The organism is Burkholderia sp. Ac-20349 (assembly GCF_017104865.1).
Classification (GTDB): Bacteria; Pseudomonadota; Gammaproteobacteria; order Burkholderiales; family Burkholderiaceae; genus Burkholderia; species Burkholderia aenigmatica.
On record NZ_JAAGPM010000066.1, the window covers coordinates 1 to 42,397 of the forward strand.

The window sequence follows — 42,397 nt, forward strand, 5'->3', positions numbered from 1 at the left end:
CGTGACGGCGGCCCGCGTCGCGACGGTCAACGCAGCGGCGGCCCGCGTCGCGGCAACGCGTCGTAAGCACGCACGGGCGGCCACTGGCCGCCCCACGGAGGGCAGACCCGCGGATAGCCGCCCTGCCCATCCAGCCAACCGGCGCATCTGCGCCGGTTTTTTTTCGTCCCGCCCCACATTTCACGATACGGAAAATTTTTTTGTGTCGTAAAAAATCATGCTGCGCGGCACAACCCGGGCGATTGCGGGATGGAAAAAAGCATTTCTTATCTCGAAATTTCAGTTTCAAGATACTGATTTAAAACAACTAAAAATTTACCCCACTCCCCGACAAGCCCCCTGTCCCGCTCCGGTCGATTTGCCTAGACTCTTATACAAGACCTCGCGAACCGGAACACCCCGCTCCCGGCTTCGAGAACAGCCTCACCACTGTCAGATTCAACCCATCAGGCATCGCACCGCATCAAGGAGCTCATCATGTCGCGTCAGCAACAGGCACAGGAACTGCAACAGCAATGGGAAACCGATCCGCGCTGGAAGGGCATCAAGCGCAGCTACTCGGCTGACGACGTGGTCCGCCTGCGTGGTTCGATCCCGATCGAGCACACGCTCGCCAAGCGCGGCGCGGAAAAGCTGTGGAGCCTCATCAACCACGAGCCGTTCGTCAACGCACTCGGCGCACTGACCGGCAACCAGGCGATGCAGCAGGTGAAGGCCGGCCTGAAGGCCATCTACCTGTCCGGCTGGCAAGTGGCCGGCGACGCGAACGTCGCGGGCGAAATGTACCCGGACCAGTCGCTGTACCCGGCAAACTCGGTGCCGCTCGTCGTGAAGCGCATCAACAACACGCTGACGCGCGCCGACCAGATCCAGTGGTCGGAAGGCAAGAACCCGGGTGACGAAGGCTACGTCGATTTCTTCGCACCGATCGTCGCTGACGCGGAAGCCGGTTTCGGCGGCGTGCTGAACGCGTTCGAACTGATGAAGGCGATGATCGAAGCCGGCGCGTCGGGCGTCCACTTCGAGGACCAGCTGGCGTCGGTGAAAAAGTGCGGCCACATGGGCGGCAAGGTGCTGGTACCGACGCGTGAAGCCGTCGCGAAGCTGTCGGCAGCGCGTCTCGCGGCCGACGTGATGGGCACGCCGACCGTGCTGGTTGCCCGCACCGACGCAGAAGCGGCCGACCTGATCACGTCCGACGTCGACGGCAACGACAAGCCGTTCCTGACGGGCGAACGCACGGTGGAAGGTTTCTTCCGCACGAAGCCGGGCATCGAGCAGGCGATCTCGCGCGGTCTCGCGTACGCGCCGTACGCCGACCTCGTCTGGTGCGAAACGGGCAAGCCGGATCTCGAGTACGCGAAGAAGTTCGCGGAAGCGATCCACAAGCAGTTCCCGGGCAAGATGCTGTCGTACAACTGCTCGCCATCGTTCAACTGGAAGAAGAACCTCGACGACGCGACGATCGCGAAGTTCCAGAAGGAACTCGGCGCGATGGGCTACAAGTTCCAGTTCATCACGCTGGCCGGCTTCCACGCGCTGAACTACTCGATGTTCAACCTCGCGCACGGCTATGCGCGCACGCAGATGAGCGCGTTCGTCGAGCTGCAGCAGGCCGAGTTCGCGGCGGCGGACAAGGGCTTCACGGCCGTCAAGCACCAGCGCGAAGTCGGCACCGGCTACTTCGACGCGGTGACGCAGACGGTCGAACGCGAAGCGTCGACCACTGCGCTGCACGGCTCGACCGAAGACGAACAGTTCTTCGACGGCAAGAAGGTCGCGTAAGCAGCGCACGACGCGCAAGCGTCACGCCGATGCCGGCCCGTCACGCGACGGCGCGGCATCGGCCACCGGACAACAATCAGGGAGGAGACGGCAGGCGCGCGATGTCATGCGCGACCGGCCGCGCGGCCTGCGTGCCGCCAGCAACGACGCGCGCCGGCTTCGTCCGGCGCGCCCTTTTTCTGCGGTGTGGATCGCGTTGCCGTCCCGCGGCCACGGCCCCACCGCCCTACCGATAGACGATCACCGGAATTTTCGTATGGGTCAGCACGCGCTGCGTCTCGCTGCCGATCAGCAAGCTGCCGAGCCCGCGGCGTCCGTGAGACGCCATGAAGATCACGTCGCAGCCGCCGCGTTCGGCCGCCTCGATGATGCCGAGATACGGCGACGGATGGACACTCGTCCAGGTGTCGCAGTCGACGCCGGCGGTCTTCGCGGCCGATTCGACCTCGTCGAGATGTGCGCGCGCCTCGCGCTCGCTGCGCGCCCGGAAATCGGCGGGCGGCTCGATGATCACTTCGGAAAACGGCGAGTACGGATACTGCGGCAGGCACGCGTACGCCGTAACGCGCGCACCGACCGCGCGAGCCAGGTCGATCGCGCCGTCGATCGCCTTCTGCGACAGTTCGGAACCGTCGGTTGGAACGAGGATGTGCCGGAACATCGCGCCCTCCTTCGTCAATCGCACGCCGCTCGCCGCGATCCCGACCGGGCCGGCCGCGACGCGTCGGACATGCCTGCTACGAGTGTAGTGCGCGAAACCGCGCAATCGGCACCGGCAGCGGGTTCGCCCTCATATCGGAAACGCGCGGGCCTGCGCGGCCTACTCGCCCCAATATCCGGGCTGCTCGTAGGTGTGCTTCAGGTAATCGAGAAACAGCCGCACGCGCAGCGGCAGATGCCGACGTTGCGGAAACACCGCGTGGATGCCGATCGGCGGAGCCGCGAAGGCGTCGAGCACGCTGACGAGACGGCCGGCCGCGATGTCCTCGCCGACCTCCCACCACGAGCGCCACGCCAGGCCGTGACCGGCGAGACACCACTCGTGCAGCACCGCGCCGTCCGAGCATTCCATCGTGCCGTTCACGCGGATCGACACGACCTTGTCGTCCTCCTGGAACGCCCAGCCGCGTTGCTGGTTCGCGTTTGCCGCGAGCGCGAGGCAGTTGTGCCGCGCCAGCTCCGCGAGCGTGGCCGGCGTGCCGCGCCGCGCGAGATACGCGGGAGAAGCGACGCACACGCGGCGATTCTCGCCGAGCTTCAGCGACACGAGCGACGAGTCGGGCAGCTCGCCGAGCCGCACCGCGCAATCGAACCCCTCGTTGACGAGGTCGACCATCCGGTCGGACAGGTCGAGCGTGACCGACACGTCCGGATGCCCGACGCTGAATTCCGGCACGAGCGGCGCGACGTGCCGCCGGCCGAAGCCGGCCGGCGCGGAAATGCGCAGGTGGCCGCTCGCCTTGACGCCGCCGGCGGACACGCTCGCCTCCGCGTTCTGCATGTCGTTGATGACGCGCTGGCAATCCTCGAGGAACGCCGAGCCCTCGAACGTCAGCGTGAGCTTGCGCGTCGTGCGCACCAGCAGCTTGACGCCGAGCCGCTCCTCGAGCGCGTCGAGACGGCGGCCGATGATCGCCGGTGCGACGCCTTCCGCGTGCGCGGCCGCCGACAGGCTGCCCTTTGCCGCGACCGCGGCGAACGTTTCGATCTGCTTGAACCGGTCCATGACTCGCAGGGGCGGCGCTGCCGCCCTTCAAATAGCTTAAACCGCTCAAGATTAGGTATATGAAAGTAAAAGATCAAGTGATGTTTAGCGTCTTTTTTAGCGCATACGATCACGAATAGAATTTACCTGACCTCTGAAACTGGAGCGCAAGGCTATGTCGGCCACAACGACACTCTCCTCTCCCGACGCAATCCTCTTCGACGCATTCGGCACGTTGTTCGACGTGCGTGCGGTCCTGGCCGCGGCGGAACAGATGTTTCCCGGTCACGGGGAACGGTTGTCGCAGCTGTGGCGACGCAAGCAGATCGAATACTCGCAGTTGCGCACGCTCGCCGATCCGGCCGGCGCGCGCTATCGCCCGTTCCGGGACATCACGCTCGATGCGCTGCGGTTCGCCGCGCGCCGGCTCGGGCTCGCGCTGAACAGCGCGGCCGAGAAGCGGCTGATGGACGAATACGCGTGCCTGTCCACCTATCCCGATACGGTGCCCGCGCTGCGCAAGCTGCGCGCGCTCGACCCGCGCCCGCCGCTCGGAATCCTGTCGAACGGCACGCCGCAGATGCTCGACATCGCGATCAAGAGCGCCGGCATGTCCGGGCTGTTCGATCGCGTGCTGTCGGCCGACACGGTGCGTGCGTACAAGCCGAGCCCGGCCGCCTACGCGCTCGGCACCGCCGCGTTCGGGCCGAACCGGCGCGGCATCGTGTTCGTGTCGTCGAACGCGTGGGACGTCGCCGGCGCCGTCTGGTTCGGCTACACGACGTTCTGGCTCAACCGCACGGGCGCGCCCGCCGAGGAACTCGGCGCGCCGCCCGACGGCACGGGCACCGGCATGGCCGACCTGCTCGCATTCCTCGCCACCCCGACTCCGTCCGGCAGATCCGCAAACCGCACGCGCCCCGGCCCGGGTGCATGACGTTCGCAGCGCTGCCGCCTTCCCCCTTCACCGAAACCGCAACTGACCGACCAAGGAGATGAGACTCATGAGCACCCCGATCACGCTGCCGCAAGGCATGGCGATCACCGGCGACATCCAGCCGGGTTACGAAGCAATCCTGACGCCCGAAGCACTCGCGCTCGTCGCGGCGCTGCACCGCACGTTCGAACCGCGCCGCCAGGCGCTGCTGCAGGCGCGCGTCGAGCGCACGAAACGCCTCGACGCAGGCGAGCGCCCCGACTTCCTGGCCGAGACGAAGACGATCCGCGAAGGCGACTGGAAAGTCGCGCCGCTGCCGGCCGACCTGCAATGCCGCCGCGTCGAAATCACGGGCCCCGTCGAGCGCAAGATGATCATCAACGCGCTGAACTCGGGCGCCGATTCGTACATGACGGACTTCGAGGATTCGAACGCGCCGAGCTGGACGAACCAGATCGACGGCCAGATCAACCTGAAGGACGCGGTGCGCCGCACGATCTCGCTCGAGCAGAACGGCAAGTCGTACCAGCTGAACGACAAGGTCGCGACGCTGATCGTGCGTCCGCGCGGCTGGCACCTCGACGAAAAGCACGTGACGGTCGACGGCCAGCGCGTGTCCGGCGGCATCTTCGATTTCGCGCTGTTCCTGTTCCATAACGCGAAGGAACTGCTCGCGCGCGGCTCGGGCCCGTACTTCTACCTGCCGAAGATGGAAAGCCATCTCGAGGCGCGCCTGTGGAACGACATCTTCGTCGCCGCGCAGGAAGCCGTCGGCGTGCCGCGCGGCACGATCCGTGCGACGGTGCTGATCGAGACGATCCTCGCCGCGTTCGAGATGGACGAGATCCTGTACGAACTGCGCGAACACAGCTCGGGCCTGAACGCCGGCCGCTGGGACTACATCTTCTCGGCGATCAAGAAGTTCAAGAACGACCGCGACTTCTGCCTCGCCGAGCGTTCGAAGATCACGATGACGGTGCCGTTCATGCGCGCGTACGCGCTGCTGCTGCTGAAGACCTGCCACAAGCGCAACGCGCCGGCGATCGGCGGGATGAGCGCGCTGATCCCGATCAAGAACGATCCGGAAGCGAACGACAAGGCGATGGGCGGCGTGCGCTCGGACAAGCAGCGCGACGCGACCGACGGCTACGACGGCGGCTGGGTCGCGCACCCGGGCCTCGTGCCGATCGCGATGGAAGAATTCGTCAAGGTGCTCGGCGACCAGCCGAACCAGATCGCGAAGCAACGCGACGACGTGCAGGTCGAAGGCAAGAACCTGCTCGACTTCCAGCCGGAAGCGCCGATCACCGAAGCCGGCCTGCGCAACAACATCAACGTCGGCATCCACTACCTCGGCGCATGGCTCGACGGCAACGGCTGCGTGCCGATCCACAACCTGATGGAAGATGCGGCCACGGCCGAGATCTCCCGCTCGCAGGTGTGGCAATGGATTCGCTCGCCGAAGGGCGTGCTCGACGACGGCCGCAAGGTCACCGCCGAACTCGTGCGCGAATATGCGAAGGCCGAGCTCGACAACGTGAAGCGGTCGGTCGGCGGCAACACGCAACCGTATGAGCGCGCCGCGGCGATCTTCGAGCAGATGTCGACGTCGGAAGGCTTCACCGAATTCCTGACGCTGCCGCTGTACGAGGAAATCTGACGAAGCTGCCCGCCGCGACCGGTGCCGGCCCTGCGTCGGCGCCGGTCGCATGCGATCACGGCATCAAAAAAAGCGCCCCTCGGGGCGCTTTTTCTATTGCGGCAAGATCAGCTACTGCGGCTGCCGCACAACCGGTCACACGGCTTCCCGCTCGCGCCGGTGCTGGACCCAGTCGCCCGACGCAATGCGCGGACGCCCGGCTGTCGCGTGCGCGGCGACCGGATAATACAGGCAGGCGTACTGCCGGCCGCCGAGCTCGACGGTCACGTCTTCCGGCTTGAATAGCGAGTCGACACCCGGATAGACGCGCTCGATCTCGTCGAGCACGGGAACGAGCTGGTCGTCGACCTCGTAGACGTCGCCCCAGACGAGCGACTGGCCGGCCGCCCCGGCGATCATCCCCGGATAGGTACCGAAATCGTACAGTTCGCCCGGCAGCGCGGCGGCGCCAAGCAGCGTCGGCGCGGCAATCCCGTGCCTGGCGGCCGCGTGGCCGATGTCGTTGGCCTCCCCGTTTCTCAAGGTGCCGTAGACGAATACGTAACGCATCGTGGTTCTCCTCTTCGATTCGTATGTTGCCGTGTTCGGGCGCGATTCGCGCGGAATCGCCCACGCATCGATAGACCGCGATACCGGCCAGATGGTTCGAGCCCTCGAGCGCGCCCGGCTCCGGGCCGCCCCGAAATCGCCGGGCTCCCATACAAAGTTCATTTGAACGCGGCATGATCGCCCGACAAACCGCCGCATGCGCTTTCGCGGCGCCTTCTACAATAACGGCATCGCCGCCGCGCTGCCCGAATCGTCCATGAATCCGCCCGCCCAAGCCGACGTATCGAACCCGTACGTCATCGACATTCCGCCCGAATTCGCGCCGACCGCCGTCCATCCGATGCGCGTGCGCGCAAGGCAGGTCAATACCGGGTATCGCATCCCGCTGCATACGCATGCGTGGGCGCAGCTCGCGTACGCGTCGCGCGGCGTGCTGCGCGTCGCGACGACCGGCACGACATGGATGGTGCCGCCGTCCCGCGCGATCTGGGTGCCGCCGCACGTGACGCACGAGGTCGTGATCGTCGAAGAGGCGTATTTGCGCACGCTGTACATCGACGAGTCGATCGTGCCCGACGGGCTCGATGCGTGCCGCGTCGTCGAAGTGACGGGCCTTCTGCGCGAGCTGATCGTCGCACTCGACGCGCGCGACCTGAGCACCGCGCGCGAGCGCCTGCTGTGCGGGCTCGTGCTCGACGAGCTGAGCCACGCCGAACCGCTGCCGCTCGCCGTGCCGATGCCCGACGAAAAGCGGCTGCGCATGCTGTGCGAATCGGTACTCGCGCACCCGGCGCACGCGGAGTCGCTCGAACACTGGGCCAGCGAGGTCGGCGCGAGCACGCGTACGATTTCGCGGCTGTTCAAGCAGGAACTGGGGGTGAGCTTTTCGCAGTGGCGTCAGCAGGCGCTGCTGGCGCGGGCCATTCCGCTGCTGAACCAGGGGCGCCCGCTGTCGCATATCGCGCGCGAACTCGGCTACCAGAGCCAGAGCGCCTTTTCGGCGATGTTCCGGCGTGCATTCGGCGAAAGCCCGCGCGCATTCATGCTGCGCGGCTACGAGCACCGTGGCCCGGAAGCCCGCCTCGTGGACGACGAAACCCCGGACGACGACGCGATCAGCGCTGCCCGCTGAACGCCCCGCTCCGGTCGCCGACCGTCAGACCGGCCGCACCATGTGGCGGATCGAGCCCAGTTGCGCGAGCCGCGACCCGGCAACCTGATAGCCCATGCGCAAGTAGAGACGCGCGGCAGGATTGTCGACGAACACGCGCAGTTGCAGCTCGTGCAGCCCGCGCGCACGCGCCCAGCGGTGCGACATGTCGAGCATGTAGGTACCGGCGCCCTGCCCGCGATGGCCGGCCGCGATCTGTACGTCGCGGATGTGTAGCGAGTCGCCTTCCTCGGTCACGCGCAGCACGCCGATGCGTTCGCCGTCGGCCTCGAGGATGAAGTTCTCGGATTCGCGCCAGCTCGCGTAGAACAGGTCGCTGCGCCACACGAGCCCATGGCGCTTGTAATAGCCGCCCATGTTGCCGTGCGTCAGCGCTTCGGCAAACGGAAAATCGCCAGCCTCCGCGGGCCGGAGCTGATACAGGAGTCGCAGGTCGGTCGGATCGAGCATCGCGCAGGGGTCAAGAACGCATCCCGCCACGATAGCGCAGTCGCGTGCGGATGCAATCGCGGATTTCTCGTAGCGGCTCGACGCCGGATGACCGAAAGTTACGCGCAGCCAGCGGGCGCAACCGGAAGCGCAAATGAAAAAGCCCGCGCAAGGCGGGCTTCTTCATTTTCTGGCGGAGCGGACGGGACTCGCCTACATCCCGCAGGCCGCGGCTGCGCTTGCAAGCGCAGCCCTTCGAGTCCCGCCGGAAGCCGCGCAGGCGGCTTCCTCCACTCCGCAGTCTCGCGCCCGCCAGCGGGCGCAACCGGAAGCGCAAATGAAAAAGCCCGCGCAAGGCGGGCTTCTTCATTTTCTGGCGGAGCGGACGGGGCTCGCCTACATCCCGCAGGCCGCGGCTGCGCTTGCTATCGCAGCCCTTCGAGTCCCGCCGGAAGCCGCGCAGGCGGCTTCCTCCACTCCGCAGTCTCGCGCCCGCGAGCGGGCGCAACCGGAAACGCAAATGAAAAAGCCCGCACAAGGCGGGCTTCTTCATTTTCTGGCGGAGCGGACGGGACTCGAACCCGCGACCCCCGGCGTGACAGGCCGGTATTCTAACCGACTGAACTACCGCTCCAGTCTTGCTGCTTGCCTGGCAGGCGTCGGTTACTTCCTGCCGGCGCATCGTTTGTTCGAACGACGCCGAAATCTGGCGTCCCCTAGGGGATTCGAACCCCTGTACTCACCGTGAAAGGGTGATGTCCTAGGCCTCTAGACGAAGGGGACAACGTACTGCTTACATCTTTAATGCAAAAGCCCGTTCAAAAAACGTTCTTTGAACGGGCTTCGTTCTGGCGGAGCGGACGGGGCTCGAACCCGCGACCCCCGGCGTGACAGGCCGGTATTCTAACCAACTGAACTACCGCTCCAGCTTTCTTACTCCCACCTGCAGGACACCGTCACGTTCCTGCCTGTGTTGCGACACTTCTACGAAACGCCGCTGAATCTGGCGTCCCCTAGGGGATTCGAACCCCTGTACTCACCGTGAAAGGGTGATGTCCTAGGCCTCTAGACGAAGGGGACAACGTACTGCTTACATCTTTAATACAAAAGCCCGCTCAAAAACGTCTTGAACGGGCTTCGTTCTGGCGGAGCGGACGGGACTCGAACCCGCGACCCCCGGCGTGACAGGCCGGTATTCTAACCGACTGAACTACCGCTCCAGCTTTCTTACCCTCACCTGCAGGACGTCGGTTACGTTCCTGCAAGCGTTGCGACACTTCTATGAAACGCCGCTGAATCTGGCGTCCCCTAGGGGATTCGAACCCCTGTACTCACCGTGAAAGGGTGATGTCCTAGGCCTCTAGACGAAGGGGACAAAATCTTTTCAGACCTGTCTGACTTTCGCTATTCACTTTTCAATCAACAGCGAAGGCCGAAATTCTAACTGCTTTGAATCATTTTGTGAAGCATTTATTACTACCACTACTGCTTCGCAAATCAATCCAGCTTGTTCTGATGGTGGAGGTAAGCGGGATCGAACCGCTGACCTCTTGCATGCCATGCAAGCGCTCTCCCAGCTGAGCTATACCCCCTTGCAGAACAGAAATGAGATTATATGGAGCTACTTTGAACTTGTAAATACCCTTTTTGCGATTCGAGCGAAATTTTTTGCGAAGCTGCCGCGATGTCACGCACGGGCAGCTTCGCTCGCCCCCGAACCTCAGGCCAGCGCGGCCTCGATGCGCGACACCACGACGTCGCGACCGAACAGCACGAGCACCGCATCGATCGACGGCGTGTGCGTCGTACCCGCCACCAGCAGACGCACCGGCATCGCGAGTTGCGGCATCTTCAGCTTGTGCGTGCCGAGCGTCGCCTTCAGCGCGGCGGACACCGCTTCCTTCGTCCAGTCGGCCGCCTTCAGCGCCGCGACGAGATCGGCCAGCGCCGGCCGCACGACATCCGTCACGTGCTGCGCAAGCGCATCGGCTTCCGGAGCCGGCACACGGTAGAACATCGTGGCGCCTTCCGCGATCTCCTTGACCGTCGTCGCGCGATCCTTCATCAGCCCGACCACGGCTTCGAGCGCGGGGCCCGTCGCGATCGCCGCATCGTCGATGCCCAGTGCGGCGAGGAACGGCTTCGCCAGTTCGGCCAAGCGTGCGTTGTCCGCTTCCTTGATGTAATGCGCGTTCAGCCAGCTCAGCTTGCTGTGGTCGTACTGCGCGGGCGACTTGCCGAGATGCTCGAGATCGAACCATTCGACGAACTGCTCGCGCGTGAAGATCTCGGCATCGCCGTGCGACCAGCCGAGGCGCGCGAGATAGTTGACGACGGCTTCCGGCAGGAAGCCCGCGTCGCGGTACGCCATCACGCTCATCGCGCCATGCCGCTTGCTCATCTTCTCGCCCTGCTCGTTCAGCACGGTCGGCAGGTGCGCGTAGACGGGCGGCTCGCCGCCGAGCGCATTCAGGATGTTGATCTGGCGCGGGGTGTTGTTCACGTGGTCGTCGCCACGGATCACGTGCGTGATGTCCATGTCCATGTCGTCCACCACCACGCAGAAGTTGTAAATCGGCGTGCCGTCCGGGCGCGCGATCACGAGGTCGTCGAGTTCCTCGTTCGAGATCTCGACACGCCCCTTCACGGCGTCGTCCCACACGACCGTTCCCGTCAGCGGATTGCGGAAGCGCAGCACCGGCTTCACGCCAGCCGGCGGCTCCGGCAGCACCTTGCCGGGCTCCGGACGCCACGTGCCGTCGTAGCGCGGCTTCAGGCCGGCCTCGCGCTGGCGTTCGCGCAGCGCGTCGAGCTCCTCGGCCGACATGTAGCACGGATATGCGAGACCCTTCTCGAGCATCTGCGCGAGCACCTCGCGATAGCGGTCCATCCGCTGCATCTGGTAGATCGGGCCTTCATCGAAATCCAGGCCGAGCCATTGCATCCCTTCGAGGATCGCGTCGACCGCTTCCTGCGACGAGCGCTCGACGTCGGTATCCTCGATGCGCAGCACGAACGTGCCCTTCATCTTGCGGGCGAACGCCCACGGATAGAGCGCGGAGCGGATGTTGCCGAGGTGGATGAAGCCAGTGGGACTCGGCGCGAAGCGGGTACGGACAGGACGGGTCATAAACGGTAACTCGAACGCCTGGGGCGCATGAATGATTCGACGCGGGATCGACGGCGGCAGCCCGGACAGCAACGGGGCCGGCGACGCCCGGAACGGGAAAGAAGCCGGAATTATACTCGCGCCGGACATCGCGCCAAGCGCGCCGCTTGCTTTATGATGTGCGCGCCGCGGCCGCCAGCCGGCGCGGCACCGGCCGCACGGAACCCGCTGCGCGGCCGCTCGGAACCTATCGCCGCCGCGGGCCGTGTAACCCGCCGCCAAGCCGCCGGAGAACCATTCGATGTCGTCCCCTCGCCTGTCGCGCCGCCATTTCACGATCGCCGCCGCGTCCGCCAGCCTCGCCGCCTGCACGTCGTTCGGCGACAAATCCCGCCCCACCACCGCACAGACGCAGGAAAAGCCCGTGAAGATCGGCATCGCGCTCGGCGGCGGCGCCGCGCGCGGCTTCTCTCACATCGGCGTGCTGAAGGCGCTCGAAGCGCGTGGCATCCCGGTCGAAATCGTTGCGGGCACGAGCGCGGGCTCGGTGGTCGGCGCGCTCTATGCGTCGGGCATGAGCGCGCTGCAGATCAACAAGATCGCGCTCGACATGGACCAGGCGGCAATCAGCGACTGGGCGCTGCCGTTCCGCTCGCGCGGGCTGCTGCAGGGCGTGGCGCTGCAAAACTTCCTGAACAAGACGCTCAACAACCGGCCGATCGAAAAGATGGCGAAGCCGCTCGGCATCGTCGCGACCGATCTGCAGAACGGTCAGCCGATCCTGTTCCAGCAGGGCAACACGGGGCTCGCGGTGCGGGCGTCGTGCAGCGTGCCGTCGGTGTTCGAACCGGTGAAGATCGGCAACCGCGAGTATGTCGACGGCGGCCTCGTGAGCCCGGTGCCCGCTTCGTACGCGCGCAAGATGGGCGCGAGCTTCGTGATCGCGGTCGACATCTCGGCCCGGCCGGACGGCGCGGCCACCAACAACCCGATCGAGATGCTGCTGCAGACCTTCACGATCATGGGCCAGACGATCAAGACCTACGAGCTCGACAAGTACGCGGACGTCGTGATCCGCCCGAGCCTCAACGCGATGGGCGGCAGCGACTTCAACCAGCGCAACGCCGCCATCCTCGCGGGCGAGGAAGCCGTCGCGCGCATCATGCCGGAACTGCAGCGCAAGCTCGCGGCAGCGCGTGGCGTGGCTGCCGCGTAAGCACACCGTGCGCTGGCCGGCGCGCGCCGCCGGCCTGTGTGCGGCGAGGCGGCTGCCGGCTCACCGTTTGCACCGCCCCAAAACAAAAAACCCTGCCGCCTTTCGGTGACAGGGTTTTTTCGATCCGGCCGGACTGGCCGTCGAACGTCAGTTGTTGCCGTTCGCCGAATCGTCGCCGATCGTCGCGCGCACGCGCTGACGCAGATCTTCCGGCTTCATCGGGAATTCCGATTCGATCCGGCGCGCGCCGGTGAAACGCTTTTCCCAGTAGCCGCTGTCGAGATCGTCGACGCGGACGGTGCTGCCCGTCGACGGCGAGTGCACGAACTTGTTGTCGCCGATGTAGATGCCGACGTGCGAGAACGTACGGCGCATCGTGTTGAAGAACACGAGGTCGCCCGGCTTCAGGTTGCTCATGCTCACCTTCTCGCCGACGCGGCTCATCTCTTCCGCGCGACGCGGCAGCGACATGCCGAGCGTGTCCTGGAACACGTAGCGCACGAAGCCGCTGCAGTCGAGGCCCGAATCCGGCGAGTTGCCGCCCCAGCGGTAGCGCACGCCGATCATGTTCAGCGCGCCGACCACCACGTCGCCCGCCTTGCCGGCCATGCCGGCGAGGAACGACTTCGCACCGCCGCTCGACGGCTGCGCGCTGGTCTGCTGGAGGGAGGAACCCGACCCGATCTGAGTCGAATTGGTGACATTCTGATTAAAACTGCTGACTTCGTCGGCGAACGCGCCGGGAGCTGCTGCGAACAGGGCGCCGATGAACAGCCCGGCGATGGTGCGCGCGCATGCCTGGGTCAGGGATCGATGCTGCATTGGTCGATGGAATGTGCTTAAAAATCAGCTGATTGGCGGAAAATTTCGGTCGATACTAGCCAGCGCGTAATCGTTTGTCAAAACAAATTAATAAATACAATCGAGATGGTCAGACCATTGGCGGCCTATCACGCTTTCCAGACCGCTTTCAACAGCTTTTGTGTGTAAGGATGTGTCGGTTTGGTGAAGATGTCGGCCACCTCGCCCGACTCCACGATCGCCCCGCCCTGCATCACCGCGACGCGGTGCGCCATCGCCCCGATCACCTCGAGATCGTGGCTGATGAATACATAGCCGAGGTTGTATTTCTGTTGCAAATTCGCGAGCAGTTTCAGCACCTGCTGCTGGATCGACACGTCGAGCGCGGACGTCGGCTCGTCGAGGATCAGGATGCGCGGCTCCAGCACCAGCGCGCGCGCGATCGCGATCCGCTGGCGCTGCCCGCCCGAGAATTCGTGCGGATACCGGTGCAGCACCGTGCGGTCGAGGCCGACTTCGCGCAGCACCGCGAGCGACTTCGTGCGACGCGCATCGGGCGTCATGTCCGGGCGATGCAGCTCGAGCCCTTCGCCGACGATCCGCTCGATCGTATGACGCGGCGAAAGCGAACTGAACGGATCCTGAAAGACGACCTGCATGTTCGAGCGCAGCGCGGTCTGTTCGCGGCCGCGATAGGTCGACAGCGCGCGCCCCTGGAATTCGATCGTGCCGCCAGCCGTCTTCTGCAGGCCGAGCAGCGCCATCGCGAGCGTCGACTTGCCTGACCCCGATTCGCCGACGATGCCGAGCGTCTCGCCCTGCCGCACCGACACCGATACGTCCGCGACGGCCGTCACCGGCACCGAGCCGAACCAGCCCGCGATGCCCGGCCGCTTGCGTGCGAACTGCACGCTCACGTGGTGCGCGTCGAGCACGACGGGCGCGATCGGCATCACCGGCGCGACCGTGCGTTGCGGCCGGCTGTTCAGCAGCCGCTGCGTGTACGGATGCTCGGGGTCCGCGAAGATCCGCTCGACGGGCCCGCTCTCGACGAGCCGGCCATGCTCCATCACCGCGACGCGATCCGCAAAGTGCCGCACGAGATTCAGGTCGTGCGTGATCAGCAGGATCGCCATCCCGCGCTTTTCCGCTTCCTCGCGCTGCAGTTCCAGCAGCAGATCGACGATCTGCGCGCGGATCGTCACGTCGAGCGCAGTGGTCGGTTCGTCGGCGAGCAACAGGCGTGGCCGGCACGCGAGCGCCATCGCGATCATCGCGCGCTGCCGCTGGCCGCCCGACAACTGGTGCGGATAACTGTCGACCCGCTTCTCCGGCTCCGCGATGCCCGTGCGCGCGAGCAACGCGATCGCCCGCTTGCGTGCCTCGACAGCCGAGACGCCGTCATGCAGCACGATCGTCTCGCCGATCTGCACGCCGATCGTATACAGCGGGTTGAGCGCCGTCATCGGCTCCTGGAAGATCATCGCGATGTCCGAGCCGCGCAGCCCGCGCATCTCGCGCTCGCTCTTCGCCACCAGATCCTGCCCCGCGAAGCGGATCGTGCCGCTCACGTCGGCGTCGCGCAGCAGCCGCAGGATCGACAGCGCGGTGACGCTCTTGCCAGAACCCGACTCGCCGACCAGCGCGACGCGCTCGCCGCGGCCGATCGCGAGCGTCACGTCGTCCACCGCGACCGTGTCGCCGAAGCGCACGTGCAGATGCTCGAGCGACAGCAGCGGCGCTTGCTGCGTCGATACGACCGGTTCGCTCATCGCTGGCCTCCCGCCGCGCGCACCGAATCGGCGATCCGCGTGTCGAGTGCGTTGCGCAGCGCGTCGCCCATGAAGGTCAGCAGCAGCAGCGTCGCGACCAGCACGCCGAAGGTCGACAGCGAGATCCACCAGGCGTCGAGATTGCCCTTGCCCTGCGCGAGCAGCTCGCCGAGGCTCGGGGTCGGCGGCGGCACGCCGAGCCCGAGGAAATCGAGGCTCGTGAGGGCCAGGATCGAGCCGCTCATCCGGAACGGCAGGAACGTGATCACCGGCGTGAGACTGTTCGGCAGCACGTGGCGCCAGATGATCTGCCCGTTCGTGAGCCCCATCGCGCGCGCCGCGCGCACGTAGTCCTGCGTGCGGTTGCGCAGGAATTCCGCGCGCACGTAATCGGCGAGCCCGATCCAGCCGAATAGCGACAGCAGCACGATCAGCAGCAGGAAGCTCGGCTCGAAGATCGACGCGAAGATGATCAGCAGATACAGCTCGGGCAGCGAGCTCCAGATCTCGATCAGCCGCTGCCCGACGATGTCGATGCGTCCGCCGAAGAAGCCCTGCACGGCGCCCGCCGCGATTCCGAGCAGCGTGCCGATCACGGTCAGGATCAGCCCGAACTCGACCGACACGCGGAACCCGTACACGAGCCGCGCAAGCAGGTCACGCCCCTGCGCGTCGGTGCCGAGCCAGTTCGCGCGCGACGGCGGCGCAGGGTTCGGCACGTTCGAGAAGTAGTTCAGCGTGTCGTAGTAGTAACGGTTCGGCGGGTAGACGACGAAGTTGCCGGGTGCCTCGAGCCGCTTGCGCACATACGGATCGAGATAGTCGGCCGGTGTCGGGAAATCGCCGCCGAAGGTCGTCTCCGGATACGCATGGAACAGCGGGAAATAGTACTGGCCGTCGTAACGCACGACGAGCGGCTTGTCGTTCGACCACAGCGGCGCGGCCACGCTCGCGGCGAAGGCCACGAAAAAGATCACGAAGCTCCAGTAGCCGAGGCGCTGCTGCCGGAAGCGTTGCCATACGCGGCGCGCGGGCGACGGCGACACGCGGGCGCGCGCCACGTCGATGCGGGAAGACACGACGGTCCGGTTCATCGCGCACCTCGCCCGGTGACGCCGGGCATGCAGACGGACGGTTTCATGTCAGCGCTCCAGGGTGTCGAATTGAATGCGCGGATCGACCCACACATAGCAGAGATCGGAGATCAGCTTGGTCGCGAGCCCGATCAGCGTGAACAGGTACAGCGTGCCGAGCACGACCGGATAGTCGCGCCGCACGACCGATTCGTACGACAGCAGCCCGAGGCCGTCGAGCGAGAACAGCGTCTCGATCAGCAGGCTGCCGGTGAAGAACGCGCCGATGAACGCAGCCGGGAAGCCGACGATCAGCGGCAGCATCGCGTTGCGGAACACGTGCTTCCACAGCACGCTGCGCTCGGAGAGCCCCTTCGCGCGCGCGGTCAGCACGTATTGCCGGCGGATCTGGTCGAGGAACGCATTCTTCGTGAGCATCGTGACGACCGCGAAGCTGCCGACGACCGAGGCCGTGATCGGCAGCGCGATGTGCCACAGGTAATCGAGCACCTTGCCGACGAGCGACAGCTGGGCGAAGTTGTCCGACGTGAGCCCGCGCAGCGGGAACAGCTGCCAGAACGAGCCGCCGCCGAACAGCACGAGCAGCAGCACGCCGAGCACGAAGCCCGGAATCGCATAGCCGACGAGCACGACGAGGCTCGTCGCGACGTCGAACGGCGAACCGTTGCGCACCGCCTTCGCGATGCCGAGCGGCACCGATATGAGGTACGTGAGGAAGAACGTCCACAAACCGATGCTGATCGACACAGGCAGCTTCTGCACGATCAGCGACCACACGCTCTGGTGGCGGAAGTAGCTGTCGCCGAGATCGAAGCGTGCGAAGCGCTTCAGCATCAGCCAGTAGCGTTCGAGCGGCGGTTTGTCGAAACCGTACAGCGCCTTGAGCTGCGCGAGCTGCTGCGCGTCGACGCCGGTATGCGCACGCATCCCGAATGGCGCCGCACCCGGTTCCGTCGCGCCCTTGCGCAATTCCTGCACGGCCTGTTCGACGGGGCCGCCCGGCACGAACTGGATCACCGCGAACGTGAGGGTCAGCACGCCGATGAGCGTCGGGATCATCAGCAGCAGGCGTTTGAGGATGTAGCTCCACATAGGGCGTCGACTCGCGATCGGTAGGCGGGGTTGGACGTTAGGGCGGCGTGGCTCAGTGATCGGGCTTCGCCCACCAGGTCGACACGACCCAGCCCTCGGCCGAATAGTACAGCGGCAGCGTCTGCGGATAGGCAAGCGTGCGCTTGTACGCGATCCGGTGCGTCGTGCTGTACCACTGCGGGACCGCGTAGTAGCCGTGCATCAGCACGCGGTCGAGCGCGTGCGTCGCGTCGAGCAGCTCGTCGCGCGTCTGCGCGACGGCGAGCGCGTGCAGCAGTACGTCGACGGCCGGTGACTTCAGGCCAATGACATTGTCCGACCCCGGCTCATCCGCGAACTTGCTGGCATATCGTGCGAACTGCTCGGCACCCGGCACCTGCACCCCGACGTAACGGATCGGTGTCACGTCGTAGTCAAACGCGTCCAGGCGCTTTTGCAGCAACGCGTAATCGGCCGTGCGAAAGCGTACGTCGATGCCGAGCTTCGCAAGATTGCGCTGGTAAGCCGCCACGATCGCCTTGAACGGGGAGCCCGCGTCGTCAAGGATCTCGAATGTGAAGGGCTCTCCTTGCGCATTGCGCAACGCGCCGTCACGATAGGTCCAGCCCGCCTGCTCGAGCAACGCACGCGCCTTCAGCAAGTTCGCGCGCAGCGAATTGGGCGGGTTCGTACTCGGCTGCACGACCATCGGACCGAACACGGCCGGATCGAGTTGCGCGCGCAACGGTTCAAGCAGCTTGAGTTCGCCCGCCCCCGGCAAGCCGGTTGCCTGCAAGTCGGTATCGGCAAAGTAACTGTCGAGGCGCGTATAAGCGCCATAGAACAGTTGACGGTTCAGCCATTCGAAGTCGAGCGCGAGATCGAGCGCCTGGCGCACACGCACATCGCGAAACAGCGGCCGGCGCAGGTTCATGAAGAAACCCTGCATGCCCGCGCCGTTGTGCTGCCGAAACTCGCGCTTGATCAACTCGCCACTGTCGAAACGCTTGCCGATATCCTGCCGCACCCAATTGCGCGCAATGTTCTCGACAAGCACATCGTATTCACCTGCCTTGAACGCCTCGAGCCGCGCGACACCTTCGCCGTAGAGCTTGTAGGCGATCCGCTCGAAGTTGTTGGTGCCCACCCGTACCGGCAGGTCGGCGCCCCAGTATGCCGGGTCGCGCCGATAGGTGATGTTCCGGCCGTTGTCGTAACGCTCGATCAGGTACGGGCCGCTGCCGATCGGCTGCTCGAACGCGAGCTGGTCGAACGGGATGCGCGAGCCGTCCGCGCGCAATCCCCACTTGCGCGAGAACACCGGTACACCGCCGGCGATCAGCGGCAGTTCGCGGTTCGCGCTGCGGAACTCGAAGCGCACGGTGGCCGGATCGACGACCACGGCCTTCGTGATCTCCGCGAAATACGCGCCGAACTGCGGCGCGGCCAGCTTGCTCTTCAGCGTATCGAACGAGAACTTGACGTCGTCGGCGGTGACACGATCGCCGTTCGAGAAACGTGCGCGCGGATTCAGGTGGAACGTGACCGAACGGCGGTCCGGCGCGATGTCGATGTCGTCGGCGAGCAGCCCGTACGCGGACGCCGGTTCGTCCGAGCTGCCGGTCGCGAGGCTCTCGAACAGCATGTCGATGCCCGGCGCGGCATTGCCGCGCATCGTATACGGGTTGAACTTGTCGAACGACGTCAGCCGGTTCGGATTCGCCAGCACGAGCGTGCCGCCCTTCGGCGCGTCGGGGTTGACGTAGTCGAAATGCTTGAAGCCCGGCGGATATTTCGGCTCGCCGTACTGTGCAATGGCGTAGGCCGCGTGCGCCGCGGTCGCGGCCAGCACCGCTTGCAGCGCGAACACCGCGGCCGTGCGGCCGGCAGCCCGTACGGCACGCATCGCACCGGAGCGGACACCCGCGGCGGCGGCCCGGGGCGAACCCTTCGTCATAGAGGCCCTGTCGGTCGAATGAGGGTAGTAACGAGGGACGATTCTACCCATTCAAGCCGGCGAGCCAAAAGAAAACCGCCACGCGGGCGGTTTCTTCACGAGCGGATCGCGGGCGCGCGCATCAGGCGGGCGCGCCCTGCCGATCAGTGCCAGCCGTTGTGGCGGCCGTTGTCCCAGTGGCCACGATCGCCGCGATCACCACCCCAGCCGCGGCCGTGATGGCGGTACCACTCGTCACGGCCCCAGTAGCGACGGCCGTCCCAGTAGCGGTCGCCATGCCAGCCGATCACGATGGTCGGCCCAGGCGCGTAGACAGGGGCCGGCGCGTAGACCGGCGCAGGCTGATAGACGACCGGCGGCGGAGGCGGCGGCGCATACACGGGTGCGGGCGCGACGTAGACCGGCGCCGGAACGCCGAGATTGATCCCGACATTGACTCCTGCCATTGCTGCGCCCGACACGAGCAAGGCCGTCATACCGGTCAAGAGCGAGGCAACACGCAAAGTCTTCATGGATTCCTCTTCTGGTTGTTTCATGTGTGATTCGACTATAACGGCAAGCGCCGTCTCCGCATATTTCCACTTTGTAAGAACTGATGCGCCGCATCGCAACGAGAAGCCCGCGCTAACGTCTTGTAACAATCGACGCCCGTCCTGCCCCTCGCGCCCGTTTCCTAAAACATCTTTCATCCTGGCCCGCGCCCCGCGTTAAGCGGCGCCACGCACACTGCGCGAGCCGAATCGGGCTCCCGCCGCGCTTCGGCACTTCGCTGACAGGCCGGCGCCCCGCGCCGGCGGAGAACTCGCCGATGCTGAAACTCGTCCGACTGGCGCTCGCGCGCCCCTACACGTTCATCGTCCTCGCACTGCTGATCCTGATCGCGGGGCCGCTCGCGGCGCTGCGCACGCCGACGGACATCTTCCCCGACATCCGGATTCCGGTCATCAGCGTCGTGTGGAATTACTCGGGCCTGCAGCCGGCCGACATGGCCGGGCGCATCGTCACCTACTACGAGCGCACGCTCGGCACGACGGTCAACGACGTTGCGCACATCGAGTCGCAGTCGTTCCGCAGCTTCGGGATCGTCAAGATCTTCTTCCAGCCGACCGTCGACATCCGCACCGCGACCGCGCAGGTCACGTCGATCTCGCAGACCGTGCTCAAGCAGATGCCGCCGGGCACCACGCCACCGCAGATCCTCAACTACAACGCATCGACCGTGCCCGTGCTGCAGCTGGCGCTGACGAGCGACACACTGAACGAACAGCAGCTCGGCGACTACGCGACCAACGTGATCCGGCCTCAGCTGCTGTCCGTCGCCGGTGTCGCGATTCCGTCGCCGTACGGCGGCAAGGTGCGCCAGGTGCAGATCGATCTCGACCCGCAGGCGCTGCAGGCCAAGGGGCTGTCCGCGCAGGACGTCGCGACCGCGCTGGCGCAGCAGAACCAGATCATCCCGGCCGGCACGCAGAAGATCGGCGGCTTCGAATACAACATCCGGCTCAACGACAGCCCGCTGACCATCGACCAGCTCAATGCGCTGCCGATCCGGTCCGTGAACGGCGCGGTGATCTTCATGCGCGACGTCGCGCACGTCCGCGACGGCTATCCGCCGCAGGGCAACATCGTGCGCGTCGACGGCCGTCGCGCGGTGCTGATGAGCGTGCTGAAAAGCGGCTCGGCGTCGACGCTCGACATCATCTCGGGCGTCAAGGCGCAGTTGCCGCGCATCGAGGCGACCCTGCCGCCGTCGCTCAGGCTCGTCGTGATGGGCGACCAGTCCGTGTTCGTCAAGGGCGCCGTGAGCGGCGTGGCGCGCGAAGGTCTGATCGCCGCCGCGCTCACGTCCGCGATGATCCTGCTGTTCCTCGGCAGCTGGCGCTCGACGCTGATCATCGCCGCCTCCATTCCGCTCGCGGTGCTGGCCTCGATCGCGGCGCTCGCGGCCGCGGGCGAGACGCTCAACGTGATGACGCTCGGCGGACTCGCGCTCGCGGTCGGCATTCTCGTCGACGATGCCACCGTCACGATCGAGAACGTCAACTGGCACCTCGAACAGGGCAAGAACGTGCGCGATGCGATCCTCGACGGCGCGTCGCAGATCGTCGCGCCGGCCTTCGTGTCGCTGCTGTGCATCTGCATCGTGTTCGTGCCGATGCTGCTGCTCGATGGCGTGGCCCGCTTCCTGTTCGTGCCGATGGCCGAAGCCGTGATCTTCGCGATGATCGCGTCGTTCGTGCTGTCGCGCACGTTCGTGCCGATGATGGCCCGTTACCTGTTGAAGCCGCATGCCGCGCATCCGGAAGCCGTGCTCGCGCCACACGGCGCGCCGTTCCCGCCGCCGCACTCGCGCAATCCGCTCGTCGCGTTCCAGCAGGGGTTCGAACGCCGCTTCGCCGCGTTGCGCGCCGGCTACCGCACGGTGCTCGGCCTCGCACTCGCCCATCGCGCACGCTTCGTCGCGTTGTTCCTGGCCGCGGTCGCGGTGTCGTTCGTGCTGGTGCCGTGGCTCGGCCGCAATTTCTTCCCGTCGGTCGACGCGGGCGAAATCGCGATCCACGTGCGCGCACCGATCGGCACGCGCATCGAGGAAACGGCCGCCTTGTTCGACCACGTCGAGCAGACGGTGCGCCGCGTCGTGCCGCCGCGCGCGGTCGCGAGCATCGTCGACAACATGGGGCTGCCGAACAGCGGGATCAACCTCACGTACAGCAACAGCGGCACGATCGGCCCGCAGGACGGCGACATCCTCGTGTCGCTCACGGGCGACCACGCGCCGACGGCCGACTACGTCAAGCAGTTGCGTACGGTGCTGCCGCGCACGTTTCCCGGCGCGACGTTCTCGTTCCTGCCCGCCGACATCGTGAGCCAGATCCTCAACTTCGGCGCGCCCGCCCCGATCGACGTGCAGGTGACGGGCCCCGACCGTGCCGCCAACCGCGCCTATGCCACCGCGCTGTTGCGGCGTATCCGCCGCGTGCCCGGGGTTGCCGACGCGCGCGTCCAGCAGGCGTCGACCTATCCGCAGTTCACGGTATCGGTCGACCGCACGCGTGCCGCGCAACTCGGCATCACCGAGCAGGATGTCACCAATGCCGTGGTGGCGAGCCTGTCCGGCACGAGCCAGGTGTCGCCGACCTACTGGCTCGATCCACACAACGGCGTGTCGTATCCGATCGTCGCGCAGACGCCCCAGTACCGGATGACGTCGCTGTCGGACCTGCGCGCGCTGCCCGTCACGGGCCGCACGGGCGCGCCGCAACTGCTCGGCGGTCTCGCGACGATCGTGCGCGGACAGACCGACGCGGTCGCGTCGCACTACGACATCGCACCGCTGTACGACATCTTCGCGACGACGCAGGATCGCGATCTCGGTGCGGTCAGCGCCGACATCGAACGCGTGCTGCGCGACAGCGCGGCCGGCTTGCCCAAGGGATCGCGCGTCACCGTGCGCGGCCAGGTACAGACGATGAACAGCGCATTCGGCGGGCTGCTCGCGGGCCTCGCCGGCGCGATCCTGCTGATCTACCTGCTGATCGTCGTCAACTTCCATTCGTGGCGCGACGCATTCGTGATCGTGAGCGGCCTGCCCGCGGCGCTCGCCGGCATCGTCTGGATGCTGTTCGTCACGCGCACGCCGCTGTCGGTGCCGGCACTGACCGGCGCGATTCTGTGCATGGGGGTCGCGACCGCGAACAGCATCCTCGTCGTGACCTTTGCGCGCGAACGGCTCGCGCATACCGCCGACGCGGCCGTCGCCGCGCTCGAGGCCGGCTTCACGCGCTTTCGGCCCGTGATGATGACCGCGCTCGCGATGATCATCGGCATGGCGCCGATGGCGCTCGGTCTCGGCGACGGCGGGGAGCAGAACGCGCCGCTCGGCCGCGCGGTCATCGGCGGCCTGCTGTGCGCGACCGTCGCGACGCTGGTGTTCGTACCCGTCGTGTTCAGCCTCGTCCACCGGCGCGATCGCGCGCCTCGTTCCGAATCCCTGCCCCTCACTCCGGGAGAACAGCATGTCCACTGAATTCGACGTCCGCCCCCCTGGCACGCCGCGCTATCTGAAACCGCTCGCGATCGCGGGCGCCGTCGCCGCGCTCGCCGTCGCGGCGGCCGGGCTCGTCGCACGCATGCACGATGCGCACGCGGTGGCCGCCTGGACCGTGCAACAGGCGATCCCGACCGTCGCGACGGTGGCACCGCAGCCGGCCGGGGCCGACGCGCTGGTGCTGCCCGGCCGGCTCGACGCGTACGTCGACGCACCGATCTACGCGCGCGTGCCCGGCTATCTGCACGCGTGGTATGCCGACATCGGCGCGCATGTGAAGGCCGGCCAGTTGCTTGCGTCGATCGACACGCCCGATCTCGACCAGCAGTTGCAGCAGGCACGCGCCGACCTTCAAAGCGCCACGGCGAACGAACGGCTTGCGGCCGTCACGGCCGCCCGCTGGGCCGAGATGCTCGCGCAGGATTCCGTCTCGCAGCAGGAAGCCGACGAGAAACGCAGCGATCTCGACGCCAAACGCGCGGCCGTCGCGGCGAGCACCGCCAACGTGCGACGGCTCGAAGCGCTCGAGTCGTTCAAGCGGCTCACCGCGCCGTTCGACGGCATCGTGACGGCCCGCAAGACCGATGTCGGCGCGCTGATCGATGCGGGCAGCGGCAACGGCGCCGAGCTCTTCACCGTCTCGGATGCGCGACGGCTGCGACTGTACGTCCACGTCCCGCAAGACGACGCGGCCGCGATTCGCGCAGGCATGCGTGTCGCGCTGACGGTCCCCGAGCGCCCCGGCATGACGTTCGACGCCACGCTCGCCGATTCCGCGCAATCGATCGACCCGGCCTCCGGCACGCTGCTCGCGCAATTCTCGATCGCCAACCCGGCGGGCACGCTGTTCCCGGGCGAATACGCGCAGGTGCGGATCGCGATGCCCGGCGCCGCGCATGCGCTGACGATTCCGGCCAGCACGCTGATCTTCCGCCACGACGGGCTGCAAGTTGCCGTGCTCGATGCAAGCGGGCATGCGCGGCTGCGCAACGTATCGATCGCGACCGATCTCGGCACGCGCGTCGAGATCGCGTCGGGGCTCGCGGCTGGCGACCGCGTGATCGACAATCCACCCGATTCGCTCGCGGACGGCGATCCCGTGCGACTCGCCAGCGCCGCGACGACGGAGCGTGCGCATGGCTGACCGTCTGCTCGCTGTGTGCCTGGGCAGTGTCGCGCTGCTCGCCGGCTGCTCGCTGGCGCCGACCTATCGCGCGCCGGCCGTTCCCGTGCCGACCGCGTTTCGCGAAACGGGTGCATGGGTCGATGCCGCACCGGCCGATCGTCTGCCACGTGACGGCTGGTGGCGCGTGTACGGCGACGCGACACTCGACCGGCTCGAACCGCTCGTGGCACGCGCGAATCCCGACCTGGCCGCCGCCGTCGCGCGGCACGACGAAGCCGCCGCGCTGTTCGACGAGGCGCATGCGGCATTGCTGCCGACCGTGGGTATCGATGCCGAGACCGACCGCGACCGCCAGTCAGCGCGCCGCCCGCTGCGCGGCAGCGGCCAGCCCGACACTTATGAGTCGAACACGCTCGAAGCGGGATTCGACTACGACGTCGATCTGTGGGGCAAGGTCCGCAACACGGTCGCAGCCGGCCGCGACGACGCGCAGGCGGCCGACGACGACCTCGCGTCGGTCCGGCTCAGCCTGCAGGCCGGCGTCGCCAGCACCTACTTCAACCTCGCGGGACTCGACCGTGAAGCGGACACGCTCGCGCAAACGATCGACACGTACCGCCGTGCATGGCAACTGACGGTCAGCCGCCATCGCGGCGGCCTCGCGTCGGGGCTCGATGTATCGCGTGCGCAAACTCAACTCGCGCTCGCACAAGCGCGCGCGTCCGACATCGCGGCCCGTCGCGCGCTCGACGAGCATGCGATCGCGGCACTCGTCGGCGCATCCGCGTCGACGTTCTCGCTGCCGCCCGCTGCTGCGCTGCCGGGCGTGCCGTCGATTCCGACCGGGCTCGCGTCGACGCTGCTCGAACGCCGGCCGGACATCGCGGCCGCCGAACGCCGTGTCGCGGCCGCGAACGCGCGGATCGGCGTCGCACGCGCCGCCTACTTTCCCGACCTGTCGCTCGGCCTCGACGCCGGCTTCCAGAGCAATACGTTTTCGCCGTGGCTCGCTGCGCCAAACGAGATCTGGTCGATCGGACCGCGTCTCGCCATGACGCTGTTCGACGGCGGACAGCGTGCCGCCGGCGTACGCAACGCGCGTGCGCAGTTCGACGAACAGGGCGCACGCTATCGCGCCGTCGTGCTGCAGGCGTTCCGCCAGGTCGAGGACGATCTTGCGCAGTTGCACCGCCTCGGCGACGAATCGGACCAGGACGACGCGGCGCTCGTCGCGGCGCGGCATTCGCTTGCGCTGGCGATGTCGCGCTATCGCGACGGCGCGGTCAGCTATCTCGACGTGGTCACCGCGCAGACGACCGAACTCGATACGCAGATCGCGTCGCTCGACGTCGACGCCCGACGCCTGCAGGCATCCGTCGGGCTCGTGCGCGCGCTCGGCGGCGGCTGGCACGACGCGCGTTCATGAACGTTTCTTCATCGGCACGCCGGGCGCCCGCAGGGGCGCACCCGATAACGTGTTTCAGGCCGGCACCGCATCCGCGACACCGGCCTTCGACCTTCGACAAGGATCACGCCATGAAGACATTGATGTCCGCCACCGCCCTTTCCGCGCTCTGCATCGCGCTGCCCGGCCGGGCCAGCGCGACGCAGCCCGACACCGCGGCTGCACCGCAGACGCTCGCCGCGACCACGACTGCACCGTTGTCGTCGCAACAACCGGCATGGAACCCACGGCCGGCAACGCCGCTGACACGCGCGCAAGTCTATCGCCAGCTCGTCCGCGCCGAACGCGACGGCCAGCTCGCGCAGCTCAACCGCGAACTCTATTCGCACTGACCGCACGCAATCGAACATGCCGCGCGACGCGCGGCATGCGTGCCATCCTCACGCGCGACGCGATCCCGCGTCGTCATCCGCCCGGGTCGAACCTGAACCCGAATCGTGCGACCGTCTCGATCCGCGCGGAAAAGGCATGCGCGGCCAGCTTGCGCCTCAACCGCACGACCAGCGCGTTGACCGTCTCGGGCTCGACATCGGCATCGCCCCACGCATAACGCAGCACGGCATCGCGCCCGACCGGCCGCCCCGCTTCGCGCAGCAGGCATTCGACGAGACGGAATTCCCGTGTGCTGAGCGCCAGCCGCCGGCCAGGCTCTTCGAGCGCGCGTGTGGCCGCGTCGAGCCGGACCGACTCGCGCATCGCGATGACGCCCGTGCGGCGCCACAGCGCGCGCAACCGCTCATGCAGTTCCACGAACGAACACGGATGCGCCAGACACACGTCGCAGCCGGCCTGCAGCATCTGCGCGCGTTGCGCGGCTGTCGCGCCGGCCACGATCGTCGCAATCGTCGCGCCTTCGGCCGATGCGGCGAGTCGCGGCAGCGCATCGAGGATCGCCGGGCCGGCAGCCGTGTCGGACGCCACGATCACGATGGCATCGAACCGCTCCTGCGTCGCCACGAAGCAGCCATCGCGCCATCCGTCGACGCGTTCGACGCCATGCGTGCTCTCGCGAAATGCCTTGTCGAGCCGCGTGGCTTCCGGGTTCGGCGGGGAAATCAGCAGGATGCGCATCGACGGTTCCCTGACGCCTTCATGCGAGCGAGCGCGGCCAGCACTCGACCGTGATCGCCGCACCGGCCAGTGGCGCATCGCCGATTCTCAACTCGAAGCCGTGCACGCGCATCACCGCCGAGACGATGCTCAGTCCCAGTCCCGAGCCGCTCACATGGCGCGTGCGCTCGCCACGATAGAAGCGCTCGAGCACCGCGTCGCGCTCATCGGGCGGGATGCCGGGCCCGGTGTCTTCGAACCGCACGAGCGGACCGCTCGGTGTCGCATGGAGCGCGACGCGCACGCGCCCGCCTGGCGGCGTGAACTTGATCGCGTTGTCCGCGAGATTGCTGAACGCCTCGAACAGCAATGCGCGATCGCCATGAATACGGTCGACCGGTGTCGCGTCGAGTTCGAACGACACGTCGACGGCTTCGGCCAGCGGTTCGTAGAGCTCGCAGACGTCGCGCAGCAACACCGTGACGTCGACCGCGGCGAAGCCGCCGCGCCGGCTCAGCGTGCCGATCTCGGAGATGCGCAGCATTGCGCGAAAGCGCTCGAGCAACCGGTCGGTCTCGTCGCGCGCCGACGCGAGCAGTGCCGACGACGCAGGGTCGTCCGCGCAAAACGGCTGCTCCGCGAGCCGGGCCAGCATCGTGTGCACGCGGGCGAGCGGCGTGCGCAGATCGTGCGCGATACCGTCGCAGGTATGACGCACCTCGCCCATCAGCCGCTCGACTTCGTCGAGCATGTGGTTCACGAGATGTGCGAGCAGGTCGAGTTCGTCATGGCGTCCGACCGGCAGCCGCTTGCCGAGATCGCCCTCGGCGATCTGCCGCGTGACGCGCCGGATCGCGGCGACGCGGCGCATCTGCCGCATGCCGAGCATGCTGCCGCCCGCGATGCCCGCGATCAGGATCATCACGCCGCCGATCACGAGCCCGCGGATCGCGACATCGCGGATCTGGATGAAATGCGACAGGTCGCGCGCGACCACCAGCGTCATCCCGTTGTCGCGGCGTACGGCCATCGCGCGCGTGATCGGCGCAGGCTGGCCGTCGAGCGGGGCAAGCGTGCGGTTCAACGTGCGCCCGTCGCGATCCGTGCGCAGTGCGGGCAGCGTTGCAATGTCCCCGGCCACGCGGCGCCCGTTCGCGTCGAACAGCCCGTAGAAGCTGGTATGCATGTGCTCGTGCTCGAGCCGCCGGTGGATCGCGAGCGGCAGTTCGGCATCGGGAATCGAATCGAAATAGATCAGTTGCCACGCGAGCACTTCGTCGGTGTCGCGCGTCATCGTGTGCGTCGCGGCCACGCTGATCACGCCCGCGAGCAGCAGCAGCGAAACCGAGAAGATCGCCGCATACGCGCACAGCCAGCGAAACGTCGTCGTGTGCCAGCGGCGCGTGAAGTTCGCCGCGCGAGCCGCATCCATCCTGGCCTCCGTCACGCGAGCATGTAGCCCGAGCCGCGCACCGTCTGGATCATCGGATTCGCGCCGGGCGGATCGATCTTCTTGCGCAACCGGCCCATGTGGACGTCGATCAGGTTGGTGCCGGGATCGAAGTGATAGCCCCACACGGTCTCGAACAGCATCGTGCGCGTGATCGTCTGGCCCGCATTGCGCATCATGAATTCGAGCACGCGGAATTCGGTCGGCAACAGCGGAATCTCGTCGGCCCCGCGACGCGCGCAGCGCGAAATGAGGTCGAGCTCGAGCGCGCCGACCTTCAACAGCGTCTGCTGCGGCACGCCCGACGCCTGCCGGCGACGCAGCAGCACCTCGATGCGGGCGCTCAGCTCGCCGGAATCGAACGGCTTCGTCAGGTAATCGTCGCCGCCCGCGCGCAACCCGCGGATGCGCTCGTCGACATCGCCGAGCGCGCTCAGCATCAGCACCGGCGTATCGATGCCGACCGTGCGCATCGCGGTCAGGATCGCGAGGCCGTCCGCGCCCGGCAGCATCCGGTCGAGCGTGATCGCGTCGTACGATGCGCTCATCGCGCGCAACATGCCTTCGCGGCCGTTGTCGATCCACTCGACCTCGAACCCGCGCGCGGTCAGTTCGCCGACGATTTCGTTCGCGGTCACCGCATCATCCTCGACCGTCAGTACTCGCATGGTTGCCCTCGCAATGAACGTCATGACGGGCGCACGCCATGCGCCCGCGACTATCGTAGACGACCCGGTCGCCGTCCGGCGTTACATGAAAATTGCTTCATCCGGCCCCTCGGCGCACGGGTAAAAGATGTTTCATCCGGGCGTCGCCCGCCCCGTCGCGCGTGCCGCCTACGCTGACGTCATGCGGCATCGGGCCGCGAAACCAGGAGCCACCGGATGAAACTGTCGACTACCGTCGCCTGCATGCTGCTCGCATGCGCCAGCACCGCCGCGTTCGCGGCACCTCACCTGACGCCGCAGGAATGCAACACTTACCCGTTCGTCCACACCGGCCACGACGTCACGCGTACCGACCTCGTGCGCGAACTGACCGAACTCGAACAGGTCGGCTACGATCCCGCGCACGCGAGCCCCTACTACCCCGACGATCTCGACGGTGCGAAGCATCGGCTCGCCGCCGAGTACCGTGCGGACTGCACGCATGCGCTGACGGCCGATGCCGGCACCCCGCACTGACCCCGCTGCCCGGCGCATCCCGGCCGGAAAAAACAAAAAGGCGGCACTCGCGTGCCGCCTTTTGTTCACGAAAGCGCATGGAATTCGACCGCTGCGCCGCGATGCCGCTCAGCGCGACATCATGTTCATGCTGACGTTGTGCATCACCCACAGCGTGCCGATGATCAGGATCGCCGCGGTCAGCACCGTGTAGCTGAACGCCATCACGTTCCAGCGCTGGCCCGACGAGCCGTTCATGTGCAGGAAGTACACGAGGTGCACGACGATCTGCACGAACGCGAGCACGGCAAGCGCGATCAGCGACGCGTGCGGCGACAGCACGCCGCCCATCACGAGGCCGAACGACGCGGCCGTGAGCAGCACCGACAGGATGAAACCGGCGAAGTAGCCGCCGACGCTGCCGTGCCCTTCTTCGAGTTGAGACGAATGCGAATGGGCCATTTAGATCACGCTCGCGAGATAGACAAAGGAAAACACGCAGATCCACACGATGTCGAGGAAGTGCCAGAAGAGGCTCAGGCACGTCAGGCGTCGCAGGTCGCGATCGGTCAGGTCGCCGCCGCGGAACACGATCTGCCCGGCGAGCACGATCATCCACAGCAGGCCGGCCGTCACGTGCAGCCCGTGCGTGCCGACCAGCGTGAAGAACGCCGACAGGAACGCGCTGCGTTGCGGGCCCGCGCCTTCCGCGATCAGGTGCGAGAACTCGCGCAGTTCCATCGCGAGGAACGCCGCGCCGAGCACGAACGTCACCGCGAGCCACGCGAGCAGCGCACCGCGCCGCTGCTTGTACGCCGCGAGCATCGCGAAACCGTACGTGATGCTCGACAGCAGCAGCGCGGCGGTTTCCACCGCGACGCCCGGAATGTCGAACAGGTCTTTCGCGGTCTGGCCGCCCGCATACTGGTGGCCGAGCACCGCGAACGTCGCGAACAGCGCCGCGAAGATCACGCAGTCGGTCATCAGGTACAGCCAGAACCCGAACACCGAGTGCGACGGCGGATGGTCGTCGTGCTCGAGCAGGGTCGCGCTCAAGGTTTTCTGCAACATCAGTTGGCCTCCAGTTCCACGTCGTCGACGCGCGCAGCCACGCGCTTCGTCGGCTGCTTGTCTTCGATCTTCCGCACTGTCGACGCGGGGATGTAATAGCCGTCGTTATTGCGCGAGCTGTAGATCACGAGCGTCGCGATGATCCCGACGAGCCCGCCGATCGCCATCCACCAGATGTGCCACACCAGCGCGAAGCCGAGCACCAGGCTGAAGATCGCGATCACGAGGCCCGCGCAGGTATTCGACGGCATGTGGATGTCGCGAATCGACGCCGGGTTCGGCCGGCCTTCGCCGCGTGCCTTCATGTCCGCATACGCGTCGAGCGTGCGCACCTGCGGGATCACCGCGAAGTTGTAGTCGGCCGGCGGCGACGAGGTCGCCCACTCCAGCGTGCGGCCACCCCACGGATCGCCCGTCGTGTCGCGGTACTCGGGCAGGTTGCGGTTACGGATGCTGACCACCAGTTGCAGCAGCTGGCACGCGATGCCGATCGCGATCAGCACGGCGCCGAATGCGGCGACCAGCAGCCACGGATGCCAGGCCGGGTTGTCGTAGTGGTTGATCCGGCGCGTCATGCCCATGAAGCCGAGCACGTAGAGCGGCACGAATGCAACGTAGAAACCGATCTGCCAGAACCAGAACGCGGCCTTGCCGAGCTTCTCGTTCAGCTTGAAGCCGAACGCCTTCGGGAACCAGTAGTTGAAGCCCGCGAGATAACCGAACAGCACGCCGCCGATGATCACGTTGTGGAAGTGCGCGATCAGGAACAGGCTGTTGTGCAGCACGAAGTCCGCGCCGGGAATCGCCATCATCACGCCGGTCATGCCGCCGAGCGTGAACGTGACCATGAAGCCGATCGTCCACAGCACGGGCGTCGTGAATTCGATCCGGCCGCGGTACATCGTGAACAGCCAGTTGAACACCTTCACGCCGGTCGGGATCGCGATGATCATCGTCATGATGCCGAAGAACGCGTTCACGTTCGCACCCGAGCCCATCGTGAAGAAGTGGTGCAGCCACACGAGGAACGACAGCACCATGATCGCGCAGGTCGCATACACCATCGTCTTGTAGCCGAACAGCGGCTTCTTCGCGAACGTCGCGATGACTTCCGAGAAAATGCCGAACGCCGGCAGGATCAGGATGTACACCTCAGGGTGACCCCATGCCCAGATCAGGTTCAGGTACAGCATCGCGTTGCCGCCGGCTTCGTTCGTGAAGAAGTGCATGCCGAGGTAACGGTCGAGGCCGAGCAGCGCGAGCGTCGCGGTCAGGATCGGGAACGACGCCATGATCAGCACGTTCGTGCAGAGCGCGGTCCACGTGAACACCGGCATCTTCATCAGCGTCATGCCCGGCGCGCGCATCTTGATGATCGTCACGAAGAAGTTCACGCCGGTCAGCAGCGTGCCGACGCCCGAGATCTGCAGCGCCCACAGGTAGTAGTCGACCCCTACCCCCGGACTGAACTGCAGCTCCGACAGCGGCGGATATGCGAGCCAGCCGGTCTGAGCGAATTCACCGATCACGAGCGAAACGTTGATCAGGATCGCGCTGACGGCCGTCATCCAGAACGAGAGCGAGTTGATGAACGGGAATGCGACATCGCGCGCGCCGATCTGCAGCGGCACGATCAGGTTCATCAGGCCAACCATGAACACCATCGCCATGAAGAAGATCATGATCACGCCGTGAGCCGTGAAGACCTGGTCATAGTGGTGCGGCGGCAGGTAGCCGGGCCCGTTGTACGCGAGCGCGAGCTGCATGCGCATCATGATCGCGTCGGCGAAGCCGCGCAGCAGCATGATCAGCGCGACGATGATGTACATCACGCCGAGTCTCTTGTGGTCGACCGTGGTCAGCCATTCCGTCCACAGCCATTTCCACCGGCCGGTGATCGTCAGCGCGGCGAGAATGCCCAGCACGACCAGCCCCATGAAGGCACCGGCCCCCATGATGATGGGCTGATCGAACGGGATCGCCGAGAGTGTGAGTTTGCCGAACATGCGTTACCCCTTCGTGCCGCAGGCGGCGTCCTTCAGGTCGAGGACGTGGCCATCGTTGTATTTCGCGATGATGTTGTGGAAGAGTCGCGGATCGACCGACGAGAAGTAGCGCACGGGCGCCTTCTCGCTCGGTTGCGCGACGGTGCCGTACACGGTCGCGTCGAGCCGGTCCGGCGACGCTTTCACCTTCTGTACCCATGCATCGAACTGTTCGCGCGGCTCGGCGAGCGTGCGGAACTTCATGTCGGAGAAACCGCGGCCGCTGAAGTTGGCGGACGTGCCCGCGTAGTTGCCGGGCTCGTCGGCGATCAGGTGCAGGCGCGTCTGCATGCCGGCCATCGCGTAGACCTGGCCGCCGAGCTGCGGAATGAAGAACGAGTTCATCACCGAATCCGACGTGATGCGGAAGTTCACCGGCGTGCCGACCGGAATCGCGAGCTGGTTCACCGACGCGATGCCGAGTTCCGGATAGATGAACAGCCACTTCCAGTCGAGCGCGACGACCTCGACGTCGATCGGCTTCACCGACGACTCGAGCGGCTTGTACGGGTCGAGCTCGTGCGTGGTCTTCCACGTGAGCACGGCGAGGAACAGGATGATCAGCGTCGGCACCGTCCAGATCACGACCTCGATCGCGGTCGAGTGCGACCAGTTCGGCGCGTAGGTGGCGTTGCGGTTCGACGCGCGGTAACGCCACGCGAACCACAGCGTGAGCAGGATCACCGGAATGACGACGATCAGCATCGCCCAGGTGGACGTTGCGATCAGCGCCTTTTCGGCAGCGCCCACGCTTCCTTTCGGATTTAGTACATCTAAATTACAGCCTGACAGGCTCAAAGCCGCGCCGATCGACATCAGCGCCACTCCGCCTTTTGAAGCTTTTCTTTTCATCACACAGCCCGAGGGTCATTGAATCCGTTTGCGTACGCCCGATGCGCATTCGATCCACGAAAGTGGCCGAATCATACGTCGCGCGAGTGCGATGAAAAACCAGCTAATGCGGAAAATCATCATTGCAGAATCTGCCGTGAGACAGATTGTCGCGGGGCAATTTCACGCAGCCGAAAGCGGGCCCGGCGCTGCCTGCGCCGGACCGCGATCGATGCGCGTGCAACGACCGCACCGCCGTGCGATGCGCCCGCTCGCGCGACGTGCCGCGCTCAGCTGCGCGTCGACGCCATGTACGACGGCTGCGGCTGCGCAGGGCCATCCCCGGTCGGCAGCTTCGAATGGCTCGCGTCTTCGATCAGCCTGCCGACGGTCGGATCGATCGCATCGGTGAACGGCTTCGGATCGATGCCGACCGCCAGCACGACCAGTGCGAGCGACGCGAACATCACGATCTCGCGCCGGTTCAGGTCGGCGAGCTTCGCGATCCGCTGGCTTGCGACCTTGCCGAACACGACGCGCTTGAGCATCCACAGCGTGTACGACGCGCTGAGGATCAGCGTCAGCGCCGCGATGGCGCCGATCCAGAAATTGAAGCGGATCGCGCCCATGATGACCATGAACTCGCCGACGAACCCCGACGTGCCCGGCAGGCCGACGTTGGCCATCGCGAACAGCACCGTGAAGGTCGCGAAGCGCGGCATCACGCCCGCCACACCGCCGTACGCGGCGATCTCGCGCTGCTTCGTGCGATCGACGAGCACGTTCACGCACAACAGCATCGCACCCGCGACGAAGCCGTACGACACGAGCTGCACGATCGCGCCTTCGACGCCGATCCGGTTGAACAGGAACAGCCCGAGCGTCACGATCCCCATGTGCGCGACCGTCGAATACGCGAGCAGCTTGCCGAGATCGGTCTGCGCGAGCGCGATCAGGCTGGCATAGACGATCGCGAACAGCGACAGCGCGATCACGGCCGGTGCGAAGAAGTGGCTCGCATCGGGCGTGACCGGCAACGCGAAGCGCAGGAACCCGTAGCCGCCGAGCTTGAGCATCGCGAGCATCAGCGCGGCGCCGGTCGGGCCGTCGGTGTAGACGTCGCTCAGCCACGTGTGGACCGGCCACATCGGCACCTTGACCGCGAATGCGGCGAAGAAGCCGAGGAACACCAGCAACTGCGGTGCGAAGCCGAGCTGCAGCGTGCGCCACACGGCCATGTCGAACGTATGCGACTGCGCGTACAGGTACAGCATCGCCATCAGCAGCATCAGCGAGCCGGCGAACGAGATGAAGAAGAACTTCACGGCCGCGTACACGCGACGCTCCCGCCCCCACGTACCGATCAGCAGGTAAAGCGGGATCAGCGTCGCCTCGAAGAAGATGAAGAACAGCAGCCCGTCCTGTGCGACGAACACACCGACCATCAGCCCCGACAGGATCAGGAACGACGCGTAGTACTGCGCGACACGCACCGTGACCGACTCCCACGACGCCACCACCACCACGAGCGTCGTGAACGCGGTCAGCACGACGAGCCACAGCGACGCGCCGTCGATGCCGACCCGCCATCCGGAATTGAATGCCGCCAGCCAGTTGCGGCTTTCGACGAATTGCATCGCAGCCGAGTGCGCATCGAAACCGGCGACCAGTGGAACGACCGCCGCCAGCCCCACCAGCGCGCCGACGAGCGCAATCAACCGCGTTCGACGTGGATGTTGATCGGAACCGGCGCGCAGCAGGCACGCGCCGAACAGGATCGGAGCCCAGATGGCCAGGCTCAGGAAGGGGAAATCATGCATGTCAACTAGGCCTTGATGAAGTCGCGCACTGCATCGGGGACAGGCGAGACGAAAGGAACGAAATCAAATCGACAGATAGATTTCGTGAATCGCCAGTGTTGGCAAAATGTAAAGCGACATCATCGGAAAACTTGACGTCGCTCAAACGCGATCGGGTTAACCAGCATAAGGCGATTGGTTATTTTCTGCATCGCAGCAATGCGCAGATTTTTGGTATCAGCCTAGGCCCATGATTTTTATGAGTAATTTTTTGTATTGCCCGACGAGGGCGATCGCGAAAAACGACGCAGCGCCGCATTTTTGACGCCGGCGTGCCATTTCGGAGGGTCGGAATGCGCTAATTGATGCCCGGCGGGACAGCGAGCAGACGGCGCCCAATCCTTACACAGATACTTTCATTTGCACTTCATTTTGCCTTACACGATGCAGGTCGAGCGAAGGGTCGCTACACCCGCATCCTTCACTTTCCAACCGCGATCATGGATGACTCGAGCGGCCCCATATGTGCGTCGTCACCGTGCGATGGCGGTCGTGTTGCGCGGGAAAATGGACGACGCGAGCGTCATCGCATCGACGATATTGCGCCCGTCGAGCATGTAGTTTGCGGCGGGCGGAGCCGACTTCGACGCCGGCGTCGTGACGATCGCCTCGCGTCGCCATGCGCGACATCCTGCAATGTGCGCGAGTGGAGTACGACGGAGAACGTTTCGAGCGCGAGCAGCAATGCGCCCTGCGCCATCGCGACAAGCGACGCGACGACTTTGAATCCGGCATCAACCTGACAGTCGCTCGCCAAGCGCCAACAAGAAGTCGGCGGCAAGCCGGGTGCGCGCAGAGGCTTGGCGAGCTTTCTCGTAGACCACCGACAAAGGGGCGCCGACACTCTTGAAGTCGCCGAGGACAGGAACAAGTCGCCCCGCAGCCAACGACGACGCGACGACATAATACGGAGCTTGCAGGATACCGCCCCCGGCTTCCGACAACGCCAGGAGCGCTGACGCATGGTCGCTGGCCAACGGCCCCACGGGGAAATGGCGGTACTGATCCCCGCCACGAACAAACGTCCAGTCTCGGAATTGTCCGCTGTTGACCATCACATAACGCAGACAGATATGGTCGATCAGGTCGTCTGGCGTATCGGGCACACCCCGCGACTGCAGGTAGGCCGGCGAAGCGACCGTCACGAAGCGATGAGCGGGCAACGGGCGCGCCACCAGTCGGGAGTCAGGCACTTCTCCCAACATCACGGCCAGGTCGAAACGCTCGGCCGTCATGTCAACGTGACGATCCGTCAGGGCCAGTTCGATATCCAGCCCGGGATGTGCGTTCAGCCATTCACCGAGCGCAGGCGCCAGCACATACTGGCCGAAACTCACCGGGACGCAGAGCCGCAACTTGCCCCGCCATGGTTGCGACGCACCCGCAAGCCTGCTGCGAGCGTCCTCGATGTCCGTCATTCCCTGGCGGCAGACTGCAAAGAACAACTCGCCATCCCCGGTCAAGGTGATCTGCCGCGGCGAACGGTGAAACAGCCGAACCCCCAGTTCAGCTTCCAGGCGTGCGACTGCCTTGCTCACGGCTGAGGGGCTGAGCTGAAGCAACCGTGCAGCACGCGTGAAATTGCCGGCCTCGGCAGCCCGGACAAAGGTGCTGATATCGGTAAATGGATCCACTCTGCCATTCCCTCAATTCACAATAAGTCTGAATTTTAAGGCCTTATCGTGACACTGGTTCATCAATATAGTCGAACCCTCACAGATTGAAGAGGGGGTAGACATGCTGAAATTCACGCAAAGCTGGTTCTCGCGACTGTTCTTGTTGTCCGCCATGGCAACCGACGCCAGTGAGGCAGCCCCTCCATCGTCGCAGCCTGAAGTCAGCGTTGCCGCAGCTGCACGCCAACCGATACCCAACGTGCCGAACGACGGTCGATCCGCGCTGCTCATGATCGAATTTGTCAACGAATGGCTTGCTCCGGAAGGCAAGTTGAGGCGGCTGATCAAGGATGAGCATCCGTTCTCCCAGTCGCAGGAAGCCGCCAAGCTTGCGTTGGCGGCAGCACGTCAAGCGGGCATGCCCGTGATTCACGCGACGCTGCAGATGTCTTCGGACTACCGAGAGTTGGGGCGTGCTCGATTCGGTCTGCGTGGCGCAATTCAAAAGGCCGGCACCTGGCAGAAGCAAGATAGCGGTTGGCAGTTCCATGGGCCGTATGCCCCGCTCGAAAATGAATTCGTTGTCAGCGGACGGGCGGGCGCCAGCGCTTTTTCCGCTTCCGACCTGGACAACTATCTGCGTGGCCAGGGCATCACACGGCTGTACCTTGCGGGCTATGCCACCCATGTATGCATTGAGTCGACACTGCGCGCCGCGCACGATCTCGGCTATGAACCGATCGTGCTGAGTGATGCCACCGCGGCGTTCACCGACCAACAGCAACAGCACGTGTTGAATGAGGTCGTCCATCATTTCGGCTGGGCCATGCCGACTCGCGTGTTCGTCGACAGTGTGTCTTGAAGCAGCCACCGCTTTGATAGTTGTTTTGATCGTTGTCGATCCGAGCCAAAAAACAAAACCCCGGAAGACCACAATCTTCCGGGGTTCAGCCGCCGTTACTGGCGGATACGGGGTCACACATACAAGAGTTGGAAATTACCAGAAGATCAAGAATATCTTCACTCCGCACCCGCTGCGGAATAAAGGTGACTCGAGACGCCCATCGGGGCTGTCCGTGCTCATGGACTTGCCAAGCGCCATCAGCACGGATCTCTCGTGCGGACACTGAGTTCAAGGCCAACTGATCAGCCGCACCAAAACAGAAAGCACCCATCAGGGTGCTTTCTGTTTTGGAATTCCATTTTTCAATATGTGTGGTCGGATTTTATTGACCTGACCTTCTTGATGAAGCTCCACGGAATGAGGCCCGTGAGAAATAAAAGTGCTGCTGGAACCAAGGCTAGCGAGCCACCCCTGGCGAAAGACACAAGAAGGAAGATTGTGCCAAGCGCCAAAGAAAAAAACAACAGCGAATAAAATACCCCAAGCCCCTGACGGAATGTTTGCCCGTCAGATTGAGTAATCCCAATAATTATGTTTCTTGAAAACCAGCGCTCTATCCACAGCTTAACGGTGCCGCGGTCAATTTGACCATGCAAAACGCGGTCAAACTTCATGTCAATCCGAACATTGTTGATTTGCTGATTTCCGATTTTCAGGTAGGTGTATTTTTTCCACCGCCCATCAGCGCTGCTCACGCCACCTTCTATCAAACTCCCCTCATAGACCTGCATGCTTCCCCCCGATACATATTGCGCAAAGAACAGGAACCATAAATTTAGCGATGGTTCGCCGTCTACGTGGGTGCATAGTCACTTAAAGGAAATTTTTTTGATAGCTATAAGTTCTTATAGGTTTCGTGGTTACGGCTGGATCAGCCTGAGACTGATTGCCTTGGCAACAGCCTGACGCCTGTTTGTGGCTTGAAGTTTGTTTTTGGCATTCGTCAAATGGAAGACCACCGTCGGCTCCGAAATAGACAAGATGTTGCCGATCTCCCACGAAGTCTTCCCTTGTGCCGCCCAGAGTAGGCACTCTTTTTCCCGTTTGGTCAAAGCTCGGATTGCCAATCCCGTCGGCTCACCGAGACGCCTCGCCGCCTCACTCATGTAGAAGGCTGAAAGCTGGATTTGGCCAACGAAGGCAGACGCATGCGAGCGGTCATGGCGCAGAGAGGAGTCGGACGCGACGCTGAAGAGGGACCACTCGCCGTTCGCACCGTGAATCGGGATGGTGATTCCTTCGGCAAGTCCGTGCTCGCGTGCTTCGTCGAAGACGACATTGCGCCCTTGAGAAGATCGATCCCAATAAATCGGCAGGGTTGTTTGAGTTGCCTGTCGAACGACCGGATCACGGTGAATATGCTCGGCTTGCTGATAACGCACTAACCATGATTCAGGATAGGTCGTGTATATATTCCTGGCGGGCAGGTGCTCCGGCGCAATTTGGCCATGGTCTCGGAAGAATTTTTTTGCTCCGCCGCTATCGACCAAAGGAGAAAAGAACAGACTCGGGAAACCGAACTCGCCAGCAAGCTTTACCACCCCATTGTGCAACTCTTCACGCGAGGTTGCAGTCAAGAGGTTTTCAAAAAGGTAGAGATCGTGCTTCATCTAGAAATTAGCCGACGGTTCTGATTGATATGCGATAAAAGAACTACCTGCACGGATCGGATCGTGCTCAGTGTGCTTGCGCGTGGCAAGCCAGTTTTGGAAGCGCAACTGACGTTGCCGATACTCATCGAGCGTTTTGGGTGCCAGCTTGGCTTTGTGGCGCGTTGCGAAGCGGCTGGTGGCTGTCTGCACGGTCAGCCCTGCTACAACCGGCTCGGGGAATTCTGTAACGCTGACCTGAGGGGTTCGAATGACAACGTGAGCTGGCGCCACTGGCGCAGTCGCCGCGATAGATGCGCGCACAACAGGTTGTGATGGTGCTTGCGTAGCATCATCCGGAGCACGTTTGAAGGATTGCCCCCACTCACTATTCCCAAACGCCTCGGAAGCCTTCATAAGCGCTTCCAGATCGCCGGGCACGTTGGGATCAGCCTTCATGGTGGTGCTGTGCCCTGGAGGTGTGGAATACACAACCTCAAGATCGCGCACCTGCTCCTGGATCTTCCCCAAGACCCCATCCATGAGTTCTTTATCCTTGGGCATGTTTGGCAAGCTCACCTGTTTTTTGTCTGCGACAAGGATAGCCGAAGCCATCAAGGCCTTCTTCTTGGCAACAATTGGATTTTCGGTGTTCGGAGACAGACTCTTCTCACGTCGCTTACCAGCAATGGCGTACCGGTGACGGTAGTAGTAGATACCGTAGCGCGACAGGAGGATGCGAACAGGCAGTTTCATCGGCTCTCTTCGCGTGAAGAGGTACACCAGTGAGCGGTACTGCAGCGCCGGAAAAAGAAAAAGCCCCGCAAGTCCGAGAACTTGCGGGGCTTTGTCACCGCTTTTGGCGGAGACGGAGGGATTCGAACCCTCGATCCAGGTTTTGGCCCAGATGCTCCCTTAGCAGGGGAGTGCCTTCGACCTCTCGGCCACGTCTCCCAAACTTTCGCTCGCACCAGGGAGGCAGTGCGACGAGAACAAGATAATATAGGGTTTCGAACCGTACGTCAATTTCCGTGATGCATTTTCTTCAACGCATCACGAAAAATTCACGACGCCTGGTCGAGTTCGAATGCCTTGTGCAGCGCGCGGACGGCCAGCTCCATGTATTTCTCGTCGATCAGCACCGAAATCTTGATTTCGGACGTCGAGATCATCTGGATGTTGATGCCCTCTTCCGACAGCGTGCGGAACATCTTGCTCGCGACGCCCACGTGCGAACGCATGCCGACGCCGACGACCGACACCTTCGACACCTTCGGGTCGCCCTGCACCTGCTCGGCGTTCACGTGGCCCTTCACCTGGTTGGTGAGGATGTCCATCGCCTTCTGGTAGTCGCCACGGCCGACCGTGAACGTGAAGTCGGTTTTGCCCTGGACGCTCTGGTTCTGGATGATCATGTCGACGTCGACGTTCGCATCCGCGACCGGGCCGAGGATCTGATACGCGATGCCCGGCTTGTCGGGCACGCCCATCACAGCAATGCGTGCTTCGTCGCGCTGGAACGCGATGCCGGAAATGACTGCCTTTTCCATGGTCTCGTCTTCTTCAAAAGTAATCAGGGTGCCCGAGCGCATTTCTTCGTCGAGCGCAATCAGCGGATCGGTCAGGCTCGACAGCACGCGCGTCTTCACCTGGTATTTGCCGGCGAATTCGACCGAGCGGATCTGCAGGACCTTCGAGCCGAGGCTGGCCATTTCCAGCATTTCCTCGAACGTCACGCGATCGAGGCGTCGCGCCTCTTCGACGACGCGCGGATCGGTCGTGTAGACGCCATCGACGTCCGTATAAATCAGGCACTCTTCGGCACCCAGCGCAGCCGCGACCGCGACCGCAGACGTATCCGAGCCGCCACGGCCCAGCGTCGTGATGTGGCCATCCGGATCGACGCCCTGGAAGCCCGTGATGATCACGACCTTGCCTGCATTCAGATCGGCTTTCACGCGCTCGTCATCGATCGAGTGAATGCGCGCTTTCGTGAACGCGCTGTCGGTCTTGATCGGCACTTGCCAGCCCGCGTAGCTCACGGCCTCGACGCCGATTTCCTGCAGCGCGATCGACAGCAGGCCGACGCTGACCTGCTCGCCGGTCGACGCGATCATGTCGAGCTCGCGCGGGCTCGGCTGGCTCGAAATCTCTTTCGCGAGACCGAGCAGACGGTTGGTTTCGCCGGACATCGCCGAAGGCACGACCACCATCTGGTGCCCGGCCTGATGCCATTTTGCGACGCGTTTCGCGACGTTCTTGATGCGCTCGACCGAGCCCATCGAAGTGCCGCCGTATTTGTGTACGATGAGTGCCATTGTCGTTCTGAACTGGAGGAGAAACCGCACGGGCGCGCTGGGCAGGCCGCGTAGCCGTTCGGTCACGCGGCTTGTGGCTGTGGACGGACGACGAGGGGGACGGCTGGGACGCAACACGCAAGCGTGACGGATTTTGCCCGGAAGGCCGATCAGGCCGCGCAAACCGGGTACGTCACGCGGAAAACCTGCACAAATCGCTCAAAAATCGAGCCGAGCAAACGACCGAGCGTACCCGATAGAGGCCCGCTTGACAAGCCGCTCGCCGCGTCCGAGGTCGTTCCGGCGCTGTTTACCAAATGGTGAAAATGGGCACGCCATGGCGTCGCAGGCAGCCTGCCCCCATCATGCGATCAGCAGGTCCGGACGCCACTCGATCCGGCGCCACGCACCGTCACCGGATGCCCCATCGCCGGACACGCCGACATCGCGGTTCACGCCAAGGCGCGGCACGTAGATCAGCTGGTCGCCGGCGAACAGCAGCGGCACGTCGCGCTGCCATGCGGGTACGCCACGTTCCTGGAACAGGTTCTTCAGCGTGCGGCCCGGCCCGCCCGGCGACGTGCGCATCCGCTCGCCGCCCGCCCGGGCACGCGCTGCCAGCCGCGC

At 64.9% G+C, this 42,397-nt stretch carries 36 protein-coding genes and 8 tRNA genes; 11 read left to right on the plus strand and 33 right to left on the minus strand.

Features of this window, described 5'->3' with window-relative positions; all coding sequences use genetic code 11:
• Positions 1-477: 477 nt before the first annotated feature.
• Positions 478-1,785: an isocitrate lyase gene (gene aceA / locus G3N61_RS21390; protein WP_043189211.1), complete on the plus strand. Its 1,308-nt coding sequence runs from the start codon at positions 478-480 to the stop codon at positions 1,783-1,785.
• Between the two features lie 226 nt (positions 1,786-2,011).
• Here aceA and G3N61_RS21395 read toward each other — a convergent pair whose 3' ends face one another.
• Positions 2,012-2,446: a universal stress protein gene (locus G3N61_RS21395; protein ID WP_043189208.1), complete on the minus strand. Its 435-nt coding sequence runs from the start codon at positions 2,444-2,446 to the stop codon at positions 2,012-2,014.
• 159 nt (positions 2,447-2,605) lie between these two features.
• The gene (locus G3N61_RS21400) at positions 2,606-3,511 is read right to left on the minus strand and encodes a LysR family transcriptional regulator (protein ID WP_043189205.1); all 906 of its coding nucleotides are present in this window, start codon (positions 3,509-3,511) and stop codon (positions 2,606-2,608) included.
• Between the two features lie 154 nt (positions 3,512-3,665).
• On the opposite strand from G3N61_RS21400, the gene G3N61_RS21405 reads away from it, so the two are divergent.
• A complete protein-coding gene (locus G3N61_RS21405; RefSeq protein ID WP_205823527.1) occupies positions 3,666-4,427 on the plus strand; it encodes a haloacid dehalogenase type II in 762 nt (253 codons plus the stop codon).
• A 67-nt stretch (positions 4,428-4,494) separates the two neighbouring features.
• Positions 4,495-6,087 (plus strand): malate synthase A, encoded by a 1,593-nt coding sequence (gene aceB, locus G3N61_RS21410; RefSeq protein ID WP_043189200.1) that lies wholly within the window; start codon positions 4,495-4,497, stop codon positions 6,085-6,087.
• Between the two features lie 135 nt (positions 6,088-6,222).
• Here the strand turns inward: aceB and G3N61_RS21415 are convergent, their stop codons facing one another.
• Positions 6,223-6,636 (minus strand): gamma-glutamylcyclotransferase family protein, encoded by a 414-nt coding sequence (locus tag G3N61_RS21415; RefSeq protein WP_089450853.1) that lies wholly within the window; start codon positions 6,634-6,636, stop codon positions 6,223-6,225.
• A 256-nt stretch (positions 6,637-6,892) separates the two neighbouring features.
• Between G3N61_RS21415 and G3N61_RS21420 the strand changes: the two genes are divergently transcribed.
• Positions 6,893-7,768, plus strand: coding sequence for a helix-turn-helix transcriptional regulator (locus G3N61_RS21420; RefSeq protein WP_043189294.1), 876 nt, complete (start codon positions 6,893-6,895; stop codon positions 7,766-7,768).
• A gap of 24 nt (positions 7,769-7,792) precedes the next feature.
• Here the strand turns inward: G3N61_RS21420 and G3N61_RS21425 are convergent, their stop codons facing one another.
• The 9 genes from G3N61_RS21425 to gltX all read right to left on the minus strand — a co-directional run bounded on the left by G3N61_RS21425 (position 7,793) and on the right by gltX (position 11,366).
• Positions 7,793-8,257 (minus strand): GNAT family N-acetyltransferase, encoded by a 465-nt coding sequence (locus G3N61_RS21425; RefSeq protein WP_027787064.1) that lies wholly within the window; start codon positions 8,255-8,257, stop codon positions 7,793-7,795.
• 536 nt (positions 8,258-8,793) lie between these two features.
• Positions 8,794-8,870, minus strand: a tRNA-Asp gene (locus G3N61_RS21430).
• A gap of 73 nt (positions 8,871-8,943) precedes the next feature.
• Positions 8,944-9,019, minus strand: a tRNA-Glu gene (locus tag G3N61_RS21435).
• A 66-nt stretch (positions 9,020-9,085) separates the two neighbouring features.
• Positions 9,086-9,162: transfer RNA gene (locus G3N61_RS21440), tRNA-Asp, on the minus strand.
• 78 nt (positions 9,163-9,240) lie between these two features.
• Positions 9,241-9,316 (minus strand) — tRNA-Glu (locus G3N61_RS21445).
• 63 nt (positions 9,317-9,379) lie between these two features.
• Positions 9,380-9,456 (minus strand) — tRNA-Asp (locus tag G3N61_RS21450).
• Between the two features lie 79 nt (positions 9,457-9,535).
• Positions 9,536-9,611, minus strand: a tRNA-Glu gene (locus G3N61_RS21455).
• A gap of 141 nt (positions 9,612-9,752) precedes the next feature.
• Positions 9,753-9,828 (minus strand) — tRNA-Ala (locus G3N61_RS21460).
• Between the two features lie 128 nt (positions 9,829-9,956).
• On the minus strand, positions 9,957-11,366 hold the full coding sequence (gene gltX / locus G3N61_RS21465; RefSeq protein ID WP_089450854.1) for a glutamate--tRNA ligase: 1,410 nt from the start codon (positions 11,364-11,366) through the stop codon (positions 9,957-9,959).
• Between the two features lie 280 nt (positions 11,367-11,646).
• Between gltX and G3N61_RS21470 the strand changes: the two genes are divergently transcribed.
• The gene (locus G3N61_RS21470) at positions 11,647-12,561 is read left to right on the plus strand and encodes a patatin-like phospholipase family protein (RefSeq protein ID WP_043189191.1); all 915 of its coding nucleotides are present in this window, start codon (positions 11,647-11,649) and stop codon (positions 12,559-12,561) included.
• Between the two features lie 147 nt (positions 12,562-12,708).
• Here G3N61_RS21470 and G3N61_RS21475 read toward each other — a convergent pair whose 3' ends face one another.
• From G3N61_RS21475 to G3N61_RS21500, 6 genes are all read right to left on the minus strand, one after another.
• On the minus strand, positions 12,709-13,383 hold the full coding sequence (locus G3N61_RS21475; protein WP_006481953.1) for a C40 family peptidase: 675 nt from the start codon (positions 13,381-13,383) through the stop codon (positions 12,709-12,711).
• Positions 13,384-13,511: 128 nt separating this feature from the next.
• The gene (locus G3N61_RS21480) at positions 13,512-15,134 is read right to left on the minus strand and encodes a dipeptide ABC transporter ATP-binding protein (protein WP_043189188.1); all 1,623 of its coding nucleotides are present in this window, start codon (positions 15,132-15,134) and stop codon (positions 13,512-13,514) included.
• A complete protein-coding gene (locus G3N61_RS21485) occupies positions 15,131-16,228 on the minus strand; it encodes an ABC transporter permease (protein ID WP_205823528.1) in 1,098 nt (365 codons plus the stop codon). Before G3N61_RS21485 ends, G3N61_RS21480 begins: the two co-directional genes overlap by 4 nt.
• Positions 16,229-16,276: 48 nt before the next feature.
• Complete coding sequence (locus G3N61_RS21490) at positions 16,277-17,320, minus strand: ABC transporter permease subunit (protein WP_043189184.1); 1,044 nt, start codon at positions 17,318-17,320, stop codon at positions 16,277-16,279.
• Positions 17,321-17,372: 52 nt separating this feature from the next.
• On the minus strand, positions 17,373-19,256 hold the full coding sequence (locus G3N61_RS21495) for an extracellular solute-binding protein (protein WP_205823535.1): 1,884 nt from the start codon (positions 19,254-19,256) through the stop codon (positions 17,373-17,375).
• A 143-nt stretch (positions 19,257-19,399) separates the two neighbouring features.
• Positions 19,400-19,768 carry a hypothetical protein gene (locus tag G3N61_RS21500; protein ID WP_011352503.1) on the minus strand — a complete coding sequence of 123 codons (369 nt, stop codon included), beginning with the start codon at positions 19,766-19,768 and terminating at the stop codon, positions 19,400-19,402.
• A gap of 296 nt (positions 19,769-20,064) precedes the next feature.
• On the opposite strand from G3N61_RS21500, the gene G3N61_RS21505 reads away from it, so the two are divergent.
• From G3N61_RS21505 to G3N61_RS21520, 4 genes are all read left to right on the plus strand, one after another.
• The gene (locus tag G3N61_RS21505; RefSeq protein WP_205823529.1) at positions 20,065-23,283 is read left to right on the plus strand and encodes an efflux RND transporter permease subunit; all 3,219 of its coding nucleotides are present in this window, start codon (positions 20,065-20,067) and stop codon (positions 23,281-23,283) included.
• Positions 23,273-24,448, plus strand: coding sequence for an efflux RND transporter periplasmic adaptor subunit (locus G3N61_RS21510; RefSeq protein WP_043189176.1), 1,176 nt, complete (start codon positions 23,273-23,275; stop codon positions 24,446-24,448). The genes G3N61_RS21505 and G3N61_RS21510 overlap by 11 nt, the downstream gene beginning before the upstream one ends.
• On the plus strand, positions 24,441-25,856 hold the full coding sequence (locus tag G3N61_RS21515; RefSeq protein ID WP_205823530.1) for an efflux transporter outer membrane subunit: 1,416 nt from the start codon (positions 24,441-24,443) through the stop codon (positions 25,854-25,856). Before G3N61_RS21510 ends, G3N61_RS21515 begins: the two co-directional genes overlap by 8 nt.
• Positions 25,857-25,966: 110 nt before the next feature.
• On the plus strand, positions 25,967-26,227 hold the full coding sequence (locus tag G3N61_RS21520) for a hypothetical protein (RefSeq protein ID WP_089450859.1): 261 nt from the start codon (positions 25,967-25,969) through the stop codon (positions 26,225-26,227).
• A 73-nt stretch (positions 26,228-26,300) separates the two neighbouring features.
• On the opposite strand, the gene G3N61_RS21525 is transcribed toward G3N61_RS21520, so the two are convergent.
• The 3 genes from G3N61_RS21525 to G3N61_RS21535 are packed head-to-tail and all read right to left on the minus strand — an operon-like array spanning position 26,301 to position 29,063.
• Positions 26,301-26,966 carry a winged helix-turn-helix domain-containing protein gene (locus G3N61_RS21525; protein ID WP_089450860.1) on the minus strand — a complete coding sequence of 222 codons (666 nt, stop codon included), beginning with the start codon at positions 26,964-26,966 and terminating at the stop codon, positions 26,301-26,303.
• A gap of 19 nt (positions 26,967-26,985) precedes the next feature.
• Entirely contained in the window at positions 26,986-28,377 is a 1,392-nt protein-coding gene (locus G3N61_RS21530; protein ID WP_089450861.1) for a HAMP domain-containing sensor histidine kinase, read from the minus strand.
• A gap of 11 nt (positions 28,378-28,388) precedes the next feature.
• Entirely contained in the window at positions 28,389-29,063 is a 675-nt protein-coding gene (locus G3N61_RS21535) for a response regulator transcription factor (protein ID WP_043189293.1), read from the minus strand.
• Positions 29,064-29,279: 216 nt separating this feature from the next.
• Between G3N61_RS21535 and G3N61_RS21540 the strand changes: the two genes are divergently transcribed.
• Positions 29,280-29,579, plus strand: a complete 300-nt coding sequence (locus G3N61_RS21540; RefSeq protein WP_089450862.1) for a DUF4148 domain-containing protein — start codon at positions 29,280-29,282, stop codon at positions 29,577-29,579.
• Positions 29,580-29,687: 108 nt separating this feature from the next.
• Here G3N61_RS21540 and cyoD read toward each other — a convergent pair whose 3' ends face one another.
• From cyoD to G3N61_RS21570, 6 genes are all read right to left on the minus strand, one after another.
• A complete protein-coding gene (gene cyoD, locus G3N61_RS21545; RefSeq protein WP_043189160.1) occupies positions 29,688-30,020 on the minus strand; it encodes a cytochrome o ubiquinol oxidase subunit IV in 333 nt (110 codons plus the stop codon).
• Positions 30,021-30,629: a cytochrome o ubiquinol oxidase subunit III gene (cyoC, locus tag G3N61_RS21550; protein WP_043189157.1), complete on the minus strand. Its 609-nt coding sequence runs from the start codon at positions 30,627-30,629 to the stop codon at positions 30,021-30,023. It abuts the gene before it with no gap.
• Positions 30,629-32,635 (minus strand): cytochrome o ubiquinol oxidase subunit I, encoded by a 2,007-nt coding sequence (cyoB, locus tag G3N61_RS21555; protein WP_089450863.1) that lies wholly within the window; start codon positions 32,633-32,635, stop codon positions 30,629-30,631. Before cyoB ends, cyoC begins: the two co-directional genes overlap by 1 nt.
• 3 nt (positions 32,636-32,638) lie before the next feature.
• Positions 32,639-33,526 carry a ubiquinol oxidase subunit II gene (gene cyoA / locus G3N61_RS21560; RefSeq protein ID WP_043189153.1) on the minus strand — a complete coding sequence of 296 codons (888 nt, stop codon included), beginning with the start codon at positions 33,524-33,526 and terminating at the stop codon, positions 32,639-32,641.
• A 269-nt stretch (positions 33,527-33,795) separates the two neighbouring features.
• On the minus strand, positions 33,796-35,325 hold the full coding sequence (locus tag G3N61_RS21565; protein WP_043189151.1) for an NADH-quinone oxidoreductase subunit M: 1,530 nt from the start codon (positions 35,323-35,325) through the stop codon (positions 33,796-33,798).
• A 773-nt stretch (positions 35,326-36,098) separates the two neighbouring features.
• Positions 36,099-36,998: a LysR family transcriptional regulator gene (locus G3N61_RS21570; protein ID WP_205823531.1), complete on the minus strand. Its 900-nt coding sequence runs from the start codon at positions 36,996-36,998 to the stop codon at positions 36,099-36,101.
• Positions 36,999-37,101: 103 nt separating this feature from the next.
• Here G3N61_RS21570 and G3N61_RS21575 point away from each other — a divergent pair, with 103 nt between their 5' ends.
• The gene (locus G3N61_RS21575; protein ID WP_205823532.1) at positions 37,102-37,842 is read left to right on the plus strand and encodes a cysteine hydrolase; all 741 of its coding nucleotides are present in this window, start codon (positions 37,102-37,104) and stop codon (positions 37,840-37,842) included.
• A gap of 344 nt (positions 37,843-38,186) precedes the next feature.
• On the opposite strand, the gene G3N61_RS21580 is transcribed toward G3N61_RS21575, so the two are convergent.
• The 6 genes from G3N61_RS21580 to tilS all read right to left on the minus strand — a co-directional run.
• Complete coding sequence (locus G3N61_RS21580) at positions 38,187-38,615, minus strand: hypothetical protein (protein WP_089450864.1); 429 nt, start codon at positions 38,613-38,615, stop codon at positions 38,187-38,189.
• A gap of 129 nt (positions 38,616-38,744) precedes the next feature.
• The gene (locus tag G3N61_RS21585; protein ID WP_089450865.1) at positions 38,745-39,494 is read right to left on the minus strand and encodes a LuxR family transcriptional regulator; all 750 of its coding nucleotides are present in this window, start codon (positions 39,492-39,494) and stop codon (positions 38,745-38,747) included.
• Positions 39,495-40,229 (minus strand): hypothetical protein, encoded by a 735-nt coding sequence (locus G3N61_RS21590; RefSeq protein WP_205823533.1) that lies wholly within the window; start codon positions 40,227-40,229, stop codon positions 39,495-39,497. It lies immediately after the preceding gene.
• Between the two features lie 104 nt (positions 40,230-40,333).
• Positions 40,334-40,427: transfer RNA gene (locus G3N61_RS21595), tRNA-Ser, on the minus strand.
• Positions 40,428-40,537: 110 nt separating this feature from the next.
• Positions 40,538-41,791 (minus strand): aspartate kinase, encoded by a 1,254-nt coding sequence (locus G3N61_RS21600; RefSeq protein WP_027787050.1) that lies wholly within the window; start codon positions 41,789-41,791, stop codon positions 40,538-40,540.
• 342 nt (positions 41,792-42,133) lie between these two features.
• Positions 42,134-42,397: tRNA lysidine(34) synthetase TilS (gene tilS / locus G3N61_RS21605; RefSeq protein WP_205823534.1), on the minus strand; the 264-nt coding region annotated here is incomplete at its 5' end.

Excerpts from the sequence above, each read along its gene's own strand:
- aceA (WP_043189211.1), top strand. The coding sequence starts at position 478 with ATGTCGCGTCAGCAACAGGCACAGGAACTGCAACAGCAATGGGAAACC.
- G3N61_RS21395 (WP_043189208.1), bottom strand. The coding sequence starts at position 2,446 with ATGTTCCGGCACATCCTCGTTCCAACCGACGGTTCCGAACTGTCGCAG.
- G3N61_RS21400 (WP_043189205.1), bottom strand. The coding sequence starts at position 3,511 with ATGGACCGGTTCAAGCAGATCGAAACGTTCGCCGCGGTCGCGGCAAAG.
- G3N61_RS21405 (WP_205823527.1), top strand. The coding sequence starts at position 3,666 with ATGTCGGCCACAACGACACTCTCCTCTCCCGACGCAATCCTCTTCGAC.
- aceB (WP_043189200.1), top strand. The coding sequence starts at position 4,495 with ATGAGCACCCCGATCACGCTGCCGCAAGGCATGGCGATCACCGGCGAC.
- G3N61_RS21415 (WP_089450853.1), bottom strand. The coding sequence starts at position 6,636 with ATGCGTTACGTATTCGTCTACGGCACCTTGAGAAACGGGGAGGCCAAC.
- G3N61_RS21420 (WP_043189294.1), top strand. The coding sequence starts at position 6,893 with ATGAATCCGCCCGCCCAAGCCGACGTATCGAACCCGTACGTCATCGAC.
- G3N61_RS21425 (WP_027787064.1), bottom strand. The coding sequence starts at position 8,257 with ATGCTCGATCCGACCGACCTGCGACTCCTGTATCAGCTCCGGCCCGCG.
- gltX (WP_089450854.1), bottom strand. The coding sequence starts at position 11,366 with ATGACCCGTCCTGTCCGTACCCGCTTCGCGCCGAGTCCCACTGGCTTC.
- G3N61_RS21470 (WP_043189191.1), top strand. The coding sequence starts at position 11,647 with ATGTCGTCCCCTCGCCTGTCGCGCCGCCATTTCACGATCGCCGCCGCG.
- G3N61_RS21475 (WP_006481953.1), bottom strand. The coding sequence starts at position 13,383 with ATGCAGCATCGATCCCTGACCCAGGCATGCGCGCGCACCATCGCCGGG.
- G3N61_RS21480 (WP_043189188.1), bottom strand. The coding sequence starts at position 15,134 with ATGAGCGAACCGGTCGTATCGACGCAGCAAGCGCCGCTGCTGTCGCTC.
- G3N61_RS21485 (WP_205823528.1), bottom strand. The coding sequence starts at position 16,228 with ATGAACCGGACCGTCGTGTCTTCCCGCATCGACGTGGCGCGCGCCCGC.
- G3N61_RS21490 (WP_043189184.1), bottom strand. The coding sequence starts at position 17,320 with ATGTGGAGCTACATCCTCAAACGCCTGCTGCTGATGATCCCGACGCTC.
- G3N61_RS21495 (WP_205823535.1), bottom strand. The coding sequence starts at position 19,256 with ATGACGAAGGGTTCGCCCCGGGCCGCCGCCGCGGGTGTCCGCTCCGGT.
- G3N61_RS21500 (WP_011352503.1), bottom strand. The coding sequence starts at position 19,768 with ATGAAGACTTTGCGTGTTGCCTCGCTCTTGACCGGTATGACGGCCTTG.
- G3N61_RS21505 (WP_205823529.1), top strand. The coding sequence starts at position 20,065 with ATGCTGAAACTCGTCCGACTGGCGCTCGCGCGCCCCTACACGTTCATC.
- G3N61_RS21510 (WP_043189176.1), top strand. The coding sequence starts at position 23,273 with ATGTCCACTGAATTCGACGTCCGCCCCCCTGGCACGCCGCGCTATCTG.
- G3N61_RS21515 (WP_205823530.1), top strand. The coding sequence starts at position 24,441 with ATGGCTGACCGTCTGCTCGCTGTGTGCCTGGGCAGTGTCGCGCTGCTC.
- G3N61_RS21520 (WP_089450859.1), top strand. The coding sequence starts at position 25,967 with ATGAAGACATTGATGTCCGCCACCGCCCTTTCCGCGCTCTGCATCGCG.
- G3N61_RS21525 (WP_089450860.1), bottom strand. The coding sequence starts at position 26,966 with ATGCGCATCCTGCTGATTTCCCCGCCGAACCCGGAAGCCACGCGGCTC.
- G3N61_RS21530 (WP_089450861.1), bottom strand. The coding sequence starts at position 28,377 with ATGGATGCGGCTCGCGCGGCGAACTTCACGCGCCGCTGGCACACGACG.
- G3N61_RS21535 (WP_043189293.1), bottom strand. The coding sequence starts at position 29,063 with ATGCGAGTACTGACGGTCGAGGATGATGCGGTGACCGCGAACGAAATC.
- G3N61_RS21540 (WP_089450862.1), top strand. The coding sequence starts at position 29,280 with ATGAAACTGTCGACTACCGTCGCCTGCATGCTGCTCGCATGCGCCAGC.
- cyoD (WP_043189160.1), bottom strand. The coding sequence starts at position 30,020 with ATGGCCCATTCGCATTCGTCTCAACTCGAAGAAGGGCACGGCAGCGTC.
- cyoC (WP_043189157.1), bottom strand. The coding sequence starts at position 30,629 with ATGTTGCAGAAAACCTTGAGCGCGACCCTGCTCGAGCACGACGACCAT.
- cyoB (WP_089450863.1), bottom strand. The coding sequence starts at position 32,635 with ATGTTCGGCAAACTCACACTCTCGGCGATCCCGTTCGATCAGCCCATC.
- cyoA (WP_043189153.1), bottom strand. The coding sequence starts at position 33,526 with ATGAAAAGAAAAGCTTCAAAAGGCGGAGTGGCGCTGATGTCGATCGGC.
- G3N61_RS21565 (WP_043189151.1), bottom strand. The coding sequence starts at position 35,325 with ATGCATGATTTCCCCTTCCTGAGCCTGGCCATCTGGGCTCCGATCCTG.
- G3N61_RS21575 (WP_205823532.1), top strand. The coding sequence starts at position 37,102 with ATGCTGAAATTCACGCAAAGCTGGTTCTCGCGACTGTTCTTGTTGTCC.
- G3N61_RS21580 (WP_089450864.1), bottom strand. The coding sequence starts at position 38,615 with ATGCAGGTCTATGAGGGGAGTTTGATAGAAGGTGGCGTGAGCAGCGCT.
- G3N61_RS21585 (WP_089450865.1), bottom strand. The coding sequence starts at position 39,494 with ATGAAGCACGATCTCTACCTTTTTGAAAACCTCTTGACTGCAACCTCG.
- G3N61_RS21590 (WP_205823533.1), bottom strand. The coding sequence starts at position 40,229 with ATGAAACTGCCTGTTCGCATCCTCCTGTCGCGCTACGGTATCTACTAC.
- G3N61_RS21600 (WP_027787050.1), bottom strand. The coding sequence starts at position 41,791 with ATGGCACTCATCGTACACAAATACGGCGGCACTTCGATGGGCTCGGTC.